The organism is Erwinia sp. OLFS4, from assembly GCF_002752165.1.
Lineage (GTDB): Bacteria > Pseudomonadota > Gammaproteobacteria > Enterobacterales > Enterobacteriaceae > Izhakiella.
In genome coordinates, this window is record NZ_MOMB01000008.1 from 1 (window position 1) to 56,961 (window position 56,961).

Sequence of the window (56,961 nt, forward strand, 5' to 3'; positions counted from 1 at the left end):
AATCAGACCACTACCGACAATCTGACGCCTGCAGAAGAATTTGCACAGGTACTAAAGGATGCCGGCTTTATCCTGCCTAATAACAGCCTGCCTGAAATGGACGGGAAGCGGCACAGGGTTGCCACCGATGGTGATAAAGCCGGTGCCACCTCCGGTGTGTACCAGGGTTTTCTCGATGGCCGACCGGCGGGCTGGTATCAGGATCACCGTGCAAGTGAAGGCAAGGTGAACTGGACCTCCACCGGCTCACATACCTATGACCCGGCAGAGGCCATGCAGCAACGTGCGCTGTCAGCACAGAAGCGCTGGGACAGGGAAATACAGTCTCAGCTGGAATTTTCCCGGATGGGAAAAACCCTGTCGCGGCAATGGAGCAAAATGCCCCCGGCCACGGAGACACACGCCTATCTGGCCCGAAAAGGTGTATCGGCAGCCGACGGCGTTCGTCTGGATAAATACGACAATCTGGTCATCCCGCTACGCAACATCAATGGCGAGCTCCGCACCCTTCAGTACATCAAACCCGACGGTACCAAGAACCTGAAGAAAGGCGCGGAGAAGACGGGCAACTTCTTTGTGGTAGGGGGTGAACTCAGCCCTCAGCTCCCTGTTCTGTATGCCGAAGGTTATGCCACGGCCGCCAGCCTGCATCTAGCGACCGGAATGCCGGTTGTAATGACAGTTGATGCCGGAAATCTGGTGACAGTGTCACGAAACCTGAAGGAGCGCTATCCGGATAACCACCACATCATCCTCGGGGAAGATGACTTCACCAAAACCAACAACCGCGGTGAACAGGATAATAAGGGGGCGAAAAAGGCACAGGAAGCCGCAGCGGCTATTAACGGCATTTACATCATCCCTTCATTCTCTGAAAGCGAGCGTGCGCAGGCGTTCGCCGGTACCGCCTCATTCAGCGATTTTAACGATATTCACGTGGCCAACGGACTGAATGCGGTTCGCGAACAGCTGGCACCGATTTTCGATGAACTCATTCCCGACTGGCGTCAGTCCTTTACGGAGACTCACAGCATGCCTGACAACAACATCCGGCAGGATGACCCTGCTGTTCCCTTCCCTGACATCACGGATTATCCGGACTTCGGCGATGATTTTCAGGAAGCATTTGCACCACCAGAGGATATACCTGAGAGCACAGTAACCTCCGTGCAGGCACAGGATATACCGGAGCCGTCACCTGAAATCGCGCCGCCAGAAACCTCTGTTCCACCACTGGCTCGGGAGGCAGAGGCACCGGATGACAGGGCTTCTCACCAGGTCCCCGACGAGCCGGTGTTAAACGTGGAGCCCTCCGCACCAGATGCCGTCGGGGCACCGTCTGCAGAAACAGCATCGTTATCGGCGTCAGAGACGCCAGTCGTGGCCAGCGCGCCCACGGCCACGGATAACCCCGGCCTGCAGAATGCACCTCTGGCAGAGGCTGTAAATGCACAAACGCCACCGGCTGATAGTCCACCCCCAGTGGATGCAACTGCAGAAGCCCAGCTGGCCGATGCCAGTATTCCGCCAGTGACAGAGCCACCATTGAAAAAGGCGTCTTCACCGGAAGAACCACTGCAGCCGGCAGCGGCGGAAACTGATACCGCACCGGCTCAGGAAAATGGCTTCTCATTCACCTTTGGGCGACTGCCAGGTGACATCAGCCCGGAGGGGCCGGAAGTCGCCCGGATTAATCTGGACGAGCTCCTGCAGGGGCTGACCAGCCGCCAGGAAGACAGAACCTGGGTGTATGCGCTCGATGGCGAAGACGCATTCCGCGATTATGGCGATCGCATCGTTATGGCTTCGCCGCAGGCAAGCGAAAACGACCGCATGATCCTGGCCGCCCTGCTTTCCGCCAAAGTCAATCAGCGTGGTGCTGTTGAGGTAACAGGCAGTCCGGAGTTCATCCAGCGCACGCTGACGCTGATTGCCGATCACAACATCGAGGTGCATCTGAAAAACCCGCTGCAGCGCGAGCAATTTGAAGCGCTGTTGCAGGCCAGAGCCGCTGAGTCGATGGCAAAGAATGGCATCAACATCAGCACGCCAGGGCAGGAATCAGCTCCTTCAACGGCCGTAGATACACCGCCTGCTTCACCTGGCGCGGCACCGACCGCCCCGGGGAATGACACCGCCAGTCAGGTCCCTTCGAAAAAAGCTGAACCCGCGACTCAGGAAATGACCGTCTTTGAGAAAGAAACCCTGCGAACAGGCCTGACCGGAAAGCTACTCGAATCCGGACGGGCGCCGTATCAGTTCGACAAAGCCAACACGAACAGCTTTTATGTCCAGCTGCGTACAAAAGCAGGCAACAAGACTTACTGGGGTGTGGAGCTGGAACAGGCCCTGAAAGACAGTGGCCAGAAACAGGGCGACATTGTGAAGCTGCAGTATCTGGGCAAGAAGCCGGTGACCGTCAACGTTCCGCTGACCAATGACGAGGGGGTGGTGACCGGATACGAACGCCAGGAGAAACATCGCAATCACTGGTCACTGACGCCGGCCCAGGATAATCGCCTGCTGGTTGCTGACCGACACCACATTGCGCCGGCAGAACTGTCTGCCTATGACGGTAATGCCTTCTGGCAGCTCCAGCACCAGATTGTTAAGGCGACCGCACTGTCTTTATCGCTTCCGGACCCCACAGGCCACGGCCTGCTGTATACCGGCCCGGACGGTGAAGGACAAAAACCGCCGCAATCACCTCCGGAAAACGCTGTGGTACCTGCTCTGTCCAAAGCCGCAGGCTCAGTGGTCATGCAGGCAGCTGGCGCTGAAGGCGAACTGCTGGCGCACCTGGTGAAAGGTCACGGCGATTACCTGCAGGGAATGATGCGTTATGAAGGTGAACTTCGCCACGTACTGGCCCGGGTATGCACGGGAGCCAACGGAAACACGTGGCTTGCTGTGAATACTGTTTCCGATACCGGCGCTCTCGCCCTGATTGGCCACGGTTCGGCGTTAAACGCTGTGAAGAATGGTGAAGCCCGGAGGGATACCTTTGCCTTTCAGCTCAAAGGAAAGGATGCACCGAAGTTTGCCGTTCCTCTGGTTTCACCGGAAAAGATCCCGCCGGCCCTGCACAGCAAGCTGGGGTTCGACAAACCCTGGACACCGCCGAAAGCACGGGAGCCGGAGCAGGCACCCCGGGCGCAGGTCAAGCCGGCTAATCAACCGCAACCCATGTGAGGACCTCATGCGAAAAATGCTCTGTACCACCCTTCTGTTTCTGGCGTGTCTTCCTGCCGCTGAAGCGGCTTCCTGTCGCGCTGGCAGGGCTGCAAAAGCAGGTAGTGAAGCCGGCTACAATCGGGCAAAAGAAGCCGCAGATGCCTGGTCACAGCGTCAGAACAATGTCACAGCGTCATTGGGTGGCTGCCTGGGAAACATTTCCACCACCATTACGGCGCCAACGTTTCCCAATCTGACCGACGTCCTGAATCAGATCGGCCAGAAAATTTGCCAGGCGGCCCGTGACAAAATCAGTGACTACGTTCCTCCGACCATAGACCCCTGGGGAGACTATGCCTCCAGCAGCGGCCTTTCGTCCTACAGTTCGGGAACGACATCCATTCCCGTCAGCACGCAATCATCCCCGGCGGCCACTGACAGTGGCCGTTCTTTTATCTCACTGAACTGATGGAAACGACCAAGTGACGAAACAATCTCCAGCCTCCCCGGGGGAGGCTTCTTCAGACACGGCCAAAAAGGTTCAGGAGTTTGATGAGAAACACCTCGTACCCTTCATGGAAGCAATGCAGCTTCAAAAAGACAGGATGCTCAACGCCTCTTTTGCTCGCAAATGTCTGGCGGTCGCTCTGGTGTCCGTCTCCTTCAACCTGGTGCAGTTTCCGGTTAACGTCTGGCTTGCCTGGCAGGTCGCTCACCCTCCGGTGAAATACTTCGCCACGCTCAACGGCAGCGTACTTGCGCAATATGCAACGTCCGAGCCTGCTTACAGCGACGATGACGTCATTGCCTTTGGTGACAAAGTTGTCCGCAGCGCCTTCCAGCTCGACTTCAAAAACTTCCGTACGCAGATAAGCGATCAGCAGCAGAAGTTCTCAGAGGACGGCTTCAGGAGTTACTACAGCGCGCTGACAAACTCCAACCTGTTTGCAAAGGTGAAGACAGACAAGCTGCTGATGTCGGCCAACGTTACCCGTAAGGGGATGATTTACCGGCGCGGCCGTGAAGGTTCGGACGGCCCCTATATCTGGGAAGTTCAGTATCCCGTCACCCTGAGCCTTGATGGCCAGACCCGCAGTCTGCCACCTCAGAACTTCATTTTTACGATCCGCATTCAGCGAACCGACGTCAGGCTCAAACCTGAAGGAATCGAAGTGGCCTCCGTGGTCACCCGGGATGCCCGCTAAGTATCAGGAAACCTCATGAAAATTCGACTTCTCACGACAGCAATTTTGCTCTTGTCGGCGGGCTCTGTGCTGGCTGCCGACTGGGCTAACGCCCGTACAAACACCCCCACTACTGCGTTACCGCCCGCACCATCCCCGGGGGCTCCGGAAGTTGCCACAACGGCGCCGCCGGCAGCGCAAAGCGAACCCGTAGCGGACATTACTGCTCCGCTACGCCAGTCACCACCGGCACCACCTTCTGCAGCCGAAGCCTGGGCTATCGGCCAGGCCGCCCCGCTTAACCGCGGTGAGATTGAAAACGTCAGCCGGGCTGTCGATGACGCCAGCCGTGGACGCGCCTGGCAGCCTGCAGATGTGGTGCCTCGTATCTCCACTCTGACAGTGAATCTCTCCCCGGGTGCCTCATTACCGGTACTGCGAACAGCCACACATCAGGCCAGCACAGTGATGTTTACGGACAACACCGGGGCGCCATGGCCACTGGCGGCCCCACCTTATAACGCTAATGCCGATGGCTTTACGGTGAACTATATCCCGGACAGCAGCGTGATGACGGTTCAGGCCAGGCGGCAGTATGACCGTGGGAATGTCACGGTGTATCTGAAGGGACTGGCGGTACCCATCATCGTGGATGTCACCAGCGGTGAGGCCAGTAACACAGCCAAATCCCGCGTTATTGATACTCGCCTGGATTTGCGCATCCCACAGCGCGGCCCGCAGGCGAAAAAGATGCCGGCGCCACAATCAAAGATTGGCCTTAACAACCCAACATTGCAGGCCTTTCTCGATGGTGTTCCCCCTAAAGATGCCCGCCGGCTGAAAATTGAAGGGTCCGTGCCGGATACACAGGTCTGGCAGATGGGAGACGACCTTTACATCCGCACCCGCAGTGAGCTGCGTGATGCCTTTGAACAGACCCTGGCCTCTGGCGACGGGACCTGGCTGTACAAACTGCCACTGACTCCGGAAGTGGCTTTCTCTCATGCCGGTAAAACGGTCTGGATGACCTTATCTCTGGAGTAATCATGGCTGCAGAAAAAGACGCCCGCCGGGACGTGAAGAAAACCGGCTTAATCATTGTTATTGGTGGCTTCGCTGCCGTTGCCTTTCTTTTCATACTGGTGTCCTGGCTCAATGCTCCGCCTGAGGCAGTGACGCACATCAGCGTGGATAAAACTGCCGGTGGAACAGGAAAAGCCACAGCAGAAAGCCCGCAGTACCAGACGTTGCTCAGAGAGAACAACGCAGAAGGCGCTAAGCAGGCGATGGCGAATAACACCAGCTTTATCGCCTCAGCCGGCTCCGGTACCGTTCGCCAGGTTCCACCAATTTCACAGGAGGCACCGCCAACGCCACCGCCTCCACGGGCAGGAAACCCTTTGCCGCCGCCTCAGCATGTTCCGGCGCAGTCGCTTGACCCGGACCGTAAAAAAGCGCTGGAAGCGTTACTCAAAGAGCTCGTAGCCCAGCGTAGCGCTCCGGTCGGTCAACTGGCCAGCGTGACAGGACAGGCCCCGGGCCAGGCGGCACAGACCGCCGGCGCATCAGGTGTGGCTGCAGCGAGTCCCTTCTCCGGATGGACGGACAGCCTCTCTCCTTCGACGCAAACCGGGAGCGTTGCAGGTTCAGGCGGCACAGTACCTGATCGCATTGTTATTCCTGTCGGCAGTCGTCCGGGCGGCTTGATTGAGACGGCGATTGATTCCGACAACACAAGCTCTCAGGTGCTGGCCCGTATTCCGGCAGGCCCGTATGCCGGCGCCACCTTAACAGCCAATGGTGTCCAGCTCGCCGGCGATGGTGTGACTATCCATTTCACCAACATGGACTGGAATAACAACACCTGGCGTATTGATGCCTGGGCGGCTATGCCGGATACGCTGCAGTCCTCCGTCGCATCGTCAGTCAACAACCGCTATACAACACGCATTCTGCTGCCGGCACTGGCGCATGGTCTGGGATTAGGCGGTCAGTTGTATGCCAGTGCCAATACGCAAATCCTGAGCACCGGTTACAACACCCTTGAGGGGCGCGTGGGTATGCCTGACGGTAAAGCAGTGGCCGGTACCATCCTCGGCGGCGCTGCCCAACAAGCGGGTCAGGTGGTAAGCCAGGACGCGCAGAAACTCCCGGTGAAGCAGGTTCTTGTCGATCGTGGCCAGAGCATCGCCGTGTTGTTCATGTCTGCTGTAAAAGAAAGCGACAAAGTGATTAAGACCCGTGATGTGCCCGCGGCTGTCAGCCTGCAACCCGCCAGCCGCATGGTCCCCGCCTTACATCCCTGAAGAGAAACGCCATGAAAGAAAACTATTTCGATTCGGACCTTGAGCCCGCTGCCTCGCCGTTGCCTGAACTGCGTCCGGAGCCCGAAGAGGAAGTATCTGAGACGCTAGCCAAAGACGAGAACCCTAAAAGAAAACGTCAGTTTATGGGGTATGACCTCAGCACGTTGCTGATTGCCGGCGGCGTACTGGTTGCCCTTCTCGTCTATGCCGTCTGGCCAGATGAACCACCTCAACGTGCCTTTGTTCCTGACCATCAGGCCGCACCTGTGGAAGCGCCAGCGGAGGAAGAGGCTCCCGCAGCTGAACCACTACCAGTGCCTGCCCCAGCACCGGAGCCAACTCAACACACTGAACCTGTTCAGCCTGCAGCACCTCCGGTAGATGCCCAAGCACTACAGCAGGCCAGCGAGGCAAACCAGCAAGGGATAAGCGTACTGGATGGCCGTGTCACCGATGCAGAGAGACGTCTGGCAGAGCTTGAAGCACGAATGAAGGCAATGGGAACCGGTACAACCGCCCCAGCCAAAGCCGCCAGCAAACCAGTAAAACGTACCGTCGTTAAATCGACATCAGCATCAACGCACCGTACAGCAGCTGCACGAACAGGGACTGGCAATCAACGCAGTACCGGCGTACAGGGCTGGCGGGTACATACTATTTACCCGGGCATGGCCTGGATAACCCACGGAGGATACACCTGGTCGGTGCAGGCAGGCGATAACATCAACGGCATGACCATCCGCAGCATTAATGCCACTGCACGCACCGTCACAACTGACAGGGGCGTCATTCGCCAGGGGGGCTAATGGACGCCATTCAAATCCTAGTTCAGGTCGCCGACGGCCTGAAAACCAGCGGTATCCGCTTGATCCTGGCTCTGGGTTTTATGTTCGGACTTGGCGGCTGCATTTTCACATTGTTCTCCGTCGCCCAACGGGTCCGCACCGGTAAACCAGCCAGCGGGATTAAAGCCCTGGCATCGGTCTGCCTCGGCGGTGCTCTCATCGCCCTGCAGCAGATGATGAATAAAGCCTCCCATACCCTGAGTTTTGGCGATGTTTCCTTTGATGCCATCGCCTACGCCCCGGAATCCATGGGTCAGGCCAAGCTCGCCATCGATGCCGTTCTCACACTGCTACGTGCGGTCGGGGTGATGTTTTTCTTCATGGGCATATCTCGTGTCCGTCGCTCTCTGGTTGATGGCCACACAGGTCTGACTGCCCGAGAAGATGTCTCTGCAGGCATGGTGATCCTCATCTGCGGCATTCTCCTGGCCTGCAATCCACAACTGCTCGACGCACTCCAACAAACGCTGCATCTGAGCTGGAATTAACTCCATAAACAAAAGAGGTTTTAACAATGCGTAATTTCACACTGTCCGTTTCCGTACGCCTGTGGCTGGCTGCTTCTTCTCTGGGTCAACGTCTTCTGGCTCCGATTGCCGCACTCCTGTGTTCCCTGACGCTGCCAGCTCATGCTGATGACGGCATTTTTGGGATGCTCGACACCGTGGCCGACGGCGCCGATAACTCAGGGAAAAGCCTGTTGAAAGTGGCGAAGTTTGGCGGGATTGGACTCGTCATTATTGGCGTCGCCCTTTGGGTGGCCAAGAAAAAGAACCCGCAGATTGGCTGGGGCTGGGTCCTGACCTGTATCGGTGCCGGCTGCATCATGATTGCCATTGACCAGTTCATCAAGAAAGGTCAGAGCACCATTCAGCTGAACCCGGTTGACGTGGGTTAACATCATTCCCCGGCGCGCTGGCGCCGGGGTCCTGCCTTAAAGGAGGTCACCTTGAACCGATTCCCGGAAGCAGTCAGTTTCCTTTTTCCCGTTCAGCTGGAGCCGTGTCCGCCAGACGACAGCGATACAGCGCTCCCATCCCTGAGCCTGAAAGCTCCTGAAGCAATTACCTTTTGCCAGTGGCTTCTTCCACTGCTCCCTGAGTTTTATCACTGTGGTGTTTCTGCCGATGCTGGTTACAACTGTAACGTCTGGCTAATCCAACTGGCACCTCTGAGCGAACAGCTGCAAAAACTGACGCCAGAGCAAACTGATGGGGTCAAGCTGTTTGAACCTCTCACTAAAGCCTGCCGGCGCTGGTCTCGTCACGGCGTTACACATCTGCGCCTGACTGCAGCTATCCGTTATCAGCACTTTGACATCGAGCAGCAGGTCTGGGGGCATGAACAAACTGGACACGATCCCGCTCTGTACCGGCGGGCGGCGAAACTCACCGGCAACGCCTGCGAATACTGCGGGCACGTCAGTGCCAGTAATCGACTGGCATTTCGTGACGGCAATCCGGAAAACACGCACGACAATAATCTCACTGTCGGCTGTAGCGTATGCCTCTGCAGCCGCCATCTGAATCGTCTGGGCGCCAACGATGGCGTGATGGTTTACCTGCCTGAGCTCGCGCCTGCTGACATCAGCCGGCTGATAAGAACGGTGATTACCGCCCGGCGTGACGGGGATGAACGCCAGCAAAATGGTGCGGCCATGATCCTCAACTGGCTTGCCGCACACCGGGCTGAGACGGAACGATTCTGGGGAACCAGCCATCCGGGCGAATTTGGACAGGCGCTGCAGCAGTCATCACCCGCACTGCGTGAGTCGCTACAACAACGTCTGCTCCATGTTGCACTCATTCCCAACCCGGACATTATCGCCGCCAGGTCGTTCAGCCTGAGTCTTACACCAGGTCAATGGACGTCCCTGTATAACCAGCATTGCCGCCAGTCCTGACGGCCCTATCAGAGAACATTCGCATGAAAAATCCACTGGTCACCGCGCTGGAATGCGTGGAGGAAGCCATTGCCTGGGCCTCGCGTTATGCGCTGGGGCAGGACTTTACGCGTTACTGCGATCTTCGCACCACCATTGGCCTGACCGACGACGATCGTAAGCGCCGTCCGGGAATGTCCTCTCCGTATATCTTCCTCACAGAGGAAGGTCACTATGCCAGCGTGTTCGAAATCGAGGGGACCTACTGCGCTTTCAATGAAGAAACGGCCATCACAGAAGAAGAGCGGCGGGATAAGGCACTGTTCAGTAACTATATTGCCCGCCTGACAACACTGCTGACCAGCGAGTTTAAAGAACCCGGTCGTAAGCTGAGCTTCGTCTTCGAATGCGATCCGGGCAAAGCCCGGGCTGAACTGAAAAAACTACTGGCTCATCAATACCGCAGTCTAAAGCGCATGGGACTTAACCTGACTGATATTCTGGATGAACGTATTGAGAAAATGGCCCCCTTCATCGCCCGGGAGCGTGCATTCCTGGTGGTCTATACCGCCCGCGAAGCACTCTCCTCTACCGAAATCCGCGATGAAGAAAAGCGGCGTGAGGCTTTGCTGAAGAAAAGCCCGGGCGCACGATATGGCCAGAACTCGGTATTTCAGGCGCTGGAAGGGCTAAAAATTCGCCACGACACCTTCATCACCATGCTGGAAAACCAGTTTGGTAAAGGTGACTTTGGCACCCGCATTCGTCTGATGAATGCCCATGAATTTGGTCTGTCGTTACGTGAACAGATCGAACGCGAAAGTACCTCAGATTCCTGGCGGCCGTTTCTGCCCGGGGATGTAAAGTGGCCACATGGCCGGTCGAAAGGAAACGACCATTCGGTGCTCCTCGCGCCTCATCTGCATTATCAGTTATTCAACAGTGAACCTGTCATCGATGGCAGCTTCATTCATGTTGATGACCACTGGCACACCACGCTGGCGCTTTCGCTGGGTCCTCAGCAACCTGAAACGTTCAGCCAGCTGTTTGACAAAATCAACCGTCACCTGCCCTGGCGTATCCGCATGGACCTGATGCCTGGCGGCATGAAGGCTCTGGGCGGGAAGAAAACCATCCTGGGCCTGGCTGGCCTGCTGCCTCCACTGCGCCCGGTTTATGATTCCGTCCAGTGGCTGGAAGAGGTGGATAAAAGCGAGCCTGTCTGCGTGATGACCATCTGCGCCAGCACCTGGGCCCGGGATAAAGACACTGCTAAGCGTAATCGGACGTTGCTTCAGAAGGGGCTTCAGTCCTGGGGCGTGTGTGAGGTAACGGGGACCTTTGGTGATCCGGCGCGTGCCTGGGCATCAACCCTGGTCGGGGCGAACGCGCTCAGTATTCCATCGCTGATGTATCCCCCCCTCTCTGCAGCGCTTGCTTTACTTCCCCTGCAGCGCCCCGCCACTCCATGGGCAGACGATGCCAGCATTGTGTTTGCCACCCCAGACGGCAAACCTTTCCCGGTGAAACTGGCCAGTAACCTGCAGACAAAATTCACGGAGATAGTCGCCGGTGAACCCGGCACGGGTAAATCCGTGGCCCTGGGGGCGCTCAGTGAAGCCATCTTATTCTCAGGCCAGAGCAACCTGCCGTTTCTGTCCTACGTCGATAAGGGATTTTCGGCCCAGGGATTGATAAAACTCATTCGGGATGCACTACCCAAATCCCGTCAAAACGAAGTGGTTGGCATAGTTCTTGAAAACAGTCGTAAGCACTGTAAGAACCCGTTTGACGTCCAGATTGGGATGAAATACCCACTGACGCCGGAAAAGGAATATCTGCTCAGTATCTGTGAAACACTGTGTGTAAACCCGGAAACCGGCACGCCGCCGAACTCACAGGACTGCCGGCAGATCCTCAGCCGGGTTATCGATACGGCCTATGAGACGAATGCCAGCCTGACGCCAGTTCGCTATGCACAAACGCTGGAGCCTCTGGTCGATGAGGCGCTGGAAAAGACTGGTATCCGCCATGAGTACGACGACAACTGGTGGTCAAAAGCCACCTGGTTCGAGGTCAGGGATTTACTTTTTTCCCGTGAAGAAATGACCGCCGCCACTCGCGCCCATTATCAGGCCATGCCGGAGCTGAGTGACCTGCAGGTCTACCTCAATGATGAGGACGTCCGTATGCAGTACGGCACCATCACCCGCGAAGGCAGTGGCGAAACCCTGCTCTCCTATATCAGCCGCTGCCTGTCGGATGCCTTACGCACCTACAAAATGCTTTCCGGCCGTACCGTGTTTGAACTTAACCCGGGCACCCGCGTGATAGCCATTGACCTGAACAACGTGGTTGGCGGCAAAACCCGGGCTGGTCAGGTCAAAACCGGGTTGATGTATCTCTATGCTGGCCAGCTGGCCGCCGGGCATTTTGAGCTGCCGCAGTACCGCAATGAGCTTATGCGCGAACTGCCGGAAATGTACCAGCCATTTCATCACGAACGACTGACCCAGCTGGCGCAGGAGGTGAAAACCAAGATTTACGACGAGCTGCACAACGCCAAGGACATCCCGTTTATCATGAATAAGCTGGTCACCCAGGACCTGGAGAACCGCAAATTCTTCATCCGTACCGTGCTGAGCTCTCAGTATCTGAACCACTTCCCGCACGAGATCCTGAAGTCGGCCAACAGCCTCTATCTGATGCAGGTCAGCCACGAGGATCTGCCATTGCTGACCGAGCATTTTGGCGTGCCGGCGCATACCGCGCAGACGTTTCGTCATATTGGCTCCGGTGCCTCCCCTGACGGCAGCGGTACCCACTTCCTGGCGTGCTTCCGCCTGAAAACCGGCAGAGTGGTGCAAATCCTTAAAAATACCCTCGGCCCCAAAGAGCTATGGGCGCTCAACTCAACCCCGAAAGATGCCGCATTACGCGACCAGCTGTATGACCTGCTCGACGGTCGCAAAGCCAGAGCTATCCTGGCTGAAGCCTTCCCGACCGGCAGCGCAGTCAACCTCATTGACCTGCGCCAGAAAGAAGCGCGAGAAACCGATCACGGCAACGTAATTAACCGACTGGCCAGCGAGCTGATTGCCGCACGCGGCCTGCAAATCTGATAAAGGCGAACCCATGAATAAACGACTCCTGGCCGTCACCATCGGCGGCCTGCTACTGTCCCCGTTTTATAGTTCAGCTTATACCGTCAATGTTAATAGCAGCATACCGATCACAACTGAGGTGGTTCCGCAGTTAAGTACAGCGAACGCAACCCTCGGAAGCATACTCTCCACCAACCAGCAGATTGGCGGCGCCATCAGCTCCGGCAACGACAAGATTGCAGCCATGATCCAACAGTCAACGGAGAACATGCAGCAATACGCCACCTATGCGCAGCAGGTACAGAACCTGGAGCAGGCCAGGCGCAGCTACACCGTGCCGGACAGCATCTGCAGCGAGTCTGCCTCCGGGCAGGCTTCACAGGTAGCACGCCAGTCAGCGGCAAAACAGTCCACGCTTGCCAGCGGCGGGAGCGTCCGGAACCGTGCCATCAAAAAGGCCCTGTCATCCAAACCCGACGTGCCGGAAAAGGGCCTTTTTGCCACGGCAGAAATCCACAGGAACTACTGCACAAAAGAAGATGCGGACGCCTGGGGTGATCTCTGCAGCGGTGAATCGGCGTTACCGGGAGGAGATAAGGAAGTCCGGTCGTTACTGGCCGGCGCCGGTCCGGAAGACAAGGCCCCGGAGCTGACGTTCACCCAGGAGCAGACGGATGCGGCAATGATGTACCTCAAAAACTCGGTCCGCCACAGCCCCGGCCGCGCGCTGAAAAAGGGCGAAGTGAAAACCGACAGTGGTCGTCAGTACATCGGGATGATGACAGAGCATGACGCCATACAAAGTGCTGCTGAGCAACCTCAGCTGGCTATGGTCGCTGCCAGTCAGCCTAATGAAGCCACGAAAGACGTTCTGGCCGAAACACTCCAGACGCCATCGAGCAGGGCCTGGTTTGATGAGAATGCCTCAGCCGAAGCAAAGCGCACCGGCATGATGTCATTACGTGAATTTGAGTCCTTCGAAGTCAATCGCCGGTACGCCAATACCGATTATCAGACCGACCTGCAGGCTATGGATGGCGACAACCTTTTGCGTGAATCCATCCGAATCCAGAGCCTTCAGACCGCCTTACTTTTAGGCATCAAGCAGCAACTGCAGGAGAACGCCATTATCTCTGGCCAGCAGCTGAGCCTGGAAGGCGTTCAATACTATGAGCCTCGCCTGGCGCAGAAACTGCAGCAGGCCGCAGCCGGAGCTACACGCCAATGAAGAAAATAGGAAAGAAAGCCTGGTTTGCCGCCAATCTGGTCCTCCCGCTCTGGGAGGCCGGTCGCATGGTAAATGCCGCACGGTATGCGGCTGAGAAAAATGCGGAGCGGTTCCGCCGTCTGTGGCCTGAAGCCGCACAGAGAGAAAAAGAAATTCTCACTTTTGACGAAGCCGTGGCCGCCAGTGGTCACAGCAGAGAAGCACTGATGCGCCGTTTTCTGCTGGCTAAACGGATCTGGCTGTCCATGTTCGTCGTGGCCGTAAGCATCGTCATTTTGCTACCGGTGGGAACACTGCTTGCAGCCCCTCCGGGTTCCGGGGTGCTGCTGATGCGTATGTTCAGTCTGATGTTCATGGTTTCCGCCTTCGCCGGCATGTTGTTTGTATGTGCCATGAAAAACCAGTTTCACCTCTGGCAACTTCTCAGTCAGGAACTGGGATCGTTTACTCAGTGGCGGGCAACCGGCACCTGGCTTAAAGAACTCTTTAGCTGGCGTGCCCCGTTCTGACCTTTTCCCTCTGCCATCCTCCGGATGCGCATTCTGTTCGTTACGGAAACCAATATGAAAAGACTGCTACTGTTACTGGCCGCCTTCGCGCTGGTCGGTCTGTCGTTGCCGGCATTTGCAGACAATATTAACTACGACACGATTAGCGGTGCGGCCACACGGTCCACCGACCTCTCTCGCCAGCTGCTTATCATGGTTTATGGCGACGTGGTGAATAACCCGCTGCAGCCTCAGAACGTCAGCTTCATCGGCCAGCTGTATGGCGTGTTCAACGCTATTATCGCTGGTCTGGCGTTCATCTGGTTTATGGGGGTAACCCTACGCGCCACGGTACTGACCGGAAATCGCGGTAAAGTATTTGGCCGCGGTAACACCATGATGGCGCCCGTCTCATCGCTGGCGGGATTTATGGCACTGGTACCCACACCGTCTGGCTGGTCCATTTCGAACCTTGCGTTCTTATGGATGGCATCTATCATGGGCGTGGGGAGTGCCAATCTGCTTACCGACAAAGCGGCAGACGTCATTATGGACGGCCAGTCCATGATTATGCAGCCCGTTGCCGGTGAAACCATCACAGCCGCCCGGGGCATTTTTGACATGTACCTGTGCAAGGCGGCGATGAACACCGAACAGGCAGAAATGCATCAGGTCGGTAGCAGCAGCACGCCGCCGATGTCTGAGCAGCGGTCTTCTGACGGTCGTGAGATACGCATTTCAAACGGCAGCGCCTTGTGCGGCAGCGCAAAGCTGCCGGAAACGTCGGATAGCGGCTCTTGGTACTCTTTTAGCGTTCCGATAAATTCTGGCCCGCTCGAAAATGCCCAGATGAATGCCTTCACCGCGATGAACAGCTCGCTCTCACAGAGCGCGGATAACTTTGTCAGCGCCTGGCGTAGCTACCAGGATGGAGGGCAAGGCCGTCTTCCGGATGCAGAAGCGGAGATTCAGCAGGCCGCACGCCAGTATGAAGACACGATTACTGCAGCAACAGCAAGCGTGGACAATGAAGGTACAATCCGCAGCGAGCTCGCAAACTATCTGAAACAAAGCGGCTGGATTTCGCTCGGTGCCTGGTACCAGTCATTCGCTACAGCCAATCAAAAGGTGAATAGCATCGCGAATAAAAGCCCTATAGTTACCGGGCCGTCTAATATTGGTGAAGTTGGAATAGGAAGACTCCAGTCAGAGATCCAGATTGCATTGCAGGCACAACGTAAAAATTCAACCTTCACTCCACCATTAGGGTCGGCAAATGTTGCTGGTAATGAGAATATTGACGACGTTCAGAATGCTAATGACGCCATCAGGAAAGTGCTTCCTTTTGGCCAGAAGCTAACCAGTAAAATTATTGAAAATGTAATGAGCGATGGAAATGACTCCTCAGCACAAGTTAATCCAATGCTCAAAATGAAAGCAATTGGTGATTACACGCTGGTTTCTGCTCAAACCACCTTCATAGTATTTACCGCCACTAAAGCAGCAGTTGATTGGGCTGGTGCGGATAGCAATGGATTAACTAAAGTCATAAATACCGTGTCAGGTGCAGGATATATAGCCAAAAGTGTGATGGGATCTATCTCCCCGGTCGTATACTTCATTTTATTCATATTGCTGAATGTCGGATTTTCTCTATCCATCTTCTTGCCTTTTATCCCATTAATTTACTGGATAACGGCCTGCACATCTTGGCTTGCGAGCGTATTTATTGGAACCACAGCGGGCTCACTGTGGGCATCAACACACATAGGCACAGAGGAAGATAAGGGGAGCCGAGCTAATTATGGCTACATTTTCTTGATCGACGCTGCGATTAGACCGTCACTGATGGTGTTTGGTTTTTTCTTTGCCAGTCTGGTTGTCGTGGCCATAGGAACTCTTCTTAACATGCTCATCACGCCAGCACTGGCGAATGTTCAGGCTGATTCATTTACAGGACTTGCAAGTATTATAGGGATTCTGATGATTTATGCCCGAACGTGTACTTCACTCGTGTCATCCGCCTTCAGCCTTCAGGTCTATATGCCTGATTATGTTATTTCATGGCTCGGCGGTCGAGAAGCCGCACAAATGATGAAGGGTGCTGTTGAGTCCGTGCGCAGCATGTTTGCAGGCTTCGGGAGCAAGGCTGGTCATGCTCCAGGGCTGAAGAGGGTCGATGCAGCCAAACCTGGAGGAGATGCTGATGGATTTAAATAGTGTGAAACATCATCCATAAAAAGACTTAAATACAGGTCATCTTATGTTATAATCTGACCTGTAAATCAGTCTCACTAATGGAGAGGTCATGCCAAACATCATTCACAGCGATACAACAGCCAGCATCAGTGAGCTGAAGAAAAACCCTATGGCCACGGTCAATGCAGGCGCCGGTTCTCCCGTGGCTATTTTGAACCATAACCAACCTGCTTTTTACTGCGTGCCGGCTGAACTCTATGAGCAGATGCTCGAATACATAGACGAGGAAGAGCTCGCTAAACTGGTTACCAAACGCAGTAAACAGGCATTGCATGATGTGGATCTGGATAGTTACCTATGACTTATCGGGTGAAGTTCAGAACTGACGCTCTCAAGGAATGGAATGTACTCGATAAGTTTGTTCAGCAGCAATTTGCAAAGAAGCTGAAGAAGTGTGCAGAAAATCCTCATATCCCTTCTGCTAAACTTCGGGGCATGCCTGGATGCTATAAAATTAAATTGAGGTCGTCTGGCTTCAGACTGGTCTATCAGGTTATTGACAATGAATTAATCATTGCTGTGGTCGCCGTAGGCAAGCGGGAGCACAGTGAGGTTTACAATCTGGCCAGCAAAAGGCTCAGATAAAATCAGGAAGATTACTATGACAGTTAAATACATCGATACTTATAGCAAGAACTGGTCTGTCGCAGTGACTGGTGTGCTCTCATTCGCATATTGTATTTTTATTTTACCATTCCACATTCCATTAGCCGTATACTCAACAATCAATTATCAAGAAATGATGGGCACAAGATTCCTATCAGATAAGATAATTACTTTATTGTCTCTTTCAGTACCGATAGCATTACTTTTAATTGGCTATTCCATATGGAAACAACGCAAAAACATCAAAGCATTTGCATCCTTCTTTAGAGAGTCTGAGCTCTGCGCTCCATCACCACAAAATATTGCCAGAGACCGTACAGGTTGGGGATTTTTGGGACTTGATACTAAAAAAGGAACTTTGCTTTACATTAACCATCCCGATACCACCATTTTTAATTTCTTCTTCCCTCGTGATGTGCGTGTAATGGGGTTTGGGATGTACGACTGGAAATCAATCGAAGTAGAGGGCAACACCCTCAGAATTTTCACTGGCAACCCTGAACTCCCGTCCGTCGCAATTGTGACAAGTAAAGCCAGTCAGTTGCTGGAAAAAATCAACGCCATGCGTAACCAGAGCTGGAGCTATGAATACAACATTCCAGGATGCGTTGAGCATCAGGCAGAAAAGATCGCTGAAAGAAACGGCATTAACCTGGTTCTGCCACCGAAATAATTCTTAAGCAGTCGCCCCCTTCATCAGAGGCACTCTTTTCAGAGTGCCTTTTCTTTTGCATTCGTACTATCAAAGGCCCTCCTATGGCGCAACAACCACGCAATGACGTCCGGTCCCATGACTGGTCAATGGCTGTGGTCGGCGGCTTTATCACGCTGATTATCGCAGCCCTTTTTTTCCGACAGCTCACCGTCGAAACCTGTACCATCGTGCTTTACTGGCTATGGAATCTTGCAGATTTCCCTCGTACACATGAATTTGCTGCCTGGCGTATTAATCTTCTGGCCAGAACGCATAACAACGCCCCGGACGTTACATGGAGTGAGTTCTTTGCCGTAATGGACGTCACTGCCGGCATTCTGATGATTGCGCTGGTCCCTCTTATTATTACCGGGATTATCGCCGTTCGCAGGCACCAGGTAAGTCGTACCCGACGTGACATTTCTATCCATACGCTGCCCCGCATTATGTCAGCTTTCTCACCCTCAATTATTCCGGCACTGACCTACGGCGATAAAAAGCAGCAGCTGCTGAACGTAGACCCTGAGGAACATCGGAGCGCGCAGACGCCGGATGAGTTCGCCATTGAGCACAAACTGGTCGTCAATCAGCGATTACGCCGGGAGGTGGCTCAGGAGGTCTTCATTGCCCAGCTGGGGACCCCACTGCCCAAAGTTGCCACCGGCGCCGACGTGGCACCACTCTTCAACACGTTTAATGACCATGAACGGGCCATGTTCGCCATCTTTGGCCTGCAGCACTTCATGGACAAGCGTAAGGACGCTGAAGCACTGCTGGATGTGCTCAACCGTTCCACGTTGAAAACTGACCGCAGGTATCGGAACAAAATTGGTTACCCCAATCTGGCGTTGGCCAACAGCGCATTCAAAAAGGTTATTGCCACAGAAGAGGCCCGGAACTTCATCAGGCAGTACGGCTACGTACGTACGGCCATCTCAGCCCTGCATGACAACGATCTGCACTTGCCCATTCGCCGCTTCCGTTGGCTGAAAGGACTCGACCGTCCGCTCTGGTACACCCTGGCGTCCACTGGTCGTCCCTGGCCTTTTGTTGAAGCTGCTGGCGTCGTTAGCCAGGCCCACTGGGAAACATTGGCAGCACGCTACAGGGTTCGCCTGAGTCATCCCATCATGAGCCTCGCGCTGAATGGTCTGGAAGACGACCTACGGAACATCGGGGCAGTTATTGACGATACGCCCGGACCGTCCCGCTCTCCTGTTGAAGAGGAGGACGATATTGAAGATGACGATGAAGATGCTGGCCCAACTGCTGGCCACACAGAAGAACCTCACGCACATCGCCACACCCATTCCTTTCGCCCAAAAATGAGATAATCCCATGTCAGAGCAAACCATTTTCAATATCAGCACCGAAATTCACAACCAGCACCTGCAAGTCCGTTTAAACGATCGTAGCATTTTCTGCCTAAACAAGCCGACCGCTGAGCGTTATCAGCTCACCATGGAGCAGGACGCCGGAAACTATGTTATCTGGATGCGCCAAAGCAATAATGGGTTCGCCCGTCTTTATTCAACGGAAGATCCTGAGCTCGCCAGCCTGATTATGAATACCACGGCCGACGTACTCACACGTATGGCCATGGTCACGAACCAGGCCCATCCAGCGCCCTCTCATACTACGTCCAAGTGGAAATGGTTCGCATCGGGTGCTCTGTGCCTTGCCCTTGCAGCTGCCTGGCTGGCGCCGCAGTTCAGTGGTCCGATAAAGGCACCGGTGGCCACTCCAGTTCCAGTGGTGTCACAAATTCAGCCTGCGCCAACTAAAGTAACCGCAGTGACGACGCCGCAAGTGGTCCCGCAAACGCAAACCGCCCAAGTTCAGGGTACCCCATCCCTCTCTCCGGAAGCGGCAGCTGAGGCCAGGGCGTTGCTCGCAGAAAGACTAAAAAATGGTGCAGCAAAGCAGGAGTTCACTGTTCGACTGTCCTCTGGCCATGAACGCTCACTTTACATTTTCCTTGATCCGGAATGCCCAAACTGCCGCATCTTTGAACCGACTGTCCAGGCTCTGGCAGAAGACTACAACGTGGAGATTTTTCCGGTGACGCTGATTGGCAAAACCCGCACGGCAGACGAGGTGGTGCCCCTGCTCTGCGCCACACCTGAGAAGCGCGCGCAGATGTGGAAGGCCCTTAACGACACCGGCGCCGGCATGCTCAATCTGGCAAAGAAAGAAAAAGCGAGTATTGCACCGGCCGCCTGTGATGCCGGCAAGCTGGCCCTGGCGCGCAATGACCTGGCATTTGAGCTGTATCGCATGCCGGGGACACCGACGGTCATCAGCGATGACGGCCGCATGATCCCGCTGCAGGCCATGTCCAGTGATACCGCGCTGAAATCATTCCTCGATATCCGCCAGTAAGGAGGCCTTAATGGATTTAAAAGGACGTCACGGCCCTGTGGACAGCTGGCGAATAAGCCGGCTGGTCCATGGCCAACAGGTTGAGCGCATACTCCTGGCGCCAGCTACCGTACAACTACTACTGGTGTTTTCTCTGCTGGTCGGTGCCTTATGGCCAGCCACATTGTTGTTATCCCTGCCGCTCAGCATCATCCTGCTGGTTGCATTTAGCGACCAGCGCTTTCGCTTACCGTTGCGAATACCGATGGATGTTGGAGGACTGGACCTTTCGACAGAGCGCGAGCTCAGCTGGAATATTCCACTACTCAACCTGAACCTCCCCAAAATTGTTCGGGGAAAATCAGAGGGAACGCTGTGCCTGGGAACAGCACGCAAGCAAAACAGAGGCAGAGAACTGTGGTTGCAAACTTCTGACGCCCTGCGCCATATGCAAATTATGGCCACCACAGGCGGTGGGAAAACGGAAACGCTCTACAGCATGTACCTCAACTCTCTGTGCTGGGCGCGCGGCTGCTGTATCTCTGACGGTAAGGCACAGATAGACCTCGCCGTCGCCACCTGGTCGATGGCCAGACGTTTCGGTCAGGAAGACGACTGGCACGTCCTGAACTTCATTACCGGTAGCGATGACAAGTTCAAAAAGATATTACTCGGTGACAAGTCCCGACCACAGTCGAACGGCACCAATCCTTTCGCTTATGGGAGTCCGACATTCATCACTCAGCTGATGGAATCATTACAGCCAGCTGGCAACGGAAGCGATGAAGGGTGGAAAGACAAAGCGCGCGCCATGATGAACGCGCTGATTTACGCCCTGTGCTACAAGCGGGCCAGGGACAACATTCTGCTGACACAGGACGTCATTCAGTCCTATCTCCCGTTAGCTAAGTTTGTGGGTCTGTACCGTGAAGCGCTGGAACAAGGCTGGCACGTGGAAGGCTACAAGCCGATGGAAAACTATCTGGCCAACCTCGCCGGCTTTGATATGAACCTGATTAACCGTCCGGGAGAATGGTCCCAGGGCGCACTGGACCAGCACGGGTACCTCATCCAGCAGTTCACCCGCATGCTCAGCATGTTCAACGATACCTATGGCCATGTCTTTCCCAAAAACGGCGGGGACATCGATATGCAGGACATCCTGCACAACGATCGCACGCTGGTTGTGCTCATACCTGCCCTTGAGCTTTCCGATAACGAAGCGGCCACGTTGGGCAAACTCTATATATCTGACATCAGGATGAACATCGCCAAAGACCTGGGTAACAAGATTGAGGGCTCGCCGGAACACACGTTGACCGTGAAGAAGTTCGCCAGCAGGTTTCCTTTCATGCTCCTGTGTGACGAGGTGGGCTACTACTTCGCACCAGGTCTGGAGAAACTGGCCGCCCAGATGCGAAGCCTGCGTTACATGCTGGTTATCCTTGGCCAGGACCTGCAGGCCATGCTGAAACATGGGAAAGAAGTGCATTCCGTGAACGCCAACCTCGGTACCAAGCAGTTCATGAAAACGGAGGATACGGAAGACACCCTCAAGATGATCCGCGCGGTCGGTGGTACGGGACAGTACGCTGAGCAGCGCACTATGGAACGGACCAGTATGGGGAGCTATCAGGATGTTGACCGCGTGGAGTTCCGCGATAAGGACAACATCCAGCTGGATGAGCTCAAGTCACTGAAAGAAGGTGAGGGAATCATCGTCTTTGAAGACCAGCAGGTCCGCAGCAACTCTATCTATATCCCGGATAGTGAGAAAATTTCGAAACTGGACGTCAAGATCAACCGTTACGTCCCCATCCGTCGCCCGGATTTCAATGACCTTTGTCGTGAAGTACCGGCAGCCGAACGCCGGCGTCCGGTATCCCAGGAGCGGGTCAGCCAGATTCTTGACATCTGCCACTCAACTAGTCCGGAAGAGTATCACGGCCACCTTCAAGCCCGTATCGAGGACCAGACACTTCTGGCTATCACAAAACTGGCCAGCGATCTGGATAGCCGTACCGATGTGGACTACAGCGACGATGAACGCGGTATTCTGCTGTTTGAAGCAGCCGTTAACGCCCTTGAGAAGAACAAGGGCAAATACCGCTGGCTGAAGGACCGTGAAAATATACGCATATCGAAGAAGCGTATTGAAGAGGCACACCAGAACAATGCCGGATACAGCACGCCACCGGCACAACCATCACCAACGGAAAATTTCTTCCCGCCGGCACCTCCATACCCCGAACAAACCCACTACACAGAGAACAGAACCTATGATGACTGGCACCAGAGCTTCGCGCCTGACGCTTTTACTGACGATTTTGCTTCTTCCTCTGTCATCGATCGCATCTGAGGTAAGAATCACTACCGGGTTCCGGGTGGTGGTTAAGGGCACAACGTCCCTGGTATGCCCTGCCCTGAACATATTACTCGTCGCTGAGGAAGCGGCAGCTGAGTCATCTGTCCCACGAGAGGTTTAGATATGAAACTTTATCATATTGATAAGGCGAGAGAATATCGCCGAATAATGCTGGACGTGCTTGAAGTCTGCCCCCGTCGTTTCAGAGACGATATCCTGCGGGATATGGCATACATCCGGGAGGATGGAGACTTAATGGCGGAGTACTTCAGGGATCTGCATTGCGGAGAGTTGCAATTCTTTTACCGCCTGAGGAACAGTCGTTCATTCAGGCGTGCCACACTTCATCAGTCTAGTCTGTTGCTGAGCATTCTGGACAGGCTTGAAGAAGCCTATCGCTATGACACGGGACAGGCATTCATGTTTCAGACTGCTGAGGAAAGACAGACCCGCAGAAAAGCAAGCCGCGGATCCATTCAGCGTCAGATTGAGTGGTCGCAGAAGCATCCACGCCTGTCAAAACTTTCGTTCCTGCTCCACTGTACGCCCCTGCTCACTGTATTGTCACCCGTCATATTTATCGTTATAGCAGTGACCTTTTTTGTTTTCATCGGTCGGCACCCAATCCTCTTTTTTTGGCACTGAGGGCAATACAGCGGCACACTTCCGGCTGGCTCTGACCTCTATTCGTTACCTGTCACCAACAATGTAAAGCTGCCCCATACGGGTGAGAAATCCAATAATCTTCAAGACTTCAAACCACTGAGGTATTCAATGAATTATCGTTCATTTCGTCGGTTGGCTTTAGCCTGCCTAATATGCTTTCCCTTATCCGGCATTCTTCCTGCTGTCTCGGCAACGTCCATTGAGGCAGGCTTCTCGCCAGAAGGTAGCGCCCAGCAGCTCGTCTTGAATACGATTGACTCAGCCCAGCAAAGTATCCGGATGATGGCCTATTCCTTCACCGATCCTGACGTGATGAAGGCGCTTATCGCCGCGCATCGGCGGGGCGTCGATATAAAAATCGTTATCGACGAGAAAGGCAATCGCAACAGGGCCAGCATGGCGGCAATGAATCTGATGGTTAATACAGGTATACCGCTGAGGACAAACGGACGATTCCCTATCCAGCACGATAAAATTTTAATTGTTGATAATCATACAGTTGAGTCAGGAAGCTATAATTATAGCAGGGCCGGATCATCCAGGAATAGCGAGAACGTACTGGTTATTCATGACGTGCCTGAGCTGGCGCAGACCTATCTTACTCACTGGCAGTCCCGCTGGGAAATGGGAACAAACTGGCAATCATCGTATTAATATTGAGGAAAGCCGTCCCGAAGGACGGCTACCTGGCTTACTTGCCTGTTGCGTTGATGGTCACAGATATTGAGTTATTGGAGATATTCCAGCCCCCTTCCCCGTGAGACAACAATGCACCAGAAACAATGAGCACAATACAAAAGTACCGTTTCATTGCGCGGTCCTTGCTCAGACCGCTTCACGCTTACACCACTGGAGATGCCACCGTGAAAACAAGCACTGTTACGCGCTTGCGTTTACGGCCGTTGGATACCCTTTCCCTGGTCCAGTGCCCGCTTGCTAAGGCGGCGGAAAGGCCCGGTGATATTGTACACATCCCATATCCAGACACGACAAATTTTGTATAGTGCCTCTTGACACTTTTTGTATAGTCGCCCAATATATGAGCACTGTTACGCGCTTGTGTTACGTTAGTAACCAAAGCCCTGCTGGAAAGGCCGCTAACCTGACCAGCACACAAAAACCGCCTGAATATCGGCGGTTTTTGTGTTTTAGCATCACGATATTTAGTCCATCTCCCTGGCTCAGGCCGGATTACACACTGTTAGCTCCTTTGTCCCTACAAACTCATTTAAATATATGCCGTACCAGAACAACCAGGTACAACATCGTCCTCCGCAAAAACTTAATTTTATCGGCATGCCCGTCCAGCATCCCAAACCATATACGAAGCCTGGCCGTTCCACGCAAAGCTTCCGCATCAATCGTCTTGTTTTTGAAGAGATTTTCTTCATAGCAGTTGTTCTCAAAAAATAACAACGTATCCGTCCAAGGAAGATTTCCTGGCCACTTGTGTAAAACATCCACGCCATAAGCACTGAGTAACGGTAATGCAAAAGCATGATGCTTAACTCTTTGCACATATCTGTTATCAAGAACTCCCCAGACGTCCCTCAGCCCGTTTTTTTCGAGGATGTAAAGTTTAATTCTGTCTGCTGCGGGATAAGTATCGGTATATACCTTTGCAGGTACGTATTCAATATTATGGTACCGACAAAAGTTAACACGGTTTCTTCCTTCAGTAGGCAAGAACAAACCCAGTGAAGGCAGAAAGATATAACTGGTATTGCCTATCCCATGATAAGAAAAAATATGACTGCGAATTTTTCTTTCATCTTCTCCGGTAAAATATTTCTGATCCGGCCACCAACGCCAGCTGCAACCAAACGTGTGGGGTACAGGCACGTAAAGAAACTCGGATTCACTCACTTCCCCTTCTTTTGGGCGAAAGGGGATTATGCAGTCAAAAAATTCGTCACCATTCATTGACTCACAGATCCCCTCAGGAATGCTTTCAGGTGACTTTCTGGCTTTCGTATCAATCTGAAATTTAAGGTCCACAAAATCTCTTGCCGCCCTGACCATGGCTGAAGTCAGATATGACAGGTCGGCAGGTTTAAAATGTTCATCCATGTCTGTTCAGTTGCCTTTTTTCTGCAGAAATAAATTATCAGCGTGGCTTGGGTGCCGTATGTCGCGCTGGGGTGTTCATTGACTGGGCAGGCGAACTTTGTTGCTCCTTCGGCGCATCATAACCGGCCATGCTGCGCTGTACTGGGTGAGTCAGAGGTACGATTTTACCGGATGACGCATTGAAGTGCGGAATGTACTGCATGGTACCCTGCACAAATGTTTTATCTCCCCTGACTTCCACCGTTTCGCCGCTTTTCTCTCCGGTGATGTGCAACGCCATCGCCAGATTTTTACCCTTCTCAGCCGGCGCATCGGCAACCTCGAGATACAAACCACGATCAAGCAGCACCGGCTTACCACCAGATGAATACACCACCGCACCATCTCGGTTTACATTCGTATCGTAACCACGAATCTGCGACGGACGAATATCATCCGCAACTGAGTGGAGAATAATATTGTCAGAGATGGCCGCAGTACGGTTCTTACGCTTCTCGCGGTAAGCCCAGCCGCGCAGCTGAGAGATAGCCGCTGCGTCATTACCCGTTGCCTGCACTTCAACCCAAGCGCGATACGACAATGGACGGGAACCCGGCATCTCTTTGAGCGCCTTCCTCTCATCTCTGATCTGCAAACGCAGTGCAGCCATATCCTTCATCTTCTCAACTTCCAGCGCACGGAACATCAGCTTACGAAGAAGAGGATCGCGTTCTGTCATGCGAACATTATTCTTGCGAATACGATAGCCGGCCGCCAGTTCGCGGAAACGTGTCCGGGCAGCATCAGCTGAAATCCCGGGCCGGACAAAACTGGTTTTGTATGCTTTGTAGCGCGCAATCAGATCCTGGCGAGCCTCCGCGCGGGAGTTACGACGTTCAGCTCTGGCCCCTTTATCACGACGGTGAAGACGATTGTCGTACTGGGATTCGATATCCACGGCACTCAGCAGAACGTCTCTTCCTTCCCGGTTCACCTCACGAACAACGGACGCACGGGTAAAACCACCAATAAGTTCCTGCTGACAGCTAAGCGTCAGTTCCGGATGCAGATCGCTGGCTTTAACCGGCGCCTGCTCATCATCGGCGACGTCGTAAATCGCAAGTCCCTCGCCTTTCTGGCGCAGCTCAAGCCCGGCCGCAATCAGAATGTCATGCACCCCGTCCCAGTCATAGCTCCCGCCCAGGAACAACGCATCTATCTTCTCCCGGCAGTTATCTACCGCGTATGAAAACAGACTTTCCTTGTCACCAAAATGCTCCAGCTGGCGCGCAGCTGCAGGGGCAGATTTGTAGAATTTTGGGCGACGAACAATCGCGCCTGAATCATTCACCATGTAAGGACCGTTGTCGTGCTTCCAGCCGTTCCTGAGCTCCAGCTCACGACAGCTGCGGTCGAGCGTGAAGCGATCGTTATACAGTGAAGCAGCTTTGTAGCTGACCGGATTGATACGGTTAACGGTCAGGTGGCAGTGCAGATTATCGGTGTCGTCATGGATGGCGAACACATACTGATGTCCCTCCATGCCCAGACGCTTAAGGCAGTGCCTGGCTGAGTCAAAAATCTGGTCTGGCGAAGGCCTTTCAGATTCTGGCCATGACAGAATGGCATGGTAGACCGGGTCATTGCAGCGGGTGTTTTGCACGGCCACCATGTCCATTTCGGTGGAGGCGGTAGCAAGGGAAAAGCAGTTGGTCTCACAGATGACTTTATCGCAACGCACCTGCTGGCGTCCGTCCGGGAACGTTGCGATAACATCCTGTGAATCTGGCAGCGCGTTGCGTGTCGCGTACCCAACCAGGTCATTGAATATTTTATCTTCTGACCGTGACTTGCGAACAAAGGGTCGTTCTGGCGACAGCGTTTCGCTCATCTCAACATCATCGCGCAGGATGGTGTAGGAAACGAGCTGCACAAAGCTGGACTTACCATCACGACGCCTTTCGGCCACGACTGCGAGCATGTCAATCCTCAGTATTGTTCAGGCTCTCTGCCCGAAATTTCATTAACGTTTTCTGAAGTGCCGCCAGCGTATCAGCAAACTGTTTACTCAGTTCTGCGGTCATCATCCCCTGCTTTTGCATCTCGCTGTACAGATGCTTTTGCAGGCCACCCAGCTTCAGAATCTCATTCATCTGTTTGGTATCGCCTTTGGCCACGATGCGACGACCAAGGGCTGAACGCCGGAGAAATTCACCTGTTGAGATACCTGCAGCTTTCGCGCTGGCCTGTATCTGCTCCTTCTCCTCCGGGTAACACCGCACACTGCCCAGAAGCGCCGTTCTCTGGCGTCTTTCACTCTTACTCATCTTCAATCCTGCTCGGCCGGCAAGGCTGGCATGGTATTAGGGTGTCGGGACGGAGTCCTGACCAGGGTGTTTTGTTGGACCGTCTGCGTGCAGGCGGTGCTACAAAACATACCCTGTCCCACGTTTTACAACAAATTTCGATTTATGCCCGGAAGTATAGGTGATTCTGGCTTCGCCGTCACTGGCTTACACCAGAAAGTACGGGGGCTGGCACTATGTTTCATGCGGGGATATACTCTTGCGCTGACTTTTACCACAAAATGAAAGGAAATTGACGCATGGCGGAGAAGAAGTGGTACAGCACTGAAGATGTGGAACTGGCAAAATCGTCACTGGATGATCTTCCGGATTTGACACCAACACGACTCACAAAAACAGATGTTCTTGAGCAACTAAAAGACAAAATAATTGAGTTAGCGAACAGCAAGGGTTATAGCGTTGAAGATATTCGAAGCGCGCTGGACTCCGCCGGTATTCCGACAAGCATCAAGGCTATTCGCGAAATTTTAAATTCCGGAAAAAAATCAGCACCACGGGCTACCAGAACTAAAAAAGTTACCGCCACGACGTCAGATAAGGTAGCTCCGTAATTTCAGCAAACCTGGCTATTCAGGGGAGCCCATGGGGGCGGACGGGTGAAAGAAAAGCGTCACGTCAGTGGCGATTTTCTTTCGGCGGGCGGGGGAATCATTTAGAGCCGGTCAATACCGGCGAAAAATGACCAGGGTACGAAGTGTGGCAGAGGTTTCCCCCTGCCTTCTCGCTTCAGGATTTCAGCGCTTTCATTTTTTCGGCCATCTCCCAGAGCGCGCGGTTTAGTTTCACATCGCCATCAATGCCATTCACAGGGCGTATGCGTTGATGTTTACCTTTCGCATTTTTACCCCATACCCCTCCCTTGGTCATGTTCTCCTGTACGCGCTGGTAAGTTGTCCATAGGTCGTTTGGCTTGTCAGCCTCACGACGGATTTGCAGAACGTCGTCAGGAGTCAGAGGAACATGCTTCCCTTCACCTTTGGCATCGTATTTCCAGTTCAAAGCGATCTCCGCAAAAATACGTTGTTCGTCTTTACTGAGGGCCAGTTCTTTCATCTCTCCGCGTGATTCCTTTACACCATCGAAAATATCCAGAACTTCATACGCACCCTCGATCACCTGTCCGACAACATCGCCTTTGTGCGGTACACGAATTTCGCCGAAGGTCTGGCCACACACCATGCCGTTCATACAGACGAACCGAAACATGCCGGGGATCATCTGGTAGCTGCTGCTGCCGTCGTGACTGTTGAGGAGAATAATTTCCGGCACCTCTTCGCCTGCGATTTCACCTTCACGGCGCAGACGGAGCATGTGCTTGGTATGCTCACGCTTACCTTCATCGCGCGTGCGGGTCTGGCAGGCAAAGAACGGCTGAAAACCTTCTTTGCGCAGATTATCCAGCAGAGTAATGGTCGGGATGTAGGTGTAGCGCTCACTGCGGGATTCATGCTTTTCCTCAGAGAAGACGCTTGGAACGACGCGCATGAGTTCATCGTTGGTCAGCGCGCGTTCTTTACGGATGACGTTAGCAGAGCGGAAAACAGATGATAAACGGGCCATGGTGATTCTCCTCAGGGTCTGTAAAGTGACTTTCTTCTGGCGTAGTCCTTTTGATGGTGATTCACCATCGCGGGAGGCCGTTGCCGTGATGAAATGACCGGACTGGACCATAAGTGCGCACTGCAAGGGGGATGACAAAGCCGCAGCGCAAGCGACTGACCAGCGGGAAGGAGTGCGAACGGGTGCAGGCATCAGGCTTTAGCCGACCCTTGCAGGACGCACGGGCCTGGCCAGTGTCTTTCACGGCAAAGGCAAACCGTGATGAAACTGGAAACGTAAAGGGATACGCCAGAAATAAGCGGCGGGCGCAGCCCGTTTCCATTGAGGGGATGCCCGGCAGCCCCGGTTTGGGCGGCGCAGGCGAAAGCCTGCTGCAAGCACTGGCAGCCGTTCCGGTCAACGGGATAAATACAGCCCCGCATGCCGGGGCCGTTTCTCACCACTCGAACCGACGGGCACTGGGCAGTTCGTCAGCAACGGCAGAAAAATGGATCATGCTGATATTCGCCTGCCTTATGCACTGAAGAATGAGTTTGCGGGCAAAATCTGACAGACCTGCCCGCTTAAGCCGAAGTAACGGAAAACGTACCGCTTCCAGTCGGATAAGAAACCCGACGCCCGTGTCATGTATCCATTCATTAAAAAGGTCACGATGTGACAGGTCATCCAGCAAATTACAGTCAGTGCGCATTATATGTGCCGTGCTGCACTCCAGCACCGGGCGCAGTACCATTCTTCCCAGCTCCTGAGTTTGTCCCCAGCCAAGCGCCGTAACCACATCATTCCAGGTCCATTCTTCACTGTCAGGTACAGGCAGCGTCAGCAAGCGGAACGGAATCCCGAGCGTTTCTGCCAGACGCTCACCCGTTTCACAAACAGGATCGTCTTTTTCCGTAAAATCCGCGCAGGCAATGCATTCGCCATTGAGATAAATAGCCTCATCACCATTATCAAGCTGAATCGCGGTAACACCATAAGGGGCATGTTTTGTATATTTTTTCATTGCGTACTCCGTCGCAGCAGGCGTTCGTTTCCGGGAGTCAGCGGCTCAATGCCGGTGACTCCCGGACGGGGCAGAAAATGCCACCCCGAAGGGCGGCACAGGTATCAGGCATACGCCCGCTTAATCTCCAGTGAGCGCAGCAACTGCCCCAACTCCGCCACGTTCAGTGCCGGAATGTGTACTGGCTTGCGTTTGCGCTGACAGCGCGCGATATGACGCCCCAACGCCTTCACGCGTGGCGCTATGGTTTCTTCTGCTACGGTGTCACGCTGTACGCGACGGTGCTTTCTTACCTCCGCGCTTTCACGCTGCTTTACAAAATAGTCCTGACATGCAAGGATAAAGTGGTATTTCATGATGTAACTCCATCTGATACTTGAAGTATCCGGCCTGCTCTAACAGGCCGGGATGATTAAGCAGAGCGCCCGCTCTGCTTTTTTATTGCCGCTTATGCGGCAATTCCTTCGGCGTCGATAAACGCCCTGATCTTCCCGATGATTTCCTCATGCGTGAGCGTCACTTCGTTACGCATCTGGAAATAGCGCGTGCCGTATTGGGCAAAAATGTCAGTGATGTTGCCGCTGTACATTTCGCTCAGCTTGAACGTCTGGCTCTCCGGAGTACCCTGCCAGTCCAGCGGCGGCAGAACTTCCAGCATGTCGGTGAATCTTTCTTCGCTGATTTCAGTAACTGGCAGGTAATTGGCCGCCGCAAAACGAGCTTTCGCCTCCTCCACCGTCACCAGTTCCCAGCGATCGCCATTGGCGTTCAGCTCCTCCAGGGTCCTCGACGGTGCACAGGCGGTGGTACGCCAGGCACCATCCACAAAGTGCGCTTTACGCCAGCCGTTAAATGAACTTGATTTGCTCCAGAACGCCATTGCAGTCATTGCGAATTTCCTCATCTGTTGTGCCCTTCGGCTTCTTTCTGGTGTCCCCTTTTTCCGTTTCCGGAAGGCGGGGAGCACGTTGCTGTGACACATGACCGCCCTGTTCCATCGGGGACGAAAACAAGGGGGATGACAAAGCCGCAGCGCAAGCGACTGACCAGCGGGAGGGAGTGCGAACGGGTGCAGGCATCAGGATTTATCCGGCCCCTTGTTTTGGGACCGGAACAGGGCAGTGTCAGTCACAGCAAAAGTGAACACCGCTGACAATGGGGTCAAAGTGGGCGCCAGAGAAGCCGGTTTACCGGCTTTCCTTAGCGGCCGCCACCGGCGACCAGTTAAAGCGGCGCTGCCGGTACGGCAGCTGCAAGCGCAGCCCTTCAGGCATCGCTTGCTATCCCAGCGGGACGGAGACAGGCTCCGCGTAGCCTGGTGGCCCAGACGGGTTTTAATTTCTTTGATTGTGGCGCTTTTATACCTCGAAATTCGAATAAATATTGAGTCATAATAAGTGCAATTTCTGCACTTATTTATGTATAAAATGACCGGATTCGAACTCAGATTATGGCGAAAAAGCCTTGGCTGGAGCCGTGACAGGGCAGCTGAGGAGCTGGGCGTTTGCCTGCGTTCTTACAAAGACTATGAAAACACGCCCGAGGTAAAGCGGGCCATCGAGCTGGCCACAATTGCCCTTTCAGTTAGGGGATTATTGCCGCTAATGGCACACCCCCGGACCAGCAAGTCGAAAGTCCTTGAGATGATCAGGAGAATGCTGCGATGAGGGCACACCACAGGCTGGGTTCTGAAGTACCCGCCTGTGAGAATTGGCGCAGAGCAGCCTCAAATTAAGGGTGCAATACAGAAACCTAAACAGTCCCGTAAAGTTGATGCCTGCCTGTAGCACAGGTGCCATATATCATCATTCGTGGGAAGGGGGTCAGTCTCTTTCAATGTCTATCGCGTCAGCGCCCGGCTATCTGCTCTGAGGTTTGGCCAACAGTGATTCCGCAGGAATTCCAAAATTGTGATGCAGCTTGCTAATCATTGCCAACGTCAGATTACGTTTACCGCTGATAACTTCGTAAAACCTGCTTGACGTACCAAACACGGCTTTTAAATCGGTCGGTTTAAGACCGCCCTGCTCCATTCTGAATTTAATAGCTTCAACCGGCGTTGGGGCTTCAATCGGATAATGTTTGCTCTCATAGTTCTCTATGAGAGTCACCATAATTTCCAGCCAGTCGCCTTCATCAGAACCAGGATCAGGGTCACGCTCAAATACTGGCGCAACAGCTTTCAGCGCCGCTTTATAATCTTTTTCGGTATGAATCGGTTTAATATTCATAGTTACTCCGGTTCAACAGTATTAACGTCGATATTGTCATACTGCTTGTGCGTTCCTACAAATTTAACGAATATCGCGCCAGTATTGTATGCAACAGCCACCACTAACCTGTAGTCGTTGCCTTTGATGTTAAACACCACGCGTCGATTTTTCAGGATACTTGCACTGCCGTACAGGGATTTAATATCTGCCGGTTCTTTCCAGTCAGCCTGCCGGACTTCGTCCAGCCAGGCTTTAAGAGGCTGCTCCGCGTCTCTGTACAGCCGATTTTCCCAAAAGTTACGAAGAGTCGCAACAGAAATAACACGCACCACCGGTATCCTTATATCCTGGAAAAAAGTCCCATTACGGGACTCACTTCCACTATAGTCCCACAATGGGACTGTGGCAAGTTTTTACTTTTTTCCCGGTACGTTAAATCATTAAAAAATAGGTACTTTTACCTAAGCACCATAAAGCCTTCATTCTGGCTTATATGCAATCAGGCGAATAACTGACACGTTTGCCCCGGCAAACATGCCTTTTTGAACATCTGACCAGTTACATACCCACCCGGGCAGCAGGTCTTTACGCTCTGAACCGGCCGGCAGAATTGCACCCAGCCGCCCGCCAGCCTTCACCAGCTCCGCTGCTGATCTGACATGCGAAACGGCCCGCCCTTCGCTGAATGGCGGATTCATGACAACTACATCAAAACGCTCACTTGTCTGAGCTGCCCAGCTGAGAAAATCATCGTTAATGACCTGATGCCCTTTCGCTTCCAGTATCCGGCAACGCAGAGGCGATACTTCGATACAGGTCGTCTGTTCCTTCGGCATCATGTCAGCCAGTCCGCCCGTCCCTGCGCTCGGCTCAAGACATTTCTCGCCATCACAAATCGCAACATCATCAAGCAGCTTCGTAGCCAGTTCTATCCTGGTAGGATAAAACTGATGCGTTTTAACATCAGGCACGGCACCGCATAGTAAAATATCCTGAATGGTAGTTTCAGGGTCATAATCGAATTCAAACCAGGTAAATGCGTTTTTCTTCATTTTGACGCCGCCCAGGCTTATCAGTACCTCTTCGCTTTTATTACGTACGCTGATATCAAAATCCATGATGTTTTTGAAACGACGATTCAGGGGATTTGTTGTGACCGGTTCACGTTCTTCATTCCAGCGGCTGGAACGGTACGGCTCATGACGCTCAGTAACGAGATCACTTAATTCTGCGAGAACCGAAAATGGAAGAAGTTCTGTCAGCAAATCAGACACTTTATTTTTGTCGCGGGTTTCTGCCGGTGTTGCGCTGGAATAGCAGCGGGGTAGAGGAAAGCGAGAATATCGTTAAGACGCCATGCCATATCCTGATGGATTTCAAGATGAAGCGTACCTTTCAGAAAGGCTTTAAGCCGCAGTGCGCCTCCGTCAACAGTAAGCCATGTGCCGGACCGTTCGCGTGCAACTTTTAAAAGTTTATCGGTGTTACGCGAACCTTCCGGGTCACGTCCCATAAATTTAGCGATCACTTTGCGCAGGTCATCGATATAGCCGCTGCGCTCATAACTGACATAACCATATTCATCATAAACACGGTTAATAATCATGCGTTTGCTGAACCCTTCCGGTCTGTTAGTTATATGTTCTCCTGAGAGACTGCGGAATATACCGCCCACGCGTTCAGAAAAAAATTTTTCCTTTGAAAACAGCAGCTCTGAAAGATTAGCCCACACCGTGTCATCCTCAAAATCAGGTGTGTCCATTTCAGTTATTTGTTTATTCCATTCAGTACGCCGGTCGTTTGGCATGTATTCATAAACATCTGTAAGATCCAATGCACTTTGCCAGTATTCTGCGTTAAGAGCGGCCAGCGCGCCGGAGATATCAAACAGCTTGCAAACTGGCGGAACGTGATAGCCCCGGCTGCTGTTATAATTACCCCGGAGAAAGTAGCTGATTCCCTTCTGACTTTCGATGTCAGAGATAACGTTTGAAATGGAATACAGACGAGCGCGCATAAATTTGTACTGAGCAAGCAGGTTGTCGAGCAGCCCTGCTGTTGACGGTGCAAAAAAATCATCACTGGAAATATTCCCTGTCAGCGCTGTACTGCTCTGGTTTTCAGCCCATGTTTTGGGAGATTCTGGCGTGGCGGTTTTGACGTTGACGTTTTGTGTGTTCATGGCATTTCTCCTGTTACTGTGTAGTTATGTTTCGGTCGATCCCGTCGCGGCAAAGGGCGAGTAGCGACGGATGACGGATGAACGAAGGGCGTCACCGCAGGCCGCAGCGCAAACGAGCACAGCGAGTGCGAACGGGCGAGGAACGGCGAAGCGTACCCTTCCGGGCAGACGGAGGACGGTGCTACGAAAAGCCCGGCGCGACGGGGCGAACGGAATATGCTCACCGGACCGGCAGCGGGCAGGAACACACCCGACACGGCGGTATGCCGGGGCGTCATCAGCGGCCGGCGCGCAGCGCTGGCCAGTTAAGGCACCGGCGAACGCCGGTTGCAGGGTTGCGTCAGCGATGGAAACCCGTCGGCCCGGAACGGGCCAGGGCAGAGACGGCTTGCCGGCTCTGTGCGCAGCATGACAGAGTGGCCCGAAGGGCGACGCCCGGAATGTCAGAACCACCATTCGAAATAGTAATAAAAGGCATCTGCGACGTATGACTGTCAGCAGCACACACATAAAAAAAACGGACAACTGCAGCATTTATCTCACCCATTCTGCAGGGACAGGTGTGAAGAAGCATGACAGAACCGGCAGCCGCGCCGTAGGCGCAGCGGCCGTTCTGACCGCCGCAGGCGGAGGGTTTTTAGCGCCCTGACCGAAGTGGCGTGCTTCCCTATCGCTTTATCCACAGCCGGGGGGCATATCTGTCCCGTAAGTCTGTGGACAGACGGCGACGGGTCGCACTGCGGGCGGAGCGAAACGGGGTGGCCGTTTTATGACCACCCTACAGGTTACCGCAGGTGATGGCGGATCTGTGCGCCGCGCTGGTAAAGTGCTATAAGATCGCCATCGAGGGACTCTATCAGCAAGCCGGCCATGCGCTGCCCGTTCGTCTCACCATTCCAGAGATGGCGCTGGATCATATCGCGCATACGCAGATGCAGTTCATAAAGCGACTCCTCAATATCGTTAATGTCATCGGCCAGATGCGTATCAGCGGGAGTGTTTTTTATATAAGTCATGTTCTGTCTCCATTATCAGATTCCTGGCCGGCGTTGCCGGCCGAATGAGTAGTTTGTTACGCAGCTTCGGGAAAAATTTCACCGTTGGCTGCTGGGCGCTGCATCGCACGGCGCAACGCTGCCAGTCGCTGAGTACCGGCAGCGTGGTACTGAGCCATCATTTCAATACCGATGTAGCGGCGCCCGGCTTGTGCGGCGGCAACACACGTAGAACCGGAGCCGGCAAAAGGGTCAAGTACGATCGCGCCGGGCGCCGTGAATGATTCGATCAGCGGCTGCAAGCTGCTGACCGGCTTTTCGGTCGGGTGATGCCGGTTTCCGGTGTATTTCCAGGGAAGTACATCCGGCAGCGGTTTGAGCGGCGTCTGCGGGCGCCCTTTGGCCAGCAGATACGCGCATTCATGTGTGTAGCCCAGGAAGGTAGCTTTTGAGGCGTAGGTTTTGGCAAAAACGACGTGCCCGACGATCCGGAAGCCGGCGGCTTTCCAGGCTTCCGCAAACCGGTCAACGCGGTTCCAGCCGTAAAAGCTGACCATCAGCGCATCTTTTTTCAACACGCGGTACATCTCGTTGCAGGCAGGCTGTAGCCATTCGTCGGATTTATCGCCGGCAATGGTGCGCCCGGAACGGTCGCGGAATCCAACCAGATACGGCGGATCGGTAAGAATAAAATCAATGGCACCGGTCGGAAAGCCGGACATAATCTGAACGGAATCACCCAGAATGAAACGTGACATAAGCAGCTCCTCATTTGCGGGAGGCACCGGTTGTCGGTGCCGTGGACACCACAAAGACGGGCGAACAGCAGAGCAAACAGGGGCGACACCGGAAGCCGCAGCGCCGCAGGAGCGGACTGAATGTCCGCGCACGGCGGGGAACGGGTGAGGATGTCGGCGCAGCTTCCCTTGTTTGCGAAGCCGCCCGGCTACCGTGAGGCCACGGCACCCTTACCGTCACGTCGTCCGGCCACCTGGCGGGCGGCGGTATAATGAGGAGCGCAGCGACATCCTTATACCAGCTCTATCTGCTGCAGTACGGCGCCCCCTGCCCTGCGGCTTTTTATTCCATTACCGGCGGGTTTCCCCGCCGCTCCGTTTTAACTGGCAGGCTGCCAGATATGGTCACTACCCTGTTCAGTAATCACCAGCTGGCCATCTTCACTTTCCGAAATTTTCCAGCAGTCTGTAAAAGCAAGCTCAGCGATGACGGCGGCCGCCGTATCGTCCAGCGCACGGAGCTGTGACAACTCCAATCCGGCCCGCTCAAATGACCAGTACCAGTCGTTATACGTTTCCCCATAGTCAGGCCAGCGGTACCGCCCCATGAGGATCGCAGCCCGCTCGGCCAGATGTTCGTTGATCGCCGCCAGCATGACTGGCTGAAGAAATGCCTCTCCGTCATTGCTATGAATGATATAAATGGCCAGCCACTGGCAGGCTGGTAAGGTCTGATCGTTCATCATTATCTCCGTTAGCTGAAACGGCCTGTGCCGTGACCACAAAAGAGACGTGCGGACAGCGTAACGGTCACTGGTGAAGGAGGAGGCCGCAGCGCGCCGTGAGCGGGCTGAATGCGCCGCGAACGGGGGGAACGGGGGACGAGTGACCCTTGACAGCAAGCGGGCACGGCTAACGTGTGGGCACGGCACAGGCCTGACGGTGAACAGAGAATTGATAAGGTGCCGGCGACGCCGGACACCGGGTTAAAATGGAGCAAAGCGACATCACTGACGGGAATTTATTCCTCACTAAAAAAAACAAATCCGTACAGCCCACAAAGTACGGCAGGCAGCTCATGCGCAATAAATTTAAACAGCGTACTTGGATACTCTTTCACATAATCAATCGCCGCCAGAGCAAGTGCGACAGCAGCGATATCTCCCAAAGCCCGCATCATCCGGTGGAAAGCATTTCCCGGCGTACCCCAGCCTGACAGCCTCCAGACAAACGAAATGGCCAGTGCCAGCAACGTAAGAAATGTCACCGTAAGCTCATCTTTCTTAACGTAATTTGCATACAGTGACATTGCCATGAACAGAAAAATAGCCATCGCAACGGGAAACGCATACTCCGCCAGTGGAAAACGCCGGTAACTTTTCATTTAATGCTCCTTTTATCTGAATTATGAAACCCGCCGCGCAGAATGCGATGCAATTGTCTGGTCTCATCGCACCACTATATTAACTCAGCCCCCTCTGTGCTGACAGAAAAGCCGGACGAGCTGCCATAAAATTTCACGCCACATCAATCACCTGCCCATCCGCACTAAAAAGCCGCTTGCCGGTATTTTGACATCCCTGATACTGTATATATATACAGCTATAATTATATCGTACTCTTTTGTATGGCTGGTCACCCGGGAGCTTTTATGAAAAACACAAACAGCCAACCTGAGCTGTCATTTTTTCGTCCTGATATTCAGGCACCAACTCTGAGTATTCCGTTCTTTTCAGACAGCTGCGCTGCCGGATTTCCCAGCCCAGCCCAGGATTTTGTAGAGCAGGAGCTTGACCTTAATGCGCTGTGTATCCAGCATCCTGCGGCGACATTTTTTGTACGTGCAAGCGGTAACAGCATGCAGGAACTGGGACTGATGGACGGTGACATCATGATTGTTGATCGCAGTGAGAAAGCTGTGCATGGAGATGTTGTCATTGCTGAGATTGATGGGGAATTTACCGTCAAACGTTTACAGCTGTTGCCCCGCCCTGCCCTTGTCCCGATGAACTCAGCTTTTCCGGTTATGTATCCCGATGAGCTTCAGTTGTTTGGTGTGGTTATGCATTTTGTTCACAGCACCCGAGCCCGGAGATGATTAATGCCCATGTTTGCGCTTGCTGATGCAAACAGTTTCTATGTCTCATGCGAAACGCTTTTTCAGCCACGACTGCGCAGAAAACCAGTGGTGGTTCTCAGTAACAACGATGGCTGTGTAATCGCACGTAACGCTGCAGCAAAAAAATATGTAGCGATGGGCCAACCATGGTTTCAGATTAGGCACGCCAGTTTCCCTGAAAAAATATACGCGTTTTCCAGCAATTACGCGTTATATCACAGCATGAGCCAACGACTCATGTCGGGGTTAGAAGAAATGGCGCCACGTGTTGAGCAATACTCTATTGATGAGATGTTTCTTGATCTGACGGGGATCAATAACTGTATCCATTTCGAAGATTTCGGGCGACAGCTGAGGGCACATATTCTGCAGAATACCGGACTGACGATTGGTGTAGGATGTGGTCCCTCTAAAACGCTGGCCAAAAGTGCTCAGTGGGCCTCAAAGGAATGGCCGCAGTTTGGCGGCGTGCTCGCACTTACGCCTGATAATCCCCGCCGAACAGAAAAACTACTTTCACTGCAGCCAGTGGAGGAAATATGGGGCGTGGGTCGTCGGATTGCAAAACGTCTTAACGTACTGGGCATTAAAACTGCACTGGAGCTGGCTCATACTCATCCTGCATTTATCAGAAAGAATTTCAGCGTCGTTCTCGAACAAACTGTCCGTGAACTTAACGGCGAGGCCTGTATTCCACTCGACGAAATGCCACCCGCAAAGCAGCAGATTGTCTGTTCCCGCAGTTTTGGCCAGCGAGTGACTGAATACAATGAGATGAGAGAAGCCATCTGTCACTATGCTGAGCGCGCAGCAGAGAAACTCCGTGCTGAACGGCAGTACTGTCGGCACGTCAGCGTATTTATCCGCACTTCGCCGTTCACACCCGGCGAGATACACTACGGTAACGTTGCTGGCGAAAAACTGACGCTGGCCACTCAGGATACGCGCGATATTATAGCGCTTGCTATGCGTTTGCTGGACAGGATTTGGCTGCCTGGCCATAGATATATGAAAGCGGGCATCCTGCTGGATGATTTCACGCCGTCAGGCGTATCACAATTAAACCTGTTTGATGAAATACAGCCCAGGCCAAAGAGCGATATGTTGATGAGATTGATTGATGGTATTAATCAGTCCGGGATGGGTAATATCTGGTTTGCTGGCCGAGGCATTCAGCCACAATGGCAAATGAAACGGGAAATGTTGTCACCTGCATATACCACTCGATGGAGTGATATTCCTGTTGCCTCAATTTGAAGTAAAAAAGCATTCCTGTTACTACCTCCGCACAAAAGAATTCCTTAAAGGATTCCTTAAGGAATGCCACTACACACCCACAAAGAATTCCTTATGGAATTCAATTTAGAATCTTCATAGGATTCTTTAAGGAATCCCATTTGGGATTCATAATGAATTCTTTATTAGTTCCTTTTTTGCATTCTTTTTTGCATTCTTTAGGATATCCTTATAGAATTCATTTAGGCACCATAAAGGAATTCATCTATGAATACATCTATGGTGCCTAGTGGGACTAACCTGTAGAGGATATATGTATGCCGGTCATTGTATTCGTATCACCAAAGGGAGGAGCAGGTAAGACAACTTCTGCCTTAGCTTTAGCTATGCAAATCGCACTGCGTGTACCCGTTACCGCTATTGATGCCGACCCAAATCACCCAATTAAAACCTGGTCAGAAGGAGGTGACGTCCCTCAAAACATGACAATCATCTCGGATGTTACGGATAAAACCATCGGCGAGACGATAGCAGAAGCTGCTGCAAAAACGCCTTTCGTAATCGTCGATTTGGAGGGAACAGCAGCGACCATAGTCGCGTATGCTATTGCTGAAGCAGATTTCGTCATTGTCCCTACACAAGGCTCGCAACTGGACGCTGAGCAGGCTAGCAGGGCTTTCGGGCTGATAAGAGCACACGAGCGTGGTATTCAGAAACATAAGCCTGATTACAAGCTACCATATGCTGTTTTGTTTACACGGACTTCAGCAGCCATTCAAAGTCGGGATACAAAGCATATTCGTGAAAGCTTCAAAGCTGGAGGCATCCCTTTTTTTGAAACCGAGCTGAACGAGCGGGCCGCTTTTAAAGCTATGTTCTCATACCGTCAACTACTTGAAACGCTTCCCAGAGATGAAGTTTCAAATGTCGACAAAGCAATTGAAAACGCTGAAGCCTTTACACGTGAACTCATAACAAGAATTACCCCGGTAGCAACCCAGCAACAGGATAAGGTCACATTATGAGCCGCGTAGATCCGCTAGATAGCTTGAAAAATTTTGAGCCTAAAGTAGCCACAGAGCAGAAGCCGAAGCAAAGTAACGCAGAAATTGAGGAATTGGCTAATAAACATGGCTTTGTTGGTAGAGTGTCAACGGTGCCTACGCCCCCAGCCGACCGCTCTAAGCGGAGGTTCAAAACCGGACGCAATGTACAAATCAACATTAAGGGGGAGCAGGATACCAAAGATGAATTATATCGCGTTGCTGATATGATCGATGAGCCATTAGGTGAAACGCTCAAACGTGCATTAGCAGCTTTGAGACGGGAACTTGGAAATGGACAGGGCACAAAGTAGCCTCAACACCGGGTGCAGGGCGTTACACTGGCTCATATTGCCAGCAACCGGCACAATCATCCCATCCCTGGCGAGTTTGGTCATTGGTCAGCAGACAGTCAATGACCAGACAGTTACGGTCATCAGCTATGTTATTAATCTCACTAAATAAATAATCTATCTGCTCTTTCAACTGTTCGTCGTTTTCAGCGATTAAAGGCATCCGGTATTCATTCTCCCCTAAAATTTGACCGTCGAATTCAGCTTCTATGAACCAGTCGATTAGCTCTCTGGTTTTTTTCTTCCCACGGGTAAATTTACTGCCATTTTCAATCGACACAAACAGCGTCATGGAATGTGGGGCGGGGGAGTCGACAGGGTTTTGTGCCAGGGTTTTAGCCTCATTCTGGCTGGCTGCATGTTTAATGGCACTGCTGATCGTGCTCCGGCTGCAACCTATCGTTTTCTGTACCTGTGTCCAGGAGCTACCGCTCAACAATAACCGGTTGATAGCATCGTAACGTGGCTTATTGATCTGCCGCCCGCGGTATTTACCCGCCGCTTTTGCTTTGGTTATCCCCTGTTGCTGACGTTCCCGTCGCTGCTCGTAATCGCGCCGTGCAATAGCGGCCAGCATGTCGAGCAACATATCATTGATGGCCGCAAACATCCGGCTGTCAAATTCATTGGCTCTGGGAGAAAGGTGCTGCCAGGTGGTGGGAACATTGACGGCCACAACCCATACGCCACGCTGACGAATGATCGCTTTCAGTTTCTCCCACTCATCTCCTTTTAAGCGGGAAAGGCGATCGACGTCCTCAATAAGCAATACATCCCCTGGGCGGCTGTCATTGAGCAAACGAAAAAGTTTGGGGCGTTCCAGGCGCGCTCCTGATTCATTCTCAGCATAATAATTACAGATGATGACATTATGCTCATGAGCAAAGCGGTCCAGCATATCGCGAGCACGTTGTGCATCCTGCTCATTTGTTGAAGCCCGCAGGTAGGCGCGAACAAACGTAGACATGGTACTGTTAGAGTCCTTTAGTGATACCGGTCTGGTTAGGGTTGGTACTATCACTATATATGGTACCGGATAATACTAGTTCGGTATAGGGATACTTAAACAGAACTATCAGACGGGGATATATACCATTACACTTGATTGATTCATAGTGATTAACTATGATTAAAAATAAATAAATCAGTATAAGCCGGAGTAAATAAATGAAGAACGATACGCAGGCAGTAACCCGGGTGCTGACAGCTCATGTGCCATTACCGATAGCTGATAAGGGGTCTGACGCTCAGTGGAACGAAAACTCACGTTAAGGGATTTTGGTCATGAGATTATCAAAAAGGATCTTCACCTAGATCCTTTTAAATTAAAAATGAAGTTTTAAATCAATCTAAAGTATATATGAGTAAACTTGGTCTGACAGTTACCAATGCTTAATCAGTGAGGCACCTATCTCAGCGATCTGTCTATTTCGTTCATCCATAGTTGCCTGACTCCCCGTCGTGTAGATAACTACGATACGGGAGGGCTTACCATCTGGCCCCAGTGCTGCAATGATACCGCGAGACCCACGCTCACCGGCTCCAGATTTATCAGCAATAAACCAGCCAGCCGGAAGGGCCGAGCGCAGAAGTGGTCCTGCAACTTTATCCGCCTCCATCCAGTCTATTAATTGTTGCCGGGAAGCTAGAGTAAGTAGTTCGCCAGTTAATAGTTTGCGCAACGTTGTTGCCATTGCTGCAGGCATCGTGGTGTCACGCTCGTCGTTTGGTATGGCTTCATTCAGCTCCGGTTCCCAACGATCAAGGCGAGTTACATGATCCCCCATGTTGTGCAAAAAAGCGGTTAGCTCCTTCGGTCCTCCGATCGTTGTCAGAAGTAAGTTGGCCGCAGTGTTATCACTCATGGTTATGGCAGCACTGCATAATTCTCTTACTGTCATGCCATCCGTAAGATGCTTTTCTGTGACTGGTGAGTACTCAACCAAGTCATTCTGAGAATAGTGTATGCGGCGACCGAGTTGCTCTTGCCCGGCGTCAACACGGGATAATACCGCACCACATAGCAGAACTTTAAAAGTGCTCATCATTGGAAAACGTTCTTCGGGGCGAAAACTCTCAAGGATCTTACCGCTGTTGAGATCCAGTTCGATGTAACCCACTCGTGCACCCAGCTGATCTTCAGCATCTTTTACTTTCACCAGCGTTTCTGGGTGAGCAAAAACAGGAAGGCAAAATGCCGCAAAAAAGGGAATAAGGGCGACACGGAAATGTTGAATACTCATACTCTTCCTTTTTCAATATTATTGAAGCATTTATCAGGGTTATTGTCTCATGAGCGGATACACATTTGAATGTATTTAGAAAAATAAACAAATAGGGGTTCCGCGCACATTTCCCCGAAAAGTGCCACCTGACGTCTAAGAAACCATTATTATGGACCGGGCAGAACGCTGAGGAAACTGATTTGGGTAATGCCCGTCGTTGTCGGTGCAAATAACAATGAAGAGCCTGAAGCGGGTCATATATACCGGGTGAATCCAGATGGTCGTTAACGCATTTACAGTCCGCAGCTCCGTGAAACAGCAGCCCCGGTGCTGGATTTTCTGGCTGCCTGTGCGGGGCATGTCTCGGTTGAGCAACTGGCCACAGTAGTGGCATGGGGAGATAACATCCTGACGGAAAAACCAGTCCACGATATTGAGTGAATATCAGTGCAATCGGAGTTATCCACTGAATAGAACAATAATAAAGTTCAATTCAGGATCATTAACAGATTAAATAAGAATAAGGATCTTCTCAGCCCTTTAATCACGGTGCTTTCTGGGATAACGGATACACTGTACCGGGTTGAAAATCCATTGTAGAGGGTCTGCGCTCCATTGTACCGGGTGACATATCCACTATACCGGGTGGATATGATCCATTGTACAGGGTAGGATCCTTTTACTGTCCACAAACTTCGCCTGGTTAATATGTCTATTAATAATAATGAGTTAGCATTATTTATTGAAGAAGAACACAAGGAAAGCGGTGAGGTTATCCACCTGCTTCCGACCCTTCGCCAGACCATCCAGCCGAAGGTTCTTCTGCGATTAGGTGTGTTTGTCCCAACATTGAAATCCACTGAAAAGGGAGGCAGGAAGAGTCACAGCATTGATGCCACGGAATCACTGTCCCGGTTATCCATTGTAGAGGGTGAGGGTTACAATCAGATCCAGATTTACGGCCCCCGACTTGATATGGATACAGACTTCAAAGTCTGGGTGGGCATTGTATATGCGTTGTCCAACAAGAAGCTGAACCTGGATGGACAGCTGGAGCTGAACTTCCCGGAGTTTGCTAAATATTGTGGTATCGACAGCAAACGCATAGATCGCCAGCTGAAGGAACGCTTCGATGCCTCGTTAACCCGTATTGCCCGAACGAACATCAGTTTTATCAAAAAAGTACCCGGTACAGACGATCAGATAACCATAAACATGCACCTGGTTGAGTCCACGTATTACGACAGCTCCACGGGCAAGATCATCCTCAAACCTAACTCAAAACTGAATACACTGTACCGGGTGGATGGCAAAACCAGGCTGTACCTGAAGTCACTCCAGAAGCTGTCACGCAAAGAGTCAGCCCAGGCACTGTATCTCTACCTAGCTGAGCTCCCCAGTACATTTTACAGAATAGGCTTTGACCGGCTGCGTGAGCGCCTCCAGTTGACCTCTCATCTTGGCAACCAGAACGCCACGGTAAAAAAAGCCCTTCAGCAGTTAAAGGATATTGGTTTTCTGGAGTACTCTGTTGAAAAAGAGAACGGGGACTATGTTCTCAATATTCTGAAACGGAACCCGAAACTGTAATTGGGGTCTGAAGCCCAATCGTACGAAAACGTACGTTAAGTACAATTGGTGGCCAATTTTGCTATTTTCTGAAGGCCACGGCATCAGTTCACAAGGCTGCTAGCCTGAAGGGCACGTGGACGATTCCCCTCTCCAAACCGTCGACAACATACAGTGGGTTCGCAAACATATTGCTAACAGGGTGAACATCAGTCATTTTTCTATGTCCATTATGTTTTGATATATCAGACAGTTACTTCACTAACGTACGTTTTCGTACGATTGGACTTCAGACCCCTTATCTGAATTTTTTAATCTCAGGACAAGCGAGCCGTGCGCAGCCTGTCATTAAATGCCGCTTTGCGGCATGGAGGCGCCAGCCGGTGCTGAATACAGCTTTACTGGTGAGTGGCGCCGTAGCCCGGCGCAGCCGGTTACGTTGTTGACAGGTTCTGCCAATCAATCCCTTCCGCCCTGCCAGGCGATACCCCGCTTTAAGCGATACAGAAGCCTCTGTGCGCCGTCGGAGTGGTCACGACAAGGCGTAGCCGCAGTCGGGGCGTATCTCCGCGTTATGCGGCCCGTCAGGGCCGCTTACGGGCGTGTCACTCAGGACTTCCAGCGATACTACTTAGGGGTTTGGGGAGTAGTGGAACCAAAAAGACGGTTAAGCGGTTCAATTAAGTGGTCAATAACAGCTAAATCAATCTGTTGAGATCAATTGCGTCTTTTGCTCTGCAAACGGCCAAAATGAGTAGAGCCAACCTGGCTATCTCATTTATGGCAGCCAAGAGAGGCAATTCACAATGTAAATTGGCTGGTTAATTTTTGGCTATTTAAAATGACCTCTTAACGGCAGTTACTGTTCCACTGAGCCTCAAACCCCAAAAGAGTCTCGCAGAAACAGAAACCTGGGAGAAAATCGTGGGAAGCGTTCTTTTTGGTGGCAGTACCTGGACGCTTCGCCCGGATATGGACGATGAATAAGCTGATGAGATAACCGGACTTAATTTTATGAAAAAAACACCATCGGGAAACACCGGGCAGACAATTAATCATGCTGAATTCATTAATGATATGCCTGAAGAGGTGCTGATAACGTTACACAATCTTATTGTTAACAGACTCAATATGTTACAGCGCAAGCGAATCCGGCAAAGCATGGAGGATTTTCGCCCCGGGGATGTGGTCAGCTTCCGGACTGAAGACGGGAAAACCGTGACCGGGGTTCTGATCCGTCTGAATAAAAAAACGGTGACAGTCCATACCGAAAGCGGTGCCCGCTGGAATGTTGCGCCGCAGCTGTTGACCACAGTTAAACGACAGCTGGGAGCTGACCGCCAGCCAGATAATACTGTCGAAAAAAAACTTCATTAAGGTCCTAAGGGTCCGGAGCCACAAATTCGGGGATGAAAATGATCGATCTGACAGCAGAACAGCAACAATTAGCGAAAATAGTTCATGACTATGCCAGCCAGTTCCCTCTGACAGAGGATGGTGATGCACAATTACTGCAGAGCTGTTATGACTACATGGAGGCGTTTAAACGGGTGATGGACAGCACATCAAAGGTGCAGATGGACTACATCTGCCTGCAATATCCTGGATATTTTCGCTTTGCGAAATGGATGGAGCGACTGGCTCAGGGGATTGCTGATGGCGTCATTGGGGTTCCAAAAGTTCACTAAAAACCACAGACAGTAGATTTTGGTAATTCCGGTGTATTCCCTCTGAATAAGAAATCTCCTGTGGGACTTTTTCCAGTTTTTTGGAAAAAAACCTAGTTTGCGGGATTTTAATGGGTCATAATGTCCCCAATTATACCCAGAGGAAGAAAAAATGACGCATGTGCAGCCGCTTGAGCTTTTAAAGCAGGCCCGTAGCAGATACACCCAACGAGAAATTGCTGAACATGTAGGCAAAGATACTAAGACAGTAAGACGCTGGGAGAAGGGAGAAACGCCATGTCCAACAATGCTGGTTCCTGCATTGAGAGATTTGCTTCAGCAACCTGCAGGTGACTCTGCTGAAAGTGGCAATTGTTTCAGTTTTATTGATCTGTTTGCCGGCATTGGTGGCATTCGACTCGGTTTTGAAGCTCACGGGGGAGAGTGTGTTTTTACCAGTGAATGGAACGATTTCTCCAAAAAAACTTATATAGAAAATTATGGCGATCATCATCCTTTCATTGGTGACATTGTGCCATTTCCGGCAGAAAATGTACCAAACCATGATGTGTTACTCGGAGGGTTCCCGTGTCAGCCATTCAGCATTGCCGGTGTCAGTAAGAAAAATTCTCTTGGACGCCCACATGGTTTTGAATGTACCACACAGGGAACATTATTTTTTGATGTTGCCAGAATTATAGCAACCAAAAGACCCAAAGCGTTTTTGCTGGAAAATGTAAAAAATCTCCTTTCGCATGATAAAGGAAATACTTTCAATGTAATTATTAAGACTCTCAGGGACGAACTGGGTTATGACGTACACTACAAAATTATAGATGGACAACATTTTACTCCTCAGCACAGAGAGAGGATTATAATAGTTGGATTCAGGGAAAAAACGGATTTTTCATGGGATGCTCTTCAACTCCCGGCAGATGGACCTCATCTGGATTCTATTCTACATAAAACAGATGGAAGTGAACCTGTACTCCCCTGGGATGAGGATCGATTCTTTAATCATAAACAGCAGGTAGTACAACCAAAATACACGTTAACCCCAAAACTATGGGCTTATTTACAGGCTTATGCAGAAAAACATAGGGCTGCTGGAAACGGATTCGGTTTTGGCATGGTTTATCCGGACAGTGTTACCCGTACACTCTCAGCCAGATATTATAAAGATGGTTCGGAAATTCTTGTTTACCAGGGTAAAAATAAACGCCCTCGTCGTCTGACTCCACGTGAGTGCGCCAGATTAATGGGGTTTCCTGATACGTTCAGAATACCCGTTAGCGATACGCAGGCTTATCGTCAGTTCGGAAATAGTGTGGTAATGCCTGTAATGCGTGAGGTGGCTAGTATAATGGTTCCGTATATCCAGAAGATGCTTGAGCAGGAATGTACTGGCAGAGCTCAACCTTCGCTTTTTGTCTGATGATACGGATATAGTAATATAATCAAAACCGAAAAAACCAGGATTAAGGGATGAAGCAAGGTTATCTGTCGCAGTATTTCGAAGGTGTGGCACTCAAACGTCTCAGTGCAGTTGAAGCTGATGTTATTCGCTCAAACCAGCATGAGTTTAACGGAGTTGAAGGCCTGCGGGATATCCTTGGAGAACCCGATGGAAAAGTACGTTTTTCTGCAAAATTTTTGTATCTTACAGACCTGGATGATGAGCCTGTGGTCGAGGATGGCTTTCTGACGTGGTACGACGCACGTCAGAGAGCGAGACTTGAGCGCCATGTCATGCGTTGGGAATACAGGCTCTATTTCCCGACAAATCTTGTATCACAATGCGCTTCAGCAGGAGACCTGCTGGTAATAGCCAGGCTGGCAAACGACTCACTACTGGCTATTGTGGCCGAGAATGGAACCACGATTGAGCGACAAATAATGTGGTTGTTTGGATTTTCGGAACTTGCTCATCCTGGTTTTTCCATCAAATCAGAACTGGAAACGGAACAGGATCGCATTGGCTTTGCGGCCAGAGTTATACTTGAACAAATAGGTGTTGAGGCTGAAGAGGAAGCACCTAACTATTTAGATCAAATGCTGGATAAATTTAATGGTTCGTTCCCGAAAACAATCGAATTTTCTTCCTATGCCAGAAGTACTGTTCGAGACCTTTCCAGTAAGGACGACCCTGATGTTGCATTATTTGTCTGGATGGAGCGTGAAGAAATTTTGTTCCGCACTCTCGAAAAATATCTTTTAGGTGAGAAGTTGCGTAGCCTGACTCAGGCAGGAATAGAAGATACAGAACCATTCATAAAATTAGTTCAAAGTGCATTACAGCGCCGTAAATCAAGAGCGGGTTCTGCGCTTGAGAATCACCTGGAACAGGTCTTTTCCGATCACGGTGTCACATATACCAGAACCGGAGTAACAGAAAACAACCTCAAGCCTGATTTCATCTTTCCTGGTATTTCGCATTATCACGATTCGGAATTTTCTCATGCCAGACTGACTATGCTGGCGTCTAAATCGACCTGTAAAGATCGCTGGAGGCAAATATTGAATGAGGCAGCACGCATTCCAAACAAACATCTGCTGACGCTGGAACCCAGTATAAGTGAAAACCAGACGAATGAAATGAAATCTGAGCAAGTACAGCTTGTTATTCCTCAGGGACTTCATTCTAGCTATACAATGGCACAACAGACATGGCTTATGAATATAGCGGGATTTATCGACCTGACACGGCACCGCCAGACGGTCTAATTGCTAGCAAAGTTGATACGCCGACGACCAATTAACGTTGCAGCAAAATTTTGGCGACTTCCCACTTACAACCCCTACATCTGCCTACAATATCTTGGCTATTTTCGTTTTGCGAAATGGATGGAGCGACTGGCCTAGGGTATTGCTGATGGTGTAATCGAGGTTCCGAAAGATCACTAAAAAATTGCATGCCGGAATTTTCGGCGGTTCCGGCGTAGAACCCCATTATCCGTCTGAAGGGACAGTTTCCGGCACAGCTCCTCGCGCTCCACCAGGGCATTGAGCATGGCATCAGTTGTCACGTTCTGTGCGGTGGCCAGTGACGCGACACGTTCACGCAGGTCGTCAGAGAGAAAGACGCCAGCCCCGGCGGCAACCGCCGACGGTATCCTGACGCGGCGTGATACGGGCTTGTAGATTTCGCCCGTCTCAGGCCTGATTTTCAGGCCAGCCTTAAGCCAGCGGCTCAGCTCTTGGGGAAGGATATCCGGGTTGTCCTTCAGAAAACGCGCACGGTTTCCGCGCGCCGTTCCGTACACGCTGTCAATGTAGTCGGTCAGCAGCATAACGATATCCACAGAAGTGTTTATAAACACAATCGTTTATATCATATGCATCCCGGACAGGCGAGCAGTGCGCAGCCGGTCCACTGAATGACGCGAAGCGTCATGGAGGCGCCAGCATATGTTGAATATGGCACTGTGAGTGAGTGGCGCCGTAGCCCGGCGCAGCCGGTTACGGTGTTGATAGGTTCCACCAATCCATCCTTACGCCCTGCCAGACCAAAACCCGCTAAAAGCGATACAGAAGCTTTTGTGCGGCGTCGGAGTGGTCACGACAAGGCGAAGCCGTAGTCGGGGCGTATCTCCGCGTTAGCGGGCCGTGAGGGCCGCTTACGGGCGTGTTACACCAGACCTTCCAGTTGCACCACTTAAAGCGATTTTAAATCTAGTTACAACATCAATTTTAACAGCGGTGCTTTTCCCGGGCCTTTGGCCCGGGGGGGGGGGGCGCTGTTCAGAGTGGATTGGAGGAGTTACGTTTTGGCCATGATCCTGGTGCCCGTCGCGAAGCGATGGGAGGTACCTTTTTTTTTCGAACCGGCGAGAGCAAAGCTCGCTGCAAGGGCGGATATTATTAGCTGTCCACAGGACAGCGAGCGAATAAGTTATTTACTTTAAAGGAGTAAAGGTCTTACAGGGGGTTTAAAAGACTAGTGGCGGTCTGTAAAGCGCTTCGGTGAGCACAATTTGCCGAAGGTGTCTTGCAGTTAAATGTGCATAACTATAAATCGACGTCGGCGCCGGCGAAATCTGGTCGATTTCTGTGATAGTTGACGCCGAAAATGGAGTGAGTGTCCGGAGTATAGGTGAACGGGTGAACATTTATTGAGCAACCGCAGGCAGGGGACGTGCGGAGACCTCCGAAACTAACCGGAGGCAGAAAACAGAGGAGCTAGGCTGGCGAAAGCCGGGTGGTATATCGTCGCGATTTGACCATGCGTATCATGACCCGCTCTTCTATCAGCTCTTTGACGCCGGAGAACGTAAGGCTAATATGTTTTCCCTGGCGGATTTCACGGTTAACCTGGGCACGAACGGACAGCTCGACTTCCTTACGGGAGCGCTCGGCATCACGTTTGGCGCGAGCGCGCTCTTCGCCTTCAGCCTTTCGCTTCAGGCGGTTCTCTTTGAAACGAGTATGGAACTTGCTCCAGCCCTGGCTAATCAGTTCACCGATATCAAGGCGGGACTGACCGCGGCGTTCGCGTTGCTTGTTCTTCCACTCGGCACGGCTAGTGCGCGCCGCGGCCACTGCTTCAGGAGAAATGTCCAGAGCTTCGAAGAACGCAGACGTAAACGTAATATCGGTCGGCATATAGCAGCCAATCTCTGAGTCGAAGTTTTTCATGGAATAAGTGACCAGGCCGAAGTCCTCGGCCAGCGACCGCAGCGCGCGGGTAGCACGAGTGATCGAAACGCCACTTTTCTTCGTTTCAGTCGCAAGGCCGCACTCTATCGCTATCGTCGTCAACGATGCGTTGACGCGATTTAAGAGGGGGTCATAGTGGTAGCAGATAGCCTGTATTAACGCCTCCAGCGCCCTCAACCTTAACGGAGGGGGCATGCGGAAGCGCTTACCCTGTGAGCGGGCAAAAGCAACAAAGAGAGCAAAGGCAAATCGTTCAGTTAAGCCCGCGGCCTTGGCCATGAGCTTCTTGTTAAACGGTAGAGTCGCTTTCTCTTCATCGCTGCCTTTTTTCTTCGGCACTGCAAATTTAGGGAAAGGATTTTTTACCTGTCGGTAATAGGTGAAGTTTTGTTCAGCCACACCCGCCCGGTCTTATGGCGGACAGGTATTGTTTTCTGAGTTGCATGCGTTATAATCTCTCACAGGCCAGCGCCTGCTTTTGACCCCCTGATATCTGATCCAGCCGCCAAGTTGAGAGCAGATTTCGGGGGGTTTTTGCATTTAAGGTCCGATGTTCAGGAGCCTTTTCCCTTTGGGCATTTCAGGATATGCCCATCCAACTAAACTATGCCGCCTTAAGCCGCACTGTCTTTAATCCTTTTGCAGGCCAGTTGATTACAAACCAGACCTTGATAATCATCCGCAAATATTACCCTTTTTTTATCCGCTTGCAACAAATGGATCCCAGCAGAACGATCCCCATCAACTTAGCCAAATAAAATATCCTTATAAATCATAAAGTACACTCATGGCTCTGAAGATCTCGCACGCGCCCTCGCAACATCCTCTCCACACAGGACTTAAGGCTAATTAGCTCCCTAAATATTGATCTACATCAATATTTAGGGAGCTAAAATTAATAATGCCAACATTATGTTCACTTAAGAGTGGGAAAACGATGACTACTCTTTGCACACCAGACAAACCGACGCCAATAAAAATATCCAAACAGGCTATGCATTTTTTCAAGCAAAGTGAGGAACCATGGGGGGTTAAAGATGCCCAAAGTCGCTACATTTACGCCAACCAGGCATACTTTAATTTTCTTGAAATTCATGAAGATATAAGTAAAGACATTACGAGATTTAGCTATGAGGCCATCCCGGCACTAGCCTCTTTGGCTGGCAGGTTGATCGCTCACGACCAAAAAGTCATGCAGACAGGTCAACGCCTCGAAGCTGTAGGAACGCTGTTAATTGGAGAAAACTACCGCTCCTTTGTGTTTGAAAAATATCCTTTTTTTGAGGAGAGTGGTCGTATCGTGGGTACGGTGTTCCATCTGAAGCCATTCGAACGGCTTTCTATGGGGTACTTTTTGGAAAAACCATTCTATGGTGAAGCAACGTTCTCTCCTCCAACGGACATCTTCACTAAACGGGAGTGGGATGTTCTGTTCCTGCTGTTTCGCGGTTTGCTAAGAAATCAAGCAGCTGAATTTTGGGGATTTCTGAGATTTCAGTGAGAAATGTTATCTCGCGTTTATTTCTGAGGACGGGCTCTTCATCAAAAGATGCACTGCTGGAACTCGGTGTCAGCAAAGGATGGCACTTATACGTACCGCCCAGATTTGCATCGATCGGTTACGATATTTTGTTTAAAGGTAATATGTAACTATACCACTTTAATTTAGAGAAAAATAGGTGCAACTTGTACCGGTACATTCTGCACCTATTTTTAATCACCCGCCCCCATAAACTACTTCCAGACGACAGGGATTACCTTCCTGCGCTGATTCACTAATGAAATAGCTTTGAACACCTATATACTACATTTTCCTTCTGACTAATTAAGGAAAAGAACATGTCTCGAAAAATCAATAACGAATATTTCAATCATAACTACACACACTTAGAAATCCCCATCGTCTTCCAAATTTATATGGATAATCTGGATGAACCGTGCGGAGTTAAAGATATTTCCTCAACATTTGTATATGCTAATAAGGCATACCATGACTTGCTCAACCTACCCAAGGGATACAATGTCACAGGCCGACTAGATAGCGAACTTCCCGCCACTACATCAGAATACGCTTCGATGTTTCAGGCGCATGACCGTCTTGTTGAGAAAACAGCTAAACGTCGAAGTTCACTAGAAATTCACCCCTTTGGAAGAGAGCAACAGCTTAAAGCTTACTTCTTTGATAAAACACCTTTCCCTGATTCATCTGGAAAAACCGTTGGGACTTTTTTCCATGGTCGTAAAGCCGAACATTTATCTCTGCGTTTTTATACAAAAGGAGACAAGGCTGAATCTTTATTACTTACGCTTCCGAGCATTATATTTTCAGAAATAGAGTGGATGATTATATTCTATTTGCGATCTCACTTATGCAGAAAGGAAATTGCAATAAAAATGAATCGTTCTGAAGGATATATAAAAAACATAATTGCTATGATATATGATAAAGCGGGAGTTACTAATACGCGAATGCTTATCGATTTTATTAGAGAAAAAGGTTGGCACCGATATGTGCCAGAACAGCTCCTGACACATCATCACCGTATATTACCTTAGCAGAGGTCATCTAAAACAATTCTGTCCGTGCTCAGGTGTGAATCAGGGCATAAGAAAATAAAATCGAGTTGTGTCTTTGCACACAGCTGATGCGCAGTATTACCGGAGATGCAAAATGTGTCTCCTTTTTTAACGGGATAATGCCGCTTATTCTTCAATTCGCCATCGACCAGATCGGCAAGGTAGATAACGCCTTCCCCATCCAGCATGGAATACCACTCGTCACCCTGCGTATGCACATGGCAACTAACCTTTGTTCCCTCATCCATGCGAGTACCAAAGCTGTTCAGCGCAGTTCCCTTCTGCAAAGGGGCAATTCGGATGCCGGCAACAGGGTCATACACCGCGTTGCCAATTTCTTCATAAAAACCTTTCATAATGCCATTCCTTTTGAAGAATTAATAGTGCCAAGACGGCACTATATTGCCTATTACTGTTCTCGTATGATCCAACGCATTGAATCGGTACACGTCTCTTCTCCCCGCCAAGAGCAGAGATAAATAAACTCAGACGCATATATAAAATGTCCGTTAACCTGCGGATTTACTGATGAACTCCAGAAGACGCTCAACCATTTTTTTGGCTTCATCCAGCGATGCCTTGCACTTACGCGCATCATCGTGAGCGTCATAAAACGGGTTGAGGGCATCGCTATTCTTATCCCGATGGTATTTCAGGATAGCTTCTGCCACATCGTCATCAATTGTGTAGAAGTAGCTTTCCGGATAATCCAGTGCTTTTGCGATGCGGACGATAACATCAAAAGAAGGTGTGAACCGACCAACTTCATAATTAGATAGTCGAGAGCGAGGATTGCTGCCATCTACATCAATTAGTTCAGCCAGCTTTTTCTGTGATAGCCCTGCGGCTTTTCTTGCTGCTTTTAGTCGCTTAGGGACCATGCTGTCTCACCTCGTTATGTAGAGGACATGATACAAATCACTTGGGCATCTGGAATGATGCAACCATCCATCAAATCAAACATGCTTGACTTGATGTCCCCTCTTGAATAATATGCATGACGTTCCCCCGTTCTACCGCCAAGAGAACAGGGCACATCCTAACTAAGAATATACTGAGCAATAACACTGTCAGAATTGCAGGGAGCTGAGAGAAACAGCCCTTATTTCAACGCTATCGCCCAGTGTATTCGGCTCCTCCGGATACAGAATGACCCTTACGGGGATCGGTTCGGGCGAGAGCATGATGGATTTAGAAAAACTTAACGGACAAAACTGGTATCTTGCTCAGTACATTACTGGCGGCAAGAACCGCGAAAACCTTTTCTCCTGGCTTTCAGATCTTGATGTCACTCCCTGGACTCCATTAAAAGTTAGCTATATTCGCCGCTCGGACAAGATTTGCAGTTACCGTCGGCGAATCGCACCACTCTTTCCTGGTTACTTTTTCCTTAAGGCCAATTTGGCCACACAGCCTGTGGACATCATCCGGCGTCACTCTGCTTTTTGCAGTTTTGTGATGAACGGTTCGCAGATAGCACCACTCCAACCATCAGTAGTGACCGGACTGATGAAACTTCATCCGGACCCAACGCTGAACCTGAGCGCTACAGAAGAACTCGAAGCAGCCTCACAAACGCGGCTTTCTGATTCTCAATATCAATATCTGTTGAATCTGGATCAGGAAACCCGTCCAGTCTCACGCGTTGCGCTCCTGATGAATCTGGTATTCGAGCCCGGACAGCAGGGATTCTGACCTTACCCCCGCAGTCCAGTACCCTTTCCCCGGTGTTATGCCGGGGCTTTTTTTCCCCCAGATACACTATCCCTGATACCCATCGCCGGGTCCCGGCAATGGTGCCTGAACCGGTCCCGTCATGGACCCCCAGTCCTTTTTACCGGTTTGCCAGCGCTGGCGTCTTTCCTCTGGCGGATGAAAGACCAGGCACCATTGCCGGAATCAGGTAGTGCCATTTACTGAAGGACAACACCGTGTACCCCGTTGATAATTCTGTTCCGCACCTGCTCTGGTGCATTTTGGTAGCACTACGAACTGCTGAAGAAGACTCTCCATTTCCCTCGGAAAAAGCCCGCCGGCGTTTTATTTCTGACTGGCTGGATATGGGCCGCGATAAACCTAACTTTCGGGGCATGGCTTCAGAGTTCACCACCCTACGCGAATTGCTTGAGAAGACAGATAAAGCCACCTGCGTGACGGACACGCTCGCTACGCTGCTTGACCATGCTTATGCGGCAGAACAGTGCGACTTTTTTCGTTTCAGATCCGCGTTCAACACGCTACTTCAACTTGGCTGGCAGCACACAGTCTGCCGCTTTCCAGAGAACATCACCTCCGAGCTGATGAACCGAAGGAAAGGAGACCGCAGGCATCTGCTGCAATTGACCCGCACTGAGAATGCCTTTCACTCCGTCGGAAATATGGTTAAGCCAATCACCTTCCAGCTTCTTTTTTCCAAAAAGGATGAGGAGCAGCTCGATGCAGAAACGACATTCCATAGAGAAGGCTTTCAGGTGGTATACGCCAGGGAGGAACTCAATCTGACAAAAGATCGCATTATCCGCACCTTGCATATCGGTATCCCCTCTCTTCCGGAAGATGAATGGAATCCACAACAACGGGACATCTGGCTGCCTGATAACGGGCCGGTCAGTAAGGCCTACCATTGAGGGCATACAACATGAGTTTAACCGTTACCGATCGGGATCTACGCGAGCTAAATATTCGCCGCGCAGCTGCAATCGTTGCATTTAAACGTGCCTGCCGCATTCGAGCCAAAGCACCGGAGAAAATGCCACTCAGTAGCCTTACTGCTTTACGCACCGAAATTGATAATGCAGAGGAGGACATCCAGGCATTCCGACAAGACCACCTGTGCTTAACCCTCTCCGCCAGCGCATCACTTCCCACGGCACTTCACTGACGATAAAGCCTATGAAAATCATTCATACCACTATGCTGCTTCCGGTATTACTGGGCGGCTGCAGTATGTCTCACCAAAAGCAGACTGACGTTGATGCCCGGCAATTCGTGGATGGACAGATAACCACCCAATTGCAGCGTATTGCCATGGCACAGAAAAACCTGCAGCAGGCTTCCCGAACTATTACACCCAAATCTCCACCGGTGGCCAGCCCCGCCGCCCCCACATCAACCCAGGCTCCAGCCCCATCAACCACAGGAACGCTACGCGGGTTATCTGCTATCAAATCGCTGGGGACTCCGGAGCCTTATTCAGTCGTAAGGATCAACTCACGGAATCTGAAGCTGGAAGCTATGCTAAAAGCCATT

The 56,961-nt window shown here is 51.6% G+C and carries 59 protein-coding genes and 1 pseudogene (1 of these 60 only partly in view); 38 read left to right on the forward strand and 22 right to left on the reverse strand.

The window, feature by feature from the left end:
* The 21 genes from BL249_RS18920 to BL249_RS03525 form a co-directional block, all read left to right on the forward strand.
* Positions 1-3,192, forward strand: a 3,192-nt coding sequence (locus tag BL249_RS18920; protein WP_099753251.1) for an LPD7 domain-containing protein, incomplete at its 5' end; no start/stop codon positions are given.
* Positions 3,193-3,199: 7 nt separating this feature from the next.
* Complete coding sequence (locus BL249_RS03425; RefSeq protein WP_241898829.1) at positions 3,200-3,643, forward strand: hypothetical protein; 444 nt, start codon at positions 3,200-3,202, stop codon at positions 3,641-3,643.
* A gap of 13 nt (positions 3,644-3,656) precedes the next feature.
* Entirely contained in the window at positions 3,657-4,379 is a 723-nt protein-coding gene (locus BL249_RS03430; RefSeq protein WP_168174272.1) for a DotI/IcmL/TraM family protein, read from the forward strand.
* Between the two features lie 15 nt (positions 4,380-4,394).
* Entirely contained in the window at positions 4,395-5,402 is a 1,008-nt protein-coding gene (locus tag BL249_RS03435; RefSeq protein ID WP_158233075.1) for a DotH/IcmK family type IV secretion protein, read from the forward strand.
* Between the two features lie 2 nt (positions 5,403-5,404).
* Positions 5,405-6,664 (forward strand): conjugal transfer protein TraO, encoded by a 1,260-nt coding sequence (gene traO, locus BL249_RS03440; RefSeq protein WP_099704532.1) that lies wholly within the window; start codon positions 5,405-5,407, stop codon positions 6,662-6,664.
* A gap of 11 nt (positions 6,665-6,675) precedes the next feature.
* Complete coding sequence (locus BL249_RS18925; protein ID WP_158233074.1) at positions 6,676-7,470, forward strand: hypothetical protein; 795 nt, start codon at positions 6,676-6,678, stop codon at positions 7,468-7,470.
* Positions 7,470-7,997, forward strand: coding sequence for a conjugal transfer protein TraQ (gene traQ, locus BL249_RS03455; protein ID WP_158233073.1), 528 nt, complete (start codon positions 7,470-7,472; stop codon positions 7,995-7,997). The genes BL249_RS18925 and traQ overlap by 1 nt, the downstream gene beginning before the upstream one ends.
* Positions 7,998-8,023: 26 nt before the next feature.
* The gene (locus BL249_RS03460) at positions 8,024-8,407 is read left to right on the forward strand and encodes a DUF6750 family protein (RefSeq protein ID WP_099704530.1); all 384 of its coding nucleotides are present in this window, start codon (positions 8,024-8,026) and stop codon (positions 8,405-8,407) included.
* Between the two features lie 51 nt (positions 8,408-8,458).
* Entirely contained in the window at positions 8,459-9,412 is a 954-nt protein-coding gene (locus BL249_RS03465; RefSeq protein WP_099704529.1) for a hypothetical protein, read from the forward strand.
* A 23-nt stretch (positions 9,413-9,435) separates the two neighbouring features.
* On the forward strand, positions 9,436-12,513 hold the full coding sequence (locus tag BL249_RS03470) for a conjugal transfer protein (RefSeq protein ID WP_099704528.1): 3,078 nt from the start codon (positions 9,436-9,438) through the stop codon (positions 12,511-12,513).
* A gap of 13 nt (positions 12,514-12,526) precedes the next feature.
* On the forward strand, positions 12,527-13,723 hold the full coding sequence (gene traW / locus BL249_RS03475) for a conjugal transfer protein TraW (protein WP_099704527.1): 1,197 nt from the start codon (positions 12,527-12,529) through the stop codon (positions 13,721-13,723).
* Entirely contained in the window at positions 13,720-14,232 is a 513-nt protein-coding gene (gene traX, locus BL249_RS03480; protein ID WP_099704526.1) for a conjugal transfer protein TraX, read from the forward strand. The genes traW and traX overlap by 4 nt, the downstream gene beginning before the upstream one ends.
* A 54-nt stretch (positions 14,233-14,286) precedes the next feature.
* Positions 14,287-16,431: a DotA/TraY family protein gene (locus tag BL249_RS03485; RefSeq protein ID WP_099704558.1), complete on the forward strand. Its 2,145-nt coding sequence runs from the start codon at positions 14,287-14,289 to the stop codon at positions 16,429-16,431.
* Between the two features lie 88 nt (positions 16,432-16,519).
* Positions 16,520-16,771: a type II toxin-antitoxin system Phd/YefM family antitoxin gene (locus BL249_RS03490; RefSeq protein WP_070135842.1), complete on the forward strand. Its 252-nt coding sequence runs from the start codon at positions 16,520-16,522 to the stop codon at positions 16,769-16,771.
* Positions 16,768-17,055, forward strand: a complete 288-nt coding sequence (locus BL249_RS03495; protein WP_070135841.1) for a type II toxin-antitoxin system RelE family toxin — start codon at positions 16,768-16,770, stop codon at positions 17,053-17,055. Before BL249_RS03490 ends, BL249_RS03495 begins: the two co-directional genes overlap by 4 nt.
* A gap of 16 nt (positions 17,056-17,071) precedes the next feature.
* Positions 17,072-17,749, forward strand: a complete 678-nt coding sequence (gene excA / locus BL249_RS03500) for a plasmid IncI1-type surface exclusion protein ExcA (RefSeq protein ID WP_099704525.1) — start codon at positions 17,072-17,074, stop codon at positions 17,747-17,749.
* A gap of 83 nt (positions 17,750-17,832) precedes the next feature.
* A complete protein-coding gene (locus BL249_RS03505; protein WP_099704524.1) occupies positions 17,833-19,104 on the forward strand; it encodes a secretion/conjugation apparatus DotM-related subunit in 1,272 nt (423 codons plus the stop codon).
* Positions 19,105-19,108: 4 nt separating this feature from the next.
* On the forward strand, positions 19,109-20,152 hold the full coding sequence (locus BL249_RS03510) for a thioredoxin fold domain-containing protein (RefSeq protein WP_099704523.1): 1,044 nt from the start codon (positions 19,109-19,111) through the stop codon (positions 20,150-20,152).
* 10 nt (positions 20,153-20,162) lie between these two features.
* Positions 20,163-22,490: an F-type conjugative transfer protein TrbC gene (gene trbC / locus BL249_RS03515; RefSeq protein ID WP_241898830.1), complete on the forward strand. Its 2,328-nt coding sequence runs from the start codon at positions 20,163-20,165 to the stop codon at positions 22,488-22,490.
* A gap of 129 nt (positions 22,491-22,619) precedes the next feature.
* On the forward strand, positions 22,620-23,141 hold the full coding sequence (locus BL249_RS03520; protein WP_099704522.1) for a hypothetical protein: 522 nt from the start codon (positions 22,620-22,622) through the stop codon (positions 23,139-23,141).
* Positions 23,142-23,270: 129 nt separating this feature from the next.
* The gene (locus BL249_RS03525) at positions 23,271-23,816 is read left to right on the forward strand and encodes a phospholipase D family nuclease (protein WP_099704521.1); all 546 of its coding nucleotides are present in this window, start codon (positions 23,271-23,273) and stop codon (positions 23,814-23,816) included.
* A 37-nt stretch (positions 23,817-23,853) separates the two neighbouring features.
* On the opposite strand, the gene timP is transcribed toward BL249_RS03525, so the two are convergent.
* The 4 genes from timP to mobA form a co-directional block, all read right to left on the reverse strand.
* Positions 23,854-23,973: a small toxic inner membrane protein TimP gene (timP, locus tag BL249_RS19460; protein ID WP_446717680.1), complete on the reverse strand. Its 120-nt coding sequence runs from the start codon at positions 23,971-23,973 to the stop codon at positions 23,854-23,856.
* Between the two features lie 413 nt (positions 23,974-24,386).
* Positions 24,387-25,232: a hypothetical protein gene (locus BL249_RS03530; protein WP_099704520.1), complete on the reverse strand. Its 846-nt coding sequence runs from the start codon at positions 25,230-25,232 to the stop codon at positions 24,387-24,389.
* Between the two features lie 37 nt (positions 25,233-25,269).
* Positions 25,270-27,192 (reverse strand): TraI/MobA(P) family conjugative relaxase, encoded by a 1,923-nt coding sequence (gene traI / locus BL249_RS03535; RefSeq protein ID WP_099704519.1) that lies wholly within the window; start codon positions 27,190-27,192, stop codon positions 25,270-25,272.
* A gap of 1 nt (position 27,193) precedes the next feature.
* Complete coding sequence (gene mobA / locus BL249_RS03540) at positions 27,194-27,538, reverse strand: plasmid mobilization protein MobA (RefSeq protein WP_048796679.1); 345 nt, start codon at positions 27,536-27,538, stop codon at positions 27,194-27,196.
* Between the two features lie 278 nt (positions 27,539-27,816).
* Here mobA and BL249_RS03545 point away from each other — a divergent pair, with 278 nt between their 5' ends.
* Entirely contained in the window at positions 27,817-28,128 is a 312-nt protein-coding gene (locus tag BL249_RS03545; RefSeq protein ID WP_099704518.1) for a molybdopterin-guanine dinucleotide biosynthesis protein MobC, read from the forward strand.
* Between the two features lie 175 nt (positions 28,129-28,303).
* On the opposite strand, the gene BL249_RS03550 is transcribed toward BL249_RS03545, so the two are convergent.
* The 10 genes from BL249_RS03550 to BL249_RS03600 form a co-directional block, all read right to left on the reverse strand.
* Entirely contained in the window at positions 28,304-29,137 is an 834-nt protein-coding gene (locus BL249_RS03550; RefSeq protein WP_099704517.1) for a DUF932 domain-containing protein, read from the reverse strand.
* Between the two features lie 436 nt (positions 29,138-29,573).
* Positions 29,574-30,140, reverse strand: coding sequence for a DUF5983 family protein (locus tag BL249_RS19110; RefSeq protein WP_199073425.1), 567 nt, complete (start codon positions 30,138-30,140; stop codon positions 29,574-29,576).
* A gap of 104 nt (positions 30,141-30,244) precedes the next feature.
* Positions 30,245-30,496, reverse strand: a complete 252-nt coding sequence (locus BL249_RS03560) for a hypothetical protein (protein ID WP_099704516.1) — start codon at positions 30,494-30,496, stop codon at positions 30,245-30,247.
* Positions 30,497-30,588: 92 nt separating this feature from the next.
* Positions 30,589-31,029, reverse strand: coding sequence for a DUF1419 domain-containing protein (locus tag BL249_RS03565; RefSeq protein WP_099704515.1), 441 nt, complete (start codon positions 31,027-31,029; stop codon positions 30,589-30,591).
* 970 nt (positions 31,030-31,999) lie between these two features.
* Positions 32,000-32,371, reverse strand: coding sequence for a helix-turn-helix domain-containing protein (locus tag BL249_RS03575; protein WP_099704514.1), 372 nt, complete (start codon positions 32,369-32,371; stop codon positions 32,000-32,002).
* Between the two features lie 2 nt (positions 32,372-32,373).
* Positions 32,374-32,682: a type II toxin-antitoxin system HigB family toxin gene (locus BL249_RS03580; RefSeq protein ID WP_099704513.1), complete on the reverse strand. Its 309-nt coding sequence runs from the start codon at positions 32,680-32,682 to the stop codon at positions 32,374-32,376.
* A gap of 150 nt (positions 32,683-32,832) precedes the next feature.
* Positions 32,833-33,618 carry a methyltransferase gene (locus BL249_RS03585; RefSeq protein WP_099704512.1) on the reverse strand — a complete coding sequence of 262 codons (786 nt, stop codon included), beginning with the start codon at positions 33,616-33,618 and terminating at the stop codon, positions 32,833-32,835.
* A complete protein-coding gene (locus BL249_RS03590; RefSeq protein ID WP_099704511.1) occupies positions 33,612-34,535 on the reverse strand; it encodes a DUF4942 domain-containing protein in 924 nt (307 codons plus the stop codon). Before BL249_RS03590 ends, BL249_RS03585 begins: the two co-directional genes overlap by 7 nt.
* A gap of 785 nt (positions 34,536-35,320) precedes the next feature.
* Entirely contained in the window at positions 35,321-35,551 is a 231-nt protein-coding gene (locus BL249_RS03595) for a hypothetical protein (RefSeq protein ID WP_099704510.1), read from the reverse strand.
* 56 nt (positions 35,552-35,607) lie between these two features.
* Complete coding sequence (locus BL249_RS03600) at positions 35,608-36,288, reverse strand: DNA methylase (RefSeq protein WP_099704509.1); 681 nt, start codon at positions 36,286-36,288, stop codon at positions 35,608-35,610.
* A gap of 120 nt (positions 36,289-36,408) precedes the next feature.
* Here BL249_RS03600 and BL249_RS19350 point away from each other — a divergent pair, with 120 nt between their 5' ends.
* Entirely contained in the window at positions 36,409-36,540 is a 132-nt protein-coding gene (locus tag BL249_RS19350) for a hypothetical protein (RefSeq protein WP_256385405.1), read from the forward strand.
* A 107-nt stretch (positions 36,541-36,647) separates the two neighbouring features.
* Here BL249_RS19350 and BL249_RS03605 read toward each other — a convergent pair whose 3' ends face one another.
* Together BL249_RS03605 and BL249_RS03610 are read right to left on the reverse strand one after the other, a co-directional pair.
* The gene (locus BL249_RS03605) at positions 36,648-37,013 is read right to left on the reverse strand and encodes a hypothetical protein (protein ID WP_143354775.1); all 366 of its coding nucleotides are present in this window, start codon (positions 37,011-37,013) and stop codon (positions 36,648-36,650) included.
* Between the two features lie 275 nt (positions 37,014-37,288).
* Positions 37,289-37,651 carry a hypothetical protein gene (locus BL249_RS03610; protein ID WP_099704507.1) on the reverse strand — a complete coding sequence of 121 codons (363 nt, stop codon included), beginning with the start codon at positions 37,649-37,651 and terminating at the stop codon, positions 37,289-37,291.
* 267 nt (positions 37,652-37,918) lie between these two features.
* On the opposite strand from BL249_RS03610, the gene umuD reads away from it, so the two are divergent.
* The 4 genes from umuD to BL249_RS03630 all read left to right on the forward strand — a co-directional run bounded on the left by umuD (position 37,919) and on the right by BL249_RS03630 (position 40,979).
* Complete coding sequence (umuD, locus tag BL249_RS03615) at positions 37,919-38,365, forward strand: translesion error-prone DNA polymerase V autoproteolytic subunit (protein ID WP_099704506.1); 447 nt, start codon at positions 37,919-37,921, stop codon at positions 38,363-38,365.
* A 9-nt stretch (positions 38,366-38,374) separates the two neighbouring features.
* The gene (gene umuC / locus BL249_RS03620) at positions 38,375-39,643 is read left to right on the forward strand and encodes a translesion error-prone DNA polymerase V subunit UmuC (protein ID WP_099704556.1); all 1,269 of its coding nucleotides are present in this window, start codon (positions 38,375-38,377) and stop codon (positions 39,641-39,643) included.
* Between the two features lie 296 nt (positions 39,644-39,939).
* Positions 39,940-40,647 (forward strand): ParA family protein, encoded by a 708-nt coding sequence (locus tag BL249_RS03625; protein ID WP_099704505.1) that lies wholly within the window; start codon positions 39,940-39,942, stop codon positions 40,645-40,647.
* Positions 40,644-40,979 carry a stability/partitioning determinant gene (locus BL249_RS03630; protein WP_099704504.1) on the forward strand — a complete coding sequence of 112 codons (336 nt, stop codon included), beginning with the start codon at positions 40,644-40,646 and terminating at the stop codon, positions 40,977-40,979. Before BL249_RS03625 ends, BL249_RS03630 begins: the two co-directional genes overlap by 4 nt.
* A gap of 373 nt (positions 40,980-41,352) precedes the next feature.
* Here BL249_RS03630 and BL249_RS19415 read toward each other — a convergent pair.
* Positions 41,353-41,985, reverse strand: a pseudogene (locus tag BL249_RS19415) (recombinase family protein); the annotation flags it as partial.
* A 415-nt stretch (positions 41,986-42,400) separates the two neighbouring features.
* Entirely contained in the window at positions 42,401-43,261 is an 861-nt protein-coding gene (locus BL249_RS03640; RefSeq protein ID WP_000027057.1) for a broad-spectrum class A beta-lactamase TEM-1, read from the reverse strand.
* Between the two features lie 690 nt (positions 43,262-43,951).
* On the opposite strand from BL249_RS03640, the gene BL249_RS03645 reads away from it, so the two are divergent.
* The 5 genes from BL249_RS03645 (at position 43,952) to BL249_RS03670 (ending at position 49,203) form a co-directional block, all read left to right on the forward strand.
* Positions 43,952-44,833 (forward strand): RepB family plasmid replication initiator protein, encoded by an 882-nt coding sequence (locus tag BL249_RS03645; RefSeq protein WP_099704502.1) that lies wholly within the window; start codon positions 43,952-43,954, stop codon positions 44,831-44,833.
* Positions 44,834-45,826: 993 nt separating this feature from the next.
* Positions 45,827-46,189 (forward strand): hypothetical protein, encoded by a 363-nt coding sequence (locus BL249_RS03655; RefSeq protein ID WP_099704501.1) that lies wholly within the window; start codon positions 45,827-45,829, stop codon positions 46,187-46,189.
* A 38-nt stretch (positions 46,190-46,227) separates the two neighbouring features.
* The gene (locus BL249_RS03660; protein WP_099704555.1) at positions 46,228-46,500 is read left to right on the forward strand and encodes an arylsulfatase regulator; all 273 of its coding nucleotides are present in this window, start codon (positions 46,228-46,230) and stop codon (positions 46,498-46,500) included.
* A gap of 151 nt (positions 46,501-46,651) precedes the next feature.
* Complete coding sequence (gene dcm / locus BL249_RS03665) at positions 46,652-47,914, forward strand: DNA (cytosine-5-)-methyltransferase (protein WP_099704500.1); 1,263 nt, start codon at positions 46,652-46,654, stop codon at positions 47,912-47,914.
* A gap of 50 nt (positions 47,915-47,964) precedes the next feature.
* On the forward strand, positions 47,965-49,203 hold the full coding sequence (locus BL249_RS03670) for a type II restriction endonuclease (RefSeq protein WP_099704499.1): 1,239 nt from the start codon (positions 47,965-47,967) through the stop codon (positions 49,201-49,203).
* A gap of 176 nt (positions 49,204-49,379) precedes the next feature.
* Here the strand turns inward: BL249_RS03670 and BL249_RS03675 are convergent, their stop codons facing one another.
* Together BL249_RS03675 and repA are read right to left on the reverse strand one after the other, a co-directional pair.
* Entirely contained in the window at positions 49,380-49,769 is a 390-nt protein-coding gene (locus BL249_RS03675; protein WP_199073426.1) for a hypothetical protein, read from the reverse strand.
* A gap of 889 nt (positions 49,770-50,658) precedes the next feature.
* Positions 50,659-51,534 (reverse strand): plasmid replication initiator RepA, encoded by an 876-nt coding sequence (repA, locus tag BL249_RS03685; protein WP_099704554.1) that lies wholly within the window; start codon positions 51,532-51,534, stop codon positions 50,659-50,661.
* 538 nt (positions 51,535-52,072) lie between these two features.
* Here repA and BL249_RS03690 point away from each other — a divergent pair.
* The gene (locus BL249_RS03690; RefSeq protein ID WP_158233076.1) at positions 52,073-52,636 is read left to right on the forward strand and encodes a PAS domain-containing protein; all 564 of its coding nucleotides are present in this window, start codon (positions 52,073-52,075) and stop codon (positions 52,634-52,636) included.
* Positions 52,637-52,974: 338 nt separating this feature from the next.
* Positions 52,975-53,691, forward strand: a complete 717-nt coding sequence (locus BL249_RS03695; RefSeq protein WP_099704552.1) for a helix-turn-helix transcriptional regulator — start codon at positions 52,975-52,977, stop codon at positions 53,689-53,691.
* Here BL249_RS03695 and BL249_RS03700 read toward each other — a convergent pair.
* Positions 53,688-54,068 carry a cupin domain-containing protein gene (locus tag BL249_RS03700; protein ID WP_099704551.1) on the reverse strand — a complete coding sequence of 127 codons (381 nt, stop codon included), beginning with the start codon at positions 54,066-54,068 and terminating at the stop codon, positions 53,688-53,690. The two genes, BL249_RS03695 and BL249_RS03700, sit on opposite strands and share 4 nt — an antisense overlap.
* A 153-nt stretch (positions 54,069-54,221) precedes the next feature.
* Entirely contained in the window at positions 54,222-54,593 is a 372-nt protein-coding gene (locus BL249_RS03705; protein WP_099704550.1) for a helix-turn-helix domain-containing protein, read from the reverse strand.
* A gap of 304 nt (positions 54,594-54,897) precedes the next feature.
* On the opposite strand from BL249_RS03705, the gene BL249_RS03710 reads away from it, so the two are divergent.
* The 4 genes from BL249_RS03710 to BL249_RS03720 form a co-directional block, all read left to right on the forward strand.
* On the forward strand, positions 54,898-55,407 hold the full coding sequence (locus BL249_RS03710) for a transcription termination/antitermination NusG family protein (RefSeq protein ID WP_099704562.1): 510 nt from the start codon (positions 54,898-54,900) through the stop codon (positions 55,405-55,407).
* A gap of 236 nt (positions 55,408-55,643) precedes the next feature.
* Complete coding sequence (locus BL249_RS03715) at positions 55,644-56,339, forward strand: hypothetical protein (RefSeq protein ID WP_143354776.1); 696 nt, start codon at positions 55,644-55,646, stop codon at positions 56,337-56,339.
* 11 nt (positions 56,340-56,350) lie between these two features.
* The gene (locus BL249_RS18605) at positions 56,351-56,593 is read left to right on the forward strand and encodes a hypothetical protein (RefSeq protein WP_143354777.1); all 243 of its coding nucleotides are present in this window, start codon (positions 56,351-56,353) and stop codon (positions 56,591-56,593) included.
* Between the two features lie 11 nt (positions 56,594-56,604).
* Positions 56,605-56,961, forward strand: the beginning of a protein-coding gene (locus BL249_RS03720; RefSeq protein WP_099704548.1) for a toxin co-regulated pilus biosynthesis Q family protein. The gene runs 702 nt beyond the window's last position; 357 of the gene's 1,059 nt are visible here — the first part of the coding sequence; it begins with the start codon at positions 56,605-56,607; its stop codon lies beyond the right edge, outside the window.

What these genes read in the sequence shown, in the direction of transcription:
- umuC (WP_099704556.1), top strand. Translation starts at nt 38,375, where the DNA reads ATGTTTGCGCTTGCTGATGCAAACAGTTTCTATGTCTCATGCGAAACG.
- BL249_RS03605 (WP_143354775.1), bottom strand. Translation starts at nt 37,013, where the DNA reads ATGATGAACGATCAGACCTTACCAGCCTGCCAGTGGCTGGCCATTTAT.
- BL249_RS19110 (WP_199073425.1), bottom strand. Translation starts at nt 30,140, where the DNA reads ATGAAAAAATATACAAAACATGCCCCTTATGGTGTTACCGCGATTCAG.
- BL249_RS03560 (WP_099704516.1), bottom strand. Translation starts at nt 30,496, where the DNA reads ATGAAATACCACTTTATCCTTGCATGTCAGGACTATTTTGTAAAGCAG.
- BL249_RS03460 (WP_099704530.1), top strand. Translation starts at nt 8,024, where the DNA reads ATGCGTAATTTCACACTGTCCGTTTCCGTACGCCTGTGGCTGGCTGCT.
- BL249_RS03435 (WP_158233075.1), top strand. Translation starts at nt 4,395, where the DNA reads ATGAAAATTCGACTTCTCACGACAGCAATTTTGCTCTTGTCGGCGGGC.
- BL249_RS03695 (WP_099704552.1), top strand. Translation starts at nt 52,975, where the DNA reads ATGTCTCGAAAAATCAATAACGAATATTTCAATCATAACTACACACAC.
- BL249_RS03690 (WP_158233076.1), top strand. Translation starts at nt 52,073, where the DNA reads ATGACTACTCTTTGCACACCAGACAAACCGACGCCAATAAAAATATCC.
- traQ (WP_158233073.1), top strand. Translation starts at nt 7,470, where the DNA reads ATGGACGCCATTCAAATCCTAGTTCAGGTCGCCGACGGCCTGAAAACC.
- BL249_RS03575 (WP_099704514.1), bottom strand. Translation starts at nt 32,371, where the DNA reads ATGAATATTAAACCGATTCATACCGAAAAAGATTATAAAGCGGCGCTG.
- BL249_RS03485 (WP_099704558.1), top strand. Translation starts at nt 14,287, where the DNA reads ATGAAAAGACTGCTACTGTTACTGGCCGCCTTCGCGCTGGTCGGTCTG.
- BL249_RS03510 (WP_099704523.1), top strand. Translation starts at nt 19,109, where the DNA reads ATGTCAGAGCAAACCATTTTCAATATCAGCACCGAAATTCACAACCAG.
- BL249_RS03700 (WP_099704551.1), bottom strand. Translation starts at nt 54,068, where the DNA reads ATGAAAGGTTTTTATGAAGAAATTGGCAACGCGGTGTATGACCCTGTT.
- BL249_RS03490 (WP_070135842.1), top strand. Translation starts at nt 16,520, where the DNA reads ATGCCAAACATCATTCACAGCGATACAACAGCCAGCATCAGTGAGCTG.
- traX (WP_099704526.1), top strand. Translation starts at nt 13,720, where the DNA reads ATGAAGAAAATAGGAAAGAAAGCCTGGTTTGCCGCCAATCTGGTCCTC.
- BL249_RS18605 (WP_143354777.1), top strand. Translation starts at nt 56,351, where the DNA reads ATGAGTTTAACCGTTACCGATCGGGATCTACGCGAGCTAAATATTCGC.
- mobA (WP_048796679.1), bottom strand. Translation starts at nt 27,538, where the DNA reads ATGAGTAAGAGTGAAAGACGCCAGAGAACGGCGCTTCTGGGCAGTGTG.
- BL249_RS03610 (WP_099704507.1), bottom strand. Translation starts at nt 37,651, where the DNA reads ATGAAAAGTTACCGGCGTTTTCCACTGGCGGAGTATGCGTTTCCCGTT.
- BL249_RS03595 (WP_099704510.1), bottom strand. Translation starts at nt 35,551, where the DNA reads ATGACTTATATAAAAAACACTCCCGCTGATACGCATCTGGCCGATGAC.
- BL249_RS03625 (WP_099704505.1), top strand. Translation starts at nt 39,940, where the DNA reads ATGCCGGTCATTGTATTCGTATCACCAAAGGGAGGAGCAGGTAAGACA.
- dcm (WP_099704500.1), top strand. Translation starts at nt 46,652, where the DNA reads ATGACGCATGTGCAGCCGCTTGAGCTTTTAAAGCAGGCCCGTAGCAGA.
- BL249_RS03655 (WP_099704501.1), top strand. Translation starts at nt 45,827, where the DNA reads ATGAAAAAAACACCATCGGGAAACACCGGGCAGACAATTAATCATGCT.
- BL249_RS03710 (WP_099704562.1), top strand. Translation starts at nt 54,898, where the DNA reads ATGGATTTAGAAAAACTTAACGGACAAAACTGGTATCTTGCTCAGTAC.
- BL249_RS03600 (WP_099704509.1), bottom strand. Translation starts at nt 36,288, where the DNA reads ATGTCACGTTTCATTCTGGGTGATTCCGTTCAGATTATGTCCGGCTTT.
- traO (WP_099704532.1), top strand. Translation starts at nt 5,405, where the DNA reads ATGGCTGCAGAAAAAGACGCCCGCCGGGACGTGAAGAAAACCGGCTTA.
- BL249_RS03705 (WP_099704550.1), bottom strand. Translation starts at nt 54,593, where the DNA reads ATGGTCCCTAAGCGACTAAAAGCAGCAAGAAAAGCCGCAGGGCTATCA.
- BL249_RS19350 (WP_256385405.1), top strand. Translation starts at nt 36,409, where the DNA reads ATGTCCGCGCACGGCGGGGAACGGGTGAGGATGTCGGCGCAGCTTCCC.
- BL249_RS03425 (WP_241898829.1), top strand. Translation starts at nt 3,200, where the DNA reads ATGCGAAAAATGCTCTGTACCACCCTTCTGTTTCTGGCGTGTCTTCCT.
- BL249_RS03590 (WP_099704511.1), bottom strand. Translation starts at nt 34,535, where the DNA reads ATGAACACACAAAACGTCAACGTCAAAACCGCCACGCCAGAATCTCCC.
- trbC (WP_241898830.1), top strand. Translation starts at nt 20,163, where the DNA reads ATGGATTTAAAAGGACGTCACGGCCCTGTGGACAGCTGGCGAATAAGC.
- timP (WP_446717680.1), bottom strand. Translation starts at nt 23,973, where the DNA reads ATGAAACGGTACTTTTGTATTGTGCTCATTGTTTCTGGTGCATTGTTG.
- BL249_RS03545 (WP_099704518.1), top strand. Translation starts at nt 27,817, where the DNA reads ATGGCGGAGAAGAAGTGGTACAGCACTGAAGATGTGGAACTGGCAAAA.
- BL249_RS03505 (WP_099704524.1), top strand. Translation starts at nt 17,833, where the DNA reads ATGGCGCAACAACCACGCAATGACGTCCGGTCCCATGACTGGTCAATG.
- BL249_RS03645 (WP_099704502.1), top strand. Translation starts at nt 43,952, where the DNA reads ATGTCTATTAATAATAATGAGTTAGCATTATTTATTGAAGAAGAACAC.
- BL249_RS03660 (WP_099704555.1), top strand. Translation starts at nt 46,228, where the DNA reads ATGATCGATCTGACAGCAGAACAGCAACAATTAGCGAAAATAGTTCAT.
- BL249_RS03675 (WP_199073426.1), bottom strand. Translation starts at nt 49,769, where the DNA reads ATGCTGCTGACCGACTACATTGACAGCGTGTACGGAACGGCGCGCGGA.
- BL249_RS03630 (WP_099704504.1), top strand. Translation starts at nt 40,644, where the DNA reads ATGAGCCGCGTAGATCCGCTAGATAGCTTGAAAAATTTTGAGCCTAAA.
- BL249_RS03530 (WP_099704520.1), bottom strand. Translation starts at nt 25,232, where the DNA reads ATGGATGAACATTTTAAACCTGCCGACCTGTCATATCTGACTTCAGCC.
- umuD (WP_099704506.1), top strand. Translation starts at nt 37,919, where the DNA reads ATGAAAAACACAAACAGCCAACCTGAGCTGTCATTTTTTCGTCCTGAT.
- BL249_RS03640 (WP_000027057.1), bottom strand. Translation starts at nt 43,261, where the DNA reads ATGAGTATTCAACATTTCCGTGTCGCCCTTATTCCCTTTTTTGCGGCA.
- BL249_RS03520 (WP_099704522.1), top strand. Translation starts at nt 22,620, where the DNA reads ATGAAACTTTATCATATTGATAAGGCGAGAGAATATCGCCGAATAATG.
- BL249_RS03565 (WP_099704515.1), bottom strand. Translation starts at nt 31,029, where the DNA reads ATGACTGCAATGGCGTTCTGGAGCAAATCAAGTTCATTTAACGGCTGG.
- traI (WP_099704519.1), bottom strand. Translation starts at nt 27,192, where the DNA reads ATGCTCGCAGTCGTGGCCGAAAGGCGTCGTGATGGTAAGTCCAGCTTT.
- BL249_RS03550 (WP_099704517.1), bottom strand. Translation starts at nt 29,137, where the DNA reads ATGGCCCGTTTATCATCTGTTTTCCGCTCTGCTAACGTCATCCGTAAA.
- BL249_RS03670 (WP_099704499.1), top strand. Translation starts at nt 47,965, where the DNA reads ATGAAGCAAGGTTATCTGTCGCAGTATTTCGAAGGTGTGGCACTCAAA.
- BL249_RS18925 (WP_158233074.1), top strand. Translation starts at nt 6,676, where the DNA reads ATGAAAGAAAACTATTTCGATTCGGACCTTGAGCCCGCTGCCTCGCCG.
- excA (WP_099704525.1), top strand. Translation starts at nt 17,072, where the DNA reads ATGACAGTTAAATACATCGATACTTATAGCAAGAACTGGTCTGTCGCA.
- BL249_RS03495 (WP_070135841.1), top strand. Translation starts at nt 16,768, where the DNA reads ATGACTTATCGGGTGAAGTTCAGAACTGACGCTCTCAAGGAATGGAAT.
- traW (WP_099704527.1), top strand. Translation starts at nt 12,527, where the DNA reads ATGAATAAACGACTCCTGGCCGTCACCATCGGCGGCCTGCTACTGTCC.
- BL249_RS03470 (WP_099704528.1), top strand. Translation starts at nt 9,436, where the DNA reads ATGAAAAATCCACTGGTCACCGCGCTGGAATGCGTGGAGGAAGCCATT.
- BL249_RS03525 (WP_099704521.1), top strand. Translation starts at nt 23,271, where the DNA reads ATGAATTATCGTTCATTTCGTCGGTTGGCTTTAGCCTGCCTAATATGC.